Origin of the sequence: Candidatus Symbiopectobacterium sp. NZEC127, from assembly GCF_025962675.1 — a bacterium.
In the GTDB taxonomy this organism is placed as follows: Bacteria; Pseudomonadota; Gammaproteobacteria; order Enterobacterales; family Enterobacteriaceae; genus Symbiopectobacterium.
The window spans coordinates 1,723,703-1,781,373 of record NZ_JAGFPG010000001.1; the positions used below are offsets into that span (position 1 = coordinate 1,723,703).

General features: G+C 54.2%; 46 protein-coding genes (2 of these 46 running past the window's edge). 11 read left to right on the forward strand and 35 right to left on the reverse strand.

Annotation, left to right across the window (positions count from 1 at the left end; all coding sequences use genetic code 11):
* The 3 genes from J5069_RS08020 to J5069_RS08030 form a co-directional block, all read right to left on the reverse strand.
* Positions 1 to 134, reverse strand: partial view of a TraR/DksA C4-type zinc finger protein gene (locus J5069_RS08020; RefSeq protein WP_264643319.1) — the start only. 295 nt of this gene lie to the left of the window's left edge; the window shows 134 of its 429 coding nt (coding positions 1–134); it begins with the start codon at positions 132 to 134; the stop codon falls past the left edge of the window.
* Positions 135 to 349: 215 nt separating this feature from the next.
* A complete protein-coding gene (locus tag J5069_RS08025) occupies positions 350 to 1,201 on the reverse strand; it encodes an alpha/beta hydrolase (RefSeq protein WP_264643320.1) in 852 nt (283 codons plus the stop codon).
* Between the two features lie 63 nt (positions 1,202 to 1,264).
* A complete protein-coding gene (locus J5069_RS08030; protein ID WP_264643321.1) occupies positions 1,265 to 2,446 on the reverse strand; it encodes an isochorismate synthase MenF in 1,182 nt (393 codons plus the stop codon).
* Between the two features lie 596 nt (positions 2,447 to 3,042).
* On the opposite strand from J5069_RS08030, the gene J5069_RS08035 reads away from it, so the two are divergent.
* The 3 genes from J5069_RS08035 to J5069_RS08045 all read left to right on the forward strand — a co-directional run bounded on the left by J5069_RS08035 (position 3,043) and on the right by J5069_RS08045 (position 5,270).
* Entirely contained in the window at positions 3,043 to 4,383 is a 1,341-nt protein-coding gene (locus tag J5069_RS08035; RefSeq protein WP_264643322.1) for a hypothetical protein, read from the forward strand.
* 181 nt (positions 4,384 to 4,564) lie between these two features.
* The gene (locus J5069_RS08040) at positions 4,565 to 4,939 is read left to right on the forward strand and encodes a YidH family protein (RefSeq protein ID WP_264643769.1); all 375 of its coding nucleotides are present in this window, start codon (positions 4,565 to 4,567) and stop codon (positions 4,937 to 4,939) included.
* Complete coding sequence (locus tag J5069_RS08045; protein ID WP_264643323.1) at positions 4,932 to 5,270, forward strand: DUF202 domain-containing protein; 339 nt, start codon at positions 4,932 to 4,934, stop codon at positions 5,268 to 5,270. Before J5069_RS08040 ends, J5069_RS08045 begins: the two co-directional genes overlap by 8 nt.
* A gap of 32 nt (positions 5,271 to 5,302) precedes the next feature.
* Here the strand turns inward: J5069_RS08045 and fdhE are convergent, their stop codons facing one another.
* From fdhE to hutW, 9 genes are all read right to left on the reverse strand, one after another.
* On the reverse strand, positions 5,303 to 6,241 hold the full coding sequence (gene fdhE, locus J5069_RS08050) for a formate dehydrogenase accessory protein FdhE (RefSeq protein ID WP_264643324.1): 939 nt from the start codon (positions 6,239 to 6,241) through the stop codon (positions 5,303 to 5,305).
* A 21-nt stretch (positions 6,242 to 6,262) separates the two neighbouring features.
* Entirely contained in the window at positions 6,263 to 6,898 is a 636-nt protein-coding gene (gene fdoI / locus J5069_RS08055) for a formate dehydrogenase cytochrome b556 subunit (RefSeq protein ID WP_264643325.1), read from the reverse strand.
* The gene (gene fdxH / locus J5069_RS08060) at positions 6,885 to 7,817 is read right to left on the reverse strand and encodes a formate dehydrogenase subunit beta (RefSeq protein WP_264643326.1); all 933 of its coding nucleotides are present in this window, start codon (positions 7,815 to 7,817) and stop codon (positions 6,885 to 6,887) included. Before fdxH ends, fdoI begins: the two co-directional genes overlap by 14 nt.
* 12 nt (positions 7,818 to 7,829) lie before the next feature.
* Complete coding sequence (gene fdnG / locus J5069_RS08065; RefSeq protein WP_264643327.1) at positions 7,830 to 10,874, reverse strand: formate dehydrogenase-N subunit alpha; 3,045 nt, start codon at positions 10,872 to 10,874, stop codon at positions 7,830 to 7,832.
* Between the two features lie 477 nt (positions 10,875 to 11,351).
* Positions 11,352 to 12,098 (reverse strand): glutamine amidotransferase, encoded by a 747-nt coding sequence (locus tag J5069_RS08070; RefSeq protein ID WP_264643328.1) that lies wholly within the window; start codon positions 12,096 to 12,098, stop codon positions 11,352 to 11,354.
* 96 nt (positions 12,099 to 12,194) lie between these two features.
* Positions 12,195 to 12,677 (reverse strand): YlaC family protein, encoded by a 483-nt coding sequence (locus tag J5069_RS08075; protein WP_264643329.1) that lies wholly within the window; start codon positions 12,675 to 12,677, stop codon positions 12,195 to 12,197.
* A gap of 248 nt (positions 12,678 to 12,925) precedes the next feature.
* A complete protein-coding gene (locus J5069_RS08080; RefSeq protein ID WP_264643330.1) occupies positions 12,926 to 13,558 on the reverse strand; it encodes an NAD(P)H-binding protein in 633 nt (210 codons plus the stop codon).
* On the reverse strand, positions 13,555 to 14,049 hold the full coding sequence (gene hutX / locus J5069_RS08085; protein WP_264643331.1) for a heme utilization cystosolic carrier protein HutX: 495 nt from the start codon (positions 14,047 to 14,049) through the stop codon (positions 13,555 to 13,557). Before hutX ends, J5069_RS08080 begins: the two co-directional genes overlap by 4 nt.
* A gap of 12 nt (positions 14,050 to 14,061) precedes the next feature.
* Positions 14,062 to 15,378 carry a heme anaerobic degradation radical SAM methyltransferase ChuW/HutW gene (hutW, locus tag J5069_RS08090; protein ID WP_264643332.1) on the reverse strand — a complete coding sequence of 439 codons (1,317 nt, stop codon included), beginning with the start codon at positions 15,376 to 15,378 and terminating at the stop codon, positions 14,062 to 14,064.
* A gap of 416 nt (positions 15,379 to 15,794) precedes the next feature.
* On the opposite strand from hutW, the gene J5069_RS08095 reads away from it, so the two are divergent.
* The gene (locus J5069_RS08095) at positions 15,795 to 17,960 is read left to right on the forward strand and encodes a TonB-dependent receptor plug domain-containing protein (protein ID WP_264643333.1); all 2,166 of its coding nucleotides are present in this window, start codon (positions 15,795 to 15,797) and stop codon (positions 17,958 to 17,960) included.
* 10 nt (positions 17,961 to 17,970) lie between these two features.
* Positions 17,971 to 18,813 carry a heme/hemin ABC transporter substrate-binding protein gene (locus J5069_RS08100; RefSeq protein WP_264643334.1) on the forward strand — a complete coding sequence of 281 codons (843 nt, stop codon included), beginning with the start codon at positions 17,971 to 17,973 and terminating at the stop codon, positions 18,811 to 18,813.
* A gap of 130 nt (positions 18,814 to 18,943) precedes the next feature.
* Here the strand turns inward: J5069_RS08100 and J5069_RS24205 are convergent, their stop codons facing one another.
* From J5069_RS24205 to J5069_RS24265, 3 genes are all read right to left on the reverse strand, one after another.
* The gene (locus tag J5069_RS24205; RefSeq protein ID WP_319801663.1) at positions 18,944 to 20,563 is read right to left on the reverse strand and encodes an Ig-like domain-containing protein; all 1,620 of its coding nucleotides are present in this window, start codon (positions 20,561 to 20,563) and stop codon (positions 18,944 to 18,946) included.
* Positions 20,560 to 23,457, reverse strand: coding sequence for a YrIlm family inverse autotransporter adhesin (gene yrIlm / locus J5069_RS08105; RefSeq protein ID WP_413542205.1), 2,898 nt, complete (start codon positions 23,455 to 23,457; stop codon positions 20,560 to 20,562). Before yrIlm (J5069_RS08105) ends, J5069_RS24205 begins: the two co-directional genes overlap by 4 nt.
* 364 nt (positions 23,458 to 23,821) lie before the next feature.
* Positions 23,822 to 24,040 (reverse strand): hypothetical protein, encoded by a 219-nt coding sequence (locus tag J5069_RS24265; protein WP_413542206.1) that lies wholly within the window; start codon positions 24,038 to 24,040, stop codon positions 23,822 to 23,824.
* On the opposite strand from J5069_RS24265, the gene J5069_RS08110 reads away from it, so the two are divergent.
* Complete coding sequence (locus J5069_RS08110; protein ID WP_264643335.1) at positions 23,981 to 24,139, forward strand: hypothetical protein; 159 nt, start codon at positions 23,981 to 23,983, stop codon at positions 24,137 to 24,139. The two genes, J5069_RS24265 and J5069_RS08110, sit on opposite strands and share 60 nt — an antisense overlap.
* 133 nt (positions 24,140 to 24,272) lie before the next feature.
* On the opposite strand, the gene yrIlm (J5069_RS08115) is transcribed toward J5069_RS08110, so the two are convergent.
* The 14 genes from yrIlm (J5069_RS08115) to J5069_RS08180 form a co-directional block, all read right to left on the reverse strand.
* Positions 24,273 to 28,472, reverse strand: coding sequence for a YrIlm family inverse autotransporter adhesin (gene yrIlm, locus J5069_RS08115; protein WP_319801665.1), 4,200 nt, complete (start codon positions 28,470 to 28,472; stop codon positions 24,273 to 24,275).
* Between the two features lie 254 nt (positions 28,473 to 28,726).
* Positions 28,727 to 31,000 (reverse strand): carbamoyltransferase HypF, encoded by a 2,274-nt coding sequence (gene hypF / locus J5069_RS08120; protein WP_264643336.1) that lies wholly within the window; start codon positions 30,998 to 31,000, stop codon positions 28,727 to 28,729.
* Between the two features lie 136 nt (positions 31,001 to 31,136).
* Positions 31,137 to 32,165 (reverse strand): hydrogenase expression/formation protein HypE, encoded by a 1,029-nt coding sequence (gene hypE, locus J5069_RS08125; protein ID WP_319801666.1) that lies wholly within the window; start codon positions 32,163 to 32,165, stop codon positions 31,137 to 31,139.
* A complete protein-coding gene (gene hypD, locus J5069_RS08130; RefSeq protein ID WP_264643337.1) occupies positions 32,166 to 33,299 on the reverse strand; it encodes a hydrogenase formation protein HypD in 1,134 nt (377 codons plus the stop codon).
* Entirely contained in the window at positions 33,286 to 33,573 is a 288-nt protein-coding gene (gene hybG, locus J5069_RS08135; protein WP_252317407.1) for a hydrogenase maturation factor HybG, read from the reverse strand. Before hybG ends, hypD begins: the two co-directional genes overlap by 14 nt.
* Complete coding sequence (gene hypB, locus J5069_RS08140) at positions 33,564 to 34,670, reverse strand: hydrogenase nickel incorporation protein HypB (RefSeq protein WP_264643338.1); 1,107 nt, start codon at positions 34,668 to 34,670, stop codon at positions 33,564 to 33,566. The genes hybG and hypB overlap by 10 nt, the downstream gene beginning before the upstream one ends.
* 31 nt (positions 34,671 to 34,701) lie before the next feature.
* Positions 34,702 to 35,043 carry a hydrogenase maturation nickel metallochaperone HypA gene (gene hypA / locus J5069_RS08145; RefSeq protein ID WP_222157537.1) on the reverse strand — a complete coding sequence of 114 codons (342 nt, stop codon included), beginning with the start codon at positions 35,041 to 35,043 and terminating at the stop codon, positions 34,702 to 34,704.
* Position 35,044: 1 nt separating this feature from the next.
* Positions 35,045 to 35,581 carry a hydrogenase-2 assembly chaperone gene (gene hybE, locus J5069_RS08150; RefSeq protein WP_264643339.1) on the reverse strand — a complete coding sequence of 179 codons (537 nt, stop codon included), beginning with the start codon at positions 35,579 to 35,581 and terminating at the stop codon, positions 35,045 to 35,047.
* Positions 35,578 to 36,111 (reverse strand): HyaD/HybD family hydrogenase maturation endopeptidase, encoded by a 534-nt coding sequence (locus tag J5069_RS08155; RefSeq protein ID WP_264643340.1) that lies wholly within the window; start codon positions 36,109 to 36,111, stop codon positions 35,578 to 35,580. Before J5069_RS08155 ends, hybE begins: the two co-directional genes overlap by 4 nt.
* 70 nt (positions 36,112 to 36,181) lie before the next feature.
* Positions 36,182 to 37,888 (reverse strand): hydrogenase 2 large subunit, encoded by a 1,707-nt coding sequence (gene hybC, locus J5069_RS08160; protein ID WP_264643341.1) that lies wholly within the window; start codon positions 37,886 to 37,888, stop codon positions 36,182 to 36,184.
* The gene (gene hybB / locus J5069_RS08165; RefSeq protein ID WP_264643342.1) at positions 37,866 to 39,065 is read right to left on the reverse strand and encodes a Ni/Fe-hydrogenase cytochrome b subunit; all 1,200 of its coding nucleotides are present in this window, start codon (positions 39,063 to 39,065) and stop codon (positions 37,866 to 37,868) included. Before hybB ends, hybC begins: the two co-directional genes overlap by 23 nt.
* A complete protein-coding gene (gene hybA, locus J5069_RS08170; RefSeq protein ID WP_264643343.1) occupies positions 39,052 to 40,098 on the reverse strand; it encodes a hydrogenase 2 operon protein HybA in 1,047 nt (348 codons plus the stop codon). Before hybA ends, hybB begins: the two co-directional genes overlap by 14 nt.
* 3 nt (positions 40,099 to 40,101) lie before the next feature.
* A complete protein-coding gene (hybO, locus tag J5069_RS08175) occupies positions 40,102 to 41,250 on the reverse strand; it encodes a hydrogenase 2 small subunit (protein ID WP_264643344.1) in 1,149 nt (382 codons plus the stop codon).
* An 832-nt stretch (positions 41,251 to 42,082) separates the two neighbouring features.
* Positions 42,083 to 43,675, reverse strand: a complete 1,593-nt coding sequence (locus J5069_RS08180; protein WP_264643345.1) for an ABC-F family ATPase — start codon at positions 43,673 to 43,675, stop codon at positions 42,083 to 42,085.
* A gap of 275 nt (positions 43,676 to 43,950) precedes the next feature.
* Between J5069_RS08180 and J5069_RS08185 the strand changes: the two genes are divergently transcribed.
* Positions 43,951 to 44,451, forward strand: coding sequence for a hypothetical protein (locus J5069_RS08185; protein WP_264627584.1), 501 nt, complete (start codon positions 43,951 to 43,953; stop codon positions 44,449 to 44,451).
* A gap of 3 nt (positions 44,452 to 44,454) precedes the next feature.
* On the opposite strand, the gene J5069_RS08190 is transcribed toward J5069_RS08185, so the two are convergent.
* Positions 44,455 to 45,351: a ParB/Srx family N-terminal domain-containing protein gene (locus tag J5069_RS08190; RefSeq protein WP_264627585.1), complete on the reverse strand. Its 897-nt coding sequence runs from the start codon at positions 45,349 to 45,351 to the stop codon at positions 44,455 to 44,457.
* 171 nt (positions 45,352 to 45,522) lie between these two features.
* Between J5069_RS08190 and J5069_RS08195 the strand changes: the two genes are divergently transcribed.
* The 4 genes from J5069_RS08195 (at position 45,523) to treC (ending at position 51,226) form a co-directional block, all read left to right on the forward strand.
* Entirely contained in the window at positions 45,523 to 46,068 is a 546-nt protein-coding gene (locus tag J5069_RS08195) for a GNAT family N-acetyltransferase (protein ID WP_264643346.1), read from the forward strand.
* Positions 46,069 to 46,514: 446 nt separating this feature from the next.
* Positions 46,515 to 47,933 (forward strand): PTS trehalose transporter subunit IIBC, encoded by a 1,419-nt coding sequence (gene treB / locus J5069_RS08200; protein WP_264643347.1) that lies wholly within the window; start codon positions 46,515 to 46,517, stop codon positions 47,931 to 47,933.
* Between the two features lie 156 nt (positions 47,934 to 48,089).
* Positions 48,090 to 49,508, forward strand: coding sequence for a PTS trehalose transporter subunit IIBC (treB, locus tag J5069_RS08205; protein ID WP_264643348.1), 1,419 nt, complete (start codon positions 48,090 to 48,092; stop codon positions 49,506 to 49,508).
* A 47-nt stretch (positions 49,509 to 49,555) separates the two neighbouring features.
* Positions 49,556 to 51,226, forward strand: coding sequence for an alpha,alpha-phosphotrehalase (gene treC / locus J5069_RS08210; protein WP_264643349.1), 1,671 nt, complete (start codon positions 49,556 to 49,558; stop codon positions 51,224 to 51,226).
* 17 nt (positions 51,227 to 51,243) lie between these two features.
* On the opposite strand, the gene tssK is transcribed toward treC, so the two are convergent.
* The 5 genes from tssK to nuoL all read right to left on the reverse strand — a co-directional run.
* Positions 51,244 to 52,569, reverse strand: coding sequence for a type VI secretion system baseplate subunit TssK (tssK, locus tag J5069_RS08215; RefSeq protein ID WP_264643350.1), 1,326 nt, complete (start codon positions 52,567 to 52,569; stop codon positions 51,244 to 51,246).
* Positions 52,570 to 52,984: 415 nt separating this feature from the next.
* On the reverse strand, positions 52,985 to 53,296 hold the full coding sequence (gene elaB, locus J5069_RS08220) for a stress response protein ElaB (RefSeq protein ID WP_264643351.1): 312 nt from the start codon (positions 53,294 to 53,296) through the stop codon (positions 52,985 to 52,987).
* Between the two features lie 190 nt (positions 53,297 to 53,486).
* The gene (gene nuoN, locus J5069_RS08225; RefSeq protein WP_264643352.1) at positions 53,487 to 54,944 is read right to left on the reverse strand and encodes an NADH-quinone oxidoreductase subunit NuoN; all 1,458 of its coding nucleotides are present in this window, start codon (positions 54,942 to 54,944) and stop codon (positions 53,487 to 53,489) included.
* A gap of 6 nt (positions 54,945 to 54,950) precedes the next feature.
* Positions 54,951 to 56,486, reverse strand: coding sequence for an NADH-quinone oxidoreductase subunit M (gene nuoM / locus J5069_RS08230; protein WP_264643353.1), 1,536 nt, complete (start codon positions 56,484 to 56,486; stop codon positions 54,951 to 54,953).
* Between the two features lie 144 nt (positions 56,487 to 56,630).
* Positions 56,631 to 57,671, reverse strand: the 3' portion of a protein-coding gene (nuoL, locus tag J5069_RS08235; protein WP_264643354.1) for an NADH-quinone oxidoreductase subunit L. The gene runs 810 nt beyond the window's last position; 1,041 of the gene's 1,851 nt are visible here — the last part of the coding sequence; its start codon lies off the right edge, out of view; its stop codon occupies positions 56,631 to 56,633.

Sequence of the window (57,671 nt, forward strand, 5' to 3'; positions counted from 1 at the left end):
ATGTGCGCCAGAATGGTCTGCCGCTCCGTTTCCAACCGCCGACGGAAAAAATCCCGCTGAGCGCTATTCATATAGTCTGCTTCTGACATAGCAAGCAGCGCTTGTTCATCAATAGGCTGCGTTGAATCGTTCATTCAGGCTCCTCATGTTGTTCTATCTCCAGGCTGTGTAATCCACTCAACATTCACAGCAAGGTGCGCAAACCACGCGCTAAAATATGTTATAACATAACATTTATTTTTTTGACTCCTTATGTAATAACAAATTCACCCTGCGCAAACTGTGTTCATTCACATAAAATAAGAAAATAGCCTTATGGTTAGCCCGTTCCGTCAATGATTCTGTGTTATCAACGCTGGAAATGGTGCATAAATGCCTGCTGTAAGGACAGCAGCGGGACGGATTGGTGAGACTGCCCGGCATGAATAAAAAGCGAAACGTCGAGCTTATCGCCACCCACAGCCTGTAATCGCCACGACAGCTCGCGGACGCCATCAACCATCCGGCGCTGGCGTCGATGCTGGCGCAACGCGTCGCGCTGTGCCTCGGGTAACGCCAATTCCCACCGCTCCAGCGATTGCTCCCACTCTCCCACGGATAAAAACAGCACGGGCGTAGCGGGGAGCGCCTCTGTCACATCGGCCTGCAAAAACGCTGTCGCCACATCATTGATATACCCCTGGTTCCACCATACCGAAGGGCTGGAGGCATAGTAGTGTTGAAAGGCATGGCGGCAGGTAAACAGGGTATTGAGCGTAAACAGGCCACCGTAGGAGTGCCCGAACAAGGCTTCTCTCCTGGGATCGACAGCGAATTGTTGCCGGATATAGGGCTTGAGCTCATGTTGAATAAACGCCAGAAAGGCCTCTGATTCTCCTGCCAGCCCGATCGGGTAATAGCCACCGTACGGATTTGGCTCAGGCACCCGCTGCGCCACCGCCGGGCGATAATCCCGCTCACGCAGCGTCCCTTCCCGATAACCGATCGCCACCACGACACCCGGCGTCATACAGCAACGAGGACGCGCCAGTGTGCGCATCAGGGTTTCCGCCACCGGGAAGTGTACGTCACCATCAAGCAGATACATCACCGGCCATCCCTGTTCAGGCGCTGGCTCATCGGGCCAGGCAATAAACAGCTGATAGTCCCCGCAGGTGGAAGCAGTGAAAATCTCCTTCCGCGTTGGATAATGCTGATACAAAAATGACACCCCTCTTGTTCTGTTCCCTGTCCTGGCCCGCCAGTAGGCTGAAGCAAAAACGCATCAGCCCGGCAATTGTAATCCCAGTGCACGCAGCATGGTACCCAGTTTCCCGGCGATCTCTTCCCACTCTTTCTGAGCGTCAGAGCCTTCTACGATCCCGGCACCGGCGAAAAAGCGCACCTGCTGCTGCCGAATGATGGCACTGCGGATGATAATAGCCCATTCACCATCGCCGCGTTGATCGCTCCATCCCACAATACCGCTGAACAACCCGCGATCGTAGGGCTCCAATTCCGCAATCAACTGTCGCGCGGCTGCCGTCGGTGTACCGCACATCGCTGGCGTGGGATGCAGCAGGCAAGCCAGTTGCATGACACTATTCTCCGTTTGGCACAGCTCTCCCTCAATAAGTGTGGAAAGGTGCCACATGGTGTTGGTTGCCAACAGTGAAGGGGTCGACGGTGTGATAAGTTGACGGCACAGTGGGCGTAAATGCCGGGCAATATCTTCCACCACCATGCGGTGTTCCTGCTGATCTTTATGCGAATCCAGCAATTGCTGACACTGAAGTTTATCGTGCAGCGGATCTTGATGACGACAAATTGATCCTGCCAAGGGGTTGCTCCAGATGCGTCGCGCACTCTTGCGGATCAACAATTCCGGGCTGGCCCCGACTAAAACGCCCCCCTCCGGCAGTGGCAGGGAAAAGTGATAAGCATGGGGATTTTGCACCCTCAAATTGTGCAACACCGCCGAGCAATCTACAGGCTGTGCTACGTCCACCTCAAGCAGACGCGATAACACCACTTTGCGGATTTCCCCCTGACGCACACAGCGCAGCGCAGCCCCTACGGCAGATTGAAAATGCCGAGCGTCGGGTAGGCTGTTCACATGGGTAATCGTGGCCGCCGGGCTCGCGCTGTTGATCGATGCCAGCGAGGCTTCAGCCTGTCTGAGGGAGAAATGGTAGTGCTGCGGAATGAACAAGCAGGATGGACGACGGGTATCAAAAGGGATGGCACCGACGACAAGCGGAGCGCAAACGCCTTGTTCCCGCGCTCGCGCCATGCTCGCTTGTACCTTGTGCCATAGCGATCGGCCATTATCACCGTCGGTTTGTGCCGGTTGTGAAATCCGTTCAAAAATGCCCGAGGCAATCACACACCGGTGCGCGGAGTAATAGGAGAAATCTGCCGGTCTTTCCGGCGGGTTACTGGCTTGGGTTACAATAGCATCCAACATCGTGTCACCTTAAATGATGAAATTAAACACGCCTGATAGATCTCATGCGGATATTCACATCTTGTGAAACAGATCGCTATTTTGCGAACTTCCCCTAAGCGATTTATCAATCGCAATCATCAAGAAAACCCGTTGTTGATTGAAAATCCGTTCCTACGCACGCGGTGACGCTGACCTCAGCCCCTGGCAGAACGTTGCAAGGTTCCCGCGTCAACACGTTATTACAATTGAGAATCATTATCAACAAGGAATGTTGCGCTATAATGCCGTTGTCAGGAAAAAAGAAATAAAAACAAGAGAGGGGGAGATAAACATGCACGTCAATATTCGACGCGCACTAATAACCGTTGACACTGCATACAAAAACATACTTGTGATCTGAGATGATAATATCAAATTATCATTATCGTCCTTATTTATCGTGGTGAATTATCATCATTATACCTTCCAGGTGATTCGCAGTTGGTGTGCTTTTTTTACTTATTAAAAAGGCCGAATATCCAGTGATAGATAAACGTAGCGTTATTTGTAATTAGCCGATAAATTCGCGTGCTACGCTTCATGCAGTACCTTATTTATCATCGCCGGATAATAAAATGCTACGTATACTCAACGCCAATAGCACAACCTACTACGCAAATACCATCAAGAAAAGTGATGGCAATCTGGAAAAAAGAGACAAATTAATTCCTACGTTTCAGAATCTTCTTTCGGTAAAAAATACAGCGACGGAAATCAACATTGCAAAACGTGCCAAAAAAATCCCTTTCAACGTTGATTTGCTGGTAGATATTGCTGAAACCAAAAGTGATTTGTTAGCATCAATAAAGCTGCTCAAAGGCCGCCTCGATCAGGAGGAATCTCTTTTATTAAAAAACCGACTGTATTACAACAATACGCTGCATCGCTTAAAAAATAAATTAATTGTCACACTGTCGCAGTGCAACAGAAACATCCTTCGTATCAACAATAAAATCCCACGCTCCGAAAATAAAATAGCATTGAGTGACTCAACGCCTATCCCGCAAGAATATGACGGTTATGTCACGGACACGCTCTCCGGTGGCAGGATGACCATGAACAACTGCCTGGCGCATACTCGAGAGATGGCGAATCACGCCCGGACACAATTTGAAGCGCAAACCACGCAATTGCATCATACCTTCACCACCACAATCAAAGAGACGCAGCAAAATATCGGTGAAATAAACAGCCAGATCACCGCATTAAATACCGCGCTGGAGCAGCAGCAATCGACCGCTGATGAAGCCCTGCGCAGCGTTGACTCAAACCACTCACACAACAAAGCCATCAAAAACCTGAAATTGGTGTTAAAACAGATTAAGAAGCAGGAGAAATATAATCACAACGCGGCAACCGCACTGCACGCGTCGCCCACCCCATCGGCCGGCAGCAAGAATGCAACCGCCGCACCGGTTATGGATATCACAGCCATCACCGCTATTATCAAAGAAAATCAATCCCTCAACTCGGCATCCCGCCAAAACAGGCAACCGATTACCTATACCTTAGTCAAAAAAGACGATGAGGCCATGTTGATTTCGCTGACTCAAAATCTGGGTAAAGACGTCATCAGCAATGAATTTAAGCATGACATCATACACATCCTGACAACGCTAAAAGCAACGTCGAGCGATGCACTCCCTGATAGTGAAATTCGCAATAAACTTAATGACGTTTTGAGCGCACTTGATAGTGCCAGCACGCTAACGCCCGCGTTAATCAGCGAAGGACAATATGTGGCATTGGCACAAAAGCTGCTCCTTGCCTACAACGCCCAAGAACCGATGCGGCTGGCGCTGTTTAATCAGGCTCAGGAAATCTTACAGCCAACCCCGCCAACCTCGGCGCTGAGCAGTGAAAAAATCAATACGCTAATCCGCTATCTCACGGAGGGTGGCCTCCACGACAGCTGACCCTCATTCTGACGACTGCGGTAGCCGTTTGGTCTTCTCTCTCCGCCGTCCGCAATAAAGCCACCCTCACACCTGACAGATGCGACAAGGACAGGTAAAATGGCCGCACAGCCATAAACCGGTGCTGCCTTATACCGTTGAGCCTGACTGCGTTAGCACCTATCAATCGTGAAGAACAATGATGACCACACCGCCCTCTCCATCAGATAAAAAGCCCTGGTGGCAGCAAGGAAAAACCCCAGATTATCGTTTCTCTCTGGCCAACGAGCGTACCTTTCTTGCCTGGATTCGCACCGCTCTGGCCTTTCTGGCGGGTGCCATTGCCATCGATCAATTCACCGTCAATCTGGCAACGCCGGTGGTCCGGCAGAGTCTGGCGCTGTTACTGGTGCTGGGAGCCGCACTGCTCGGTGGACTGGCCTACTTTCGCTGGGCGCGCAGCGAAAATGCCATGCGTCAGGAACAAAACATGCCCTACAGCCCGCTACTGCTGCTGGTGACGCTGTTTGTTACCGCCATTGCCTTGGTGCTGGCCGTGGTGGTTATCGTTGGTTAACCGCCTGCCCGCTGCGCCAGATCCGGGACTACAACCCCAACGAACCGGCATGGCCTGGTCACGGTCGGTGCTATTGGCACTGATCGTCAGTCTGCTCTGTTTTCGCTTTAGTTTCGATCGCGGCTCAGGGTTAGCCCTGTTGTGCAGCGTGCTGCTGCTGATACTCGCCGTGGTGATGGTGGCGATGAGCGTGTGGCGTTTACGCTTTATGCATCAGCGCCCAGCATCGGGAGCCGCATGGGTTCGCTATGCCATCGCGTTTTGTTCCACCTCGGTGGTGGTGACGGCATTGGTGTTGGCAGGGAGCTTGTTGCACGCCTTGTCACATTGACGCACCGTTATCAATAACGGTGCGCTATGACATCAATCTGCGGTGGTGTACTCAGGAAACAGGAAGGGGTTGATGCTGCTGCGAGAGAATCCCTCTTCTTCCATTTTGATATCCAGTACCAGTGAGGCAAGATCGTCTGCGACCGCTTCGACACGGTGATCTTTCTCCTGATACAGCAGCTTGATATAGGTGCCGCAATCACCGCAGCCTTCTGCCTTGATGGCCGACTCTTCGCTGTCCAGCGACCAATAGTTGAGGTTGCCGGTTGCCTCGCAGTTACTGCATTTCACGCGCACCATGTGCCATTCACTTTCACACAGGTTGCAGTGCAGATAGCGCAGACCGCTGGTGGTTCCGAGTTGCACCACGCCAGAAACCGGAATGCCGCCACACACCGGGCAGAACTGACGATGCTCACCCACTTCGGCTTTCGCTTTACCAGGCAGTTGTGTCGCCATCTGCGCCCAATACAGAGAGAGGGCCGCCCAAATGAACGGGGCTTTATCGTTATCTTCTCCGCTGAACTGATGTGCCAGCAGGCTGTCGGCCAGTGTTTCCCACTCCTGCTCCGGCATTTTCTTCAGATGTTCCAGCGTGGTCAGCACCTGACCGTTAGCGGCTGGCATTAACTCTTCGATCAACGCATGCAGCAGCGTATGCCAGTGCGCATCACGCGGGAACACGCTGGCATCCAGCGGTGGACGATTGTTCTGCTGCGCTTGCGCCAGCACATCGGTCAAATCGACACGCAACGGATGATCGTGCAGCACCTTCTGCTGTGCCTCAACGATGGCAGCAGCAAAATTCAGGTAATCGCTGAGCGCATGGTCAGCCGCCAATTGGCGCAGACGCTCTGCACGGCTACTGTACAGGCTCTTTAAATTAGCGAACAACAACGGCGGGATCACGCCCACCGTTGATGATTTTTCATTATTTTCCAACTGATCCTGAGGGACAATGCGAATACTCATCCGGGTGATTTTTCCTGTTGTTTACGGTTGTTTTTCTTGTTGTTTTCGTTGAATCTCTCGATACCAGCGCGGATGATGCTTCTTCGCCCACGCCGCAGGTACCCAGCCTTCTACCATAGCAGTAATTGTTCCTTTCACCCATAGTGCCGCATACACATGCACCATGATGACCAGGATCAGACCAACGGCCGCCAGCGAGTGTACCAGCAGGGCCAAGCGAATCACCGGGATAGGAAACGCCGGCGCAAAGTAGGGACGCCACATCACGACTCCACTCGCCAGCAGCAGCACCAGGCAAATGATGGCCAGCCAGAACACGCACTTTTGCCCGAAATTATACCGACCTGTGTCACCGACTTCCTGATTTCTGGCAATTTTATGGATGTTTTTGGCCCATTCAATGTCATCACGCTGGATCAGGTTGTGTTTCCAGTAACGCAGGAACATCAGCAAGAAGGCGACAAACATCACCACGCCAACAAACGGATGCAGAATGCGCGCCAGCTGCGGCGTGCCGAGAATATGCAGCAACCAGTTCAGCGATGGAAACAAAAACCCTAACCCGCTCACCGCAGCAAACACGAAGCAGAATGCCACAATCCAGTGATTAATGCGCTCAGGCGCGCTATAGCGCTGAATGCGATTACTCTTTTTCATGCTGTTTACCCTCATGCTGTGCGGTGGTCGCCTCATTCTTAACCTCGTCCTCGTCGCCCTCTTCTTCGACGCGATTGGGTCCGACGCCGACATAGTGGAAGACGCTGGCGGCAAAGGTCACTGCAAAACCGATCGCGGCGAGCGGTTTCCAAATCCCCTTCCAGAAGGTCACGGTGGGGCTGATCGCCGGGTTATCCGGTAACCCATAATAGAGCTGCGGCCGGTCGGCGTGGTGCAGCACGTACATCACATGGGTGCCGCCCACGCCTGCCGGATCGTACAGCCCGGCATTGTCGTAGCCGCGCTCTTTGAGATCGACCACGCGTTCTGCGGCCAGGGTTTTCATATCCTCTTTGGTACCAAAATGGATAGCGCCGGTCGGGCAGGTTTTCACACAGGCAGGCTCTTGCCCGACCGCCACGCGATCGACGCACAGCGTGCACTTGTAAACGCGGTTATCGTCTTTATTCAACCGAGGCACATCGAACGGACAACCGGCGATACAATAGCCGCAGCCGATACACTGCTCGGACTGAAAATCGACGATGCCGTTGGCATACTGAATTATCGCCCCCTCGGCCGGGCAGGCCTTCAGACAGCCCGGATCCGCACAGTGCATACAGCCGTCTTTACGGATCAGCCACTCCAGCTTGCCGTTTTCCTCAACTTCCGAGAAACGCATCACCGTCCAGGATTTGGCCGTCAGATCGATAGGGTTGTCATAAACGCCAATGTTGTGACCGACCTCATCGCGGATATCGTTCCACTCGGAGCAGGCGACCTGACAGGCCTTGCAGCCAATGCAGGTCGTCACGTCGATAAGCTTGGCAACTTCCGCCTGATGGTCGCGGGCCTGCGGCGGCGGGGTGAAAGCGCTGGTTGCCGAGCGACGAATAACATCTTGTGATTGCATAGCCATGTGCTGTCTCCCTTACGCCTTTTCCACGTTGACCAGGAAAGCCTTGTATTCCGGGGTTTGGCTATTGGCGTCCCCCACATGTGGCGTCAGAATATTCGCCATGTAACCTTTGCGCGTGGTGCCCTCAAACCCCCAGTGGCAGGGAATACCGATGGTTTCCACCGTTTGCCCGGCAACCGTCAAGGTGCGAATGCGTTTGGTCACCACCGCTTTGGCCTTGATAAAGCCGCGCTTGCTGCTGACCTTCACCATATCTCCCGCGCGAATGCCCTTCTGCTGTGCCAGCCCTTCACCAATTTCGATAAACTGTTCGGGCTGCGCAATCGCGTTCAGGCGCGCGTGTTTGGTCCAGTGACGGAACAACTCGGTCAGCGAATAGGTGGTTGCCACATAGGGAAACTCGTCCGGCGTTCCCATACGCTGGCGGTCCACGTCAAACAGGCGCATCGCCGGGTTGTGCATCACGTTGGCATGCAACGGATTCTGTTTAAGCGGTGATTCGACAGGCTCGTAATGTTCCGGGAAGGGACCATCGACCATCTTGGTCATGGCAAACAGCCGCCCTAACCCCTCCTGATTCATGATAAAGGGACCGACACCGCTGTTCGGTGCCGCCGTGCTGTAGTCCGCCACATCACTGCCGGTCCAGCGTTTTCCATCCCAGCGCAGCACTTCACGTTTCGGATCCCACGGTTGCCCGCTTTCATCCGCCGACGCGCGGTTATAGAGAATGCGACGGTTTTGCGGCCATGCCCAAGACCAACCGGGCGTGTTGCCCAGACCGGAATCCGCATTGTCACGGTTAGCCATCTGGTTGCCTTTTTCCGTCCAGCTTCCCGCATAAACCCAGCAGAAGCTGGCAGTGGTGCCGTCATCACGCATTTGCGCGAAGCTATCGAGCAGTTGGCCCTTTTTCAGAATCTGCTTGCCCTGATCGTCAAAAACATCCTCCAGCGCATAGCCGTTGGCCTCTTTCGCCACTTCCTCCGGCGTAGGATCTTCCGGGTCCGCATAATTCCAGGTCATGTTCAGCAACGGTTCCGGATTGGCCCCCCCTTCTTTGGCGTATATCTCGCGCAGTCGCAGCAGGATACCGGCGAGAATCACCCCATCATGCAGCGCCTCACCCGGTGGTTGCGCACCGGCAAAGTGCCATTGCAGCCAGCGTCCGGAGTTGACGATAGAGCCGTTTTCCTCAGCAAAACAGCTCGACGGCAAACGAAACACTTCCGTCTGGATCTGGGCCGGATCCACATCGTTCAGTTCGCCGTGGTTTTGCCAAAAGTTGCTGGTTTCGGTCGCCAGCGGATCGATGATCACCAAAAATTTGAGTTTCTTCAGCGCTTCACGGGCCTGATTGGAATCGGCAAAGGCCGCCATCGGGTTAAAGCCCTGCGCAATATAGCCGTTCACCTTACCCGCCAGCATCAAACGAGAATAGCTAAGCGCGTCATAGCTCTTGTCCCATTTCGGTAGCCAGTCAAAGCCCCAGTCGTTTTCCTTCTGCGCCTTATCGCCATACAGACTTTTCATCAGGCTAATAAAAAATTTGGGCGTGTTCTTCCAATAATTGACCTGATCCGCCAGCAGCGCTTTGGGGGTGATTTCGTTTAAATACTGTTGCAGCGTGGTCTGCTTTTCTGAGGGCAAGTCCATGTAGCCGGGTAAGCGCAGCGACAGCAGCCCAAGATCGGTATATCCCTGAATGTTGGAGTGCCCGCGCAGCGCATTCACCCCGCCGCCTGCCATGCCGATATTGCCTAACAACAGCTGGATCATGGCGGCAGTGCGGATCATCTGTGCGCCAGTGGTGTGTTGCGTCCAGCCCAGTGCGTAGAGGATCGTGGCCGTTTTGTCGGGTACCGCCGTGGTAGCCAGCAGTTCACAGATCTTGATGAAATCGTCGAGCGGCGTACCGCACACCTCGGTAACCAACTGCGGCGTATAGCGACTGACGTGCTGTTTCAGTTGCTGCCACACGCTACGCGGATGAGTTAACGTCATATCACGCTTGGCAAAGCCGTTTTCATCCAGCTCATAGTTCCAGGTGGTATTGTCGTATTTGCTGTCTTTCTCGCTGTAGCCGCTAAACAGGCCGTCGGTAAAGGCAAAATCCTCCCGCACCAGCAGGCTGGCGTTGGTGTAGGACAACACGTACTGATGTTGAATTTTATCTTGCGTGATCAGGTAGTTGACCACGCCGAGCAGGAAAGTGATATCCGAACCGGCCCGGATCGGCGAATACATGTCAGCGACGGCGGCGGTACGGTTAAAGCGCGGATCGACCACCACCATGCGGGCGCCGTTTTTCACCTTGGCCTCAACCGCCCATTTGAACCCGACCGGATGCGCTTCTGCCGGATTGCCGCCCATCACCAGAATCACATTGGCGTTTTTGATATCAACCCAGCTATTGGTCATCGCGCCGCGACCAAAGGTCGCCCCCAGCGCGGCCACCGTCGGCCCGTGGCACAAACGCGCCTGCGTATCCATTCCCAGCATGCCGAGTGAACGTGCGAAGCGGTAATCCAATGCGCCGGTTTCGTTACTGGCCGCAGAAGAGCACAGCATCCCGGTGGTAAGCCACCGGTTAACGGTCACGCCTGCGCTGTTTTTTTCCACAAAGTTTGCATCACGATCCGCCTTCATCAAGCGCGCAATGCGGTCGAAGGCGTCGTTCCAACTGATGGGCACCCACTTATCAGAACCCGGCGCGCGGTACTCGGGCAGTTTCAGGCGCTGGTCACTGTGGATAAAGTCAATCAGCCCAGCCCCTTTCGGGCATAAAGAGCCGCGGCTTACTGGATGATCCGGGTCGCCTTCGATATGGAAGATCGAGGCCACCGCATTTTTGGCACCGTCGCCACGGCTGTACATCAAAATGCCACACCCAACGGAGCAATAGGTACAGTTGTTTCTTGTCTCTCTGGCACGCAACAGTTTGTACTGTCGGGTTTCTGCGAATGCCGTGGCGGGAGAGAAACCTAATGCGGTTACCGTGGTTCCCGCCATGCCGCCCGCACATATTCTAAAGAATTGTCTTCTGCTGACTTGCATAAAAAACTCCTAAGCCCACATTGCTCAAAAGGGGTGACACAAATAGCATTTCGTTTTTATTAATAAATAAGATAGAACCGGATTGGGGATAAAACCATATACTTATTAAGTATTATGCATTGAAATATAAAAATCGCAAACCGTTATCAAAACAACAACAGAAAAGTCACATTTACGTTCAAAAAAGCACCATTAAGGGTGTCACGTCACAATTAATGATAATAATTATCAATACCATCGGAAATGGCATACCCATCGTTATATATTTATTTACATATCGATTTTTGTGAAAAAATAACCAAGATCAAAATGAAAAAAATCAAAAAGTAATAACGAATTACCGGGTTTCGTTAATGCATTAATGATTTTTAAGAGAAGGAAATGCAATTACACCGCACAGGGAGGGTTATTTATTAAATAAACGGGCTGGATTATCGCAACCCGTTATTATCACTTAATCGGGCAAGTCACTGGCTGTCAGGCTGCGGGATTACAGCGCACGACGTCATCATCTATCTGTGCCACAAAGTCGAGCAATAGTTGACGCGCCCAGTGCGGTTCCTGCTCAAGTTGTAGCAGCCGATCAACATCGTGCCCGGCGGCCCGTAATGCATTGGCACTGTTACGCACGCACTGCGTCATGATCGCGGCGGTAAATTCCGGATGGAACTGCACCGAAAGTGCATGGGGGCCATAGCGTAAAATCTGGCAGCCATCCTGGTCGGAATAGGCCAGTACCTGTGCGTCCGGAGGCGGAATCAGTACCGATTGCTGATGTGTCAAATAAGCATCGAAGTGCGCAGGATGATCGCGCAGCAACGGGTCGTTCACGCCCTGCGCTGTCAGCGTCACCGTTTGCAGCCCAATTTCTTTGCCCTTGGGATTATCGGCAACCAGCCCACCAAGCACATCCGCCAACAGTTGGTGTCCATAACACACGCCCAGCAAGGGCAGCTGCGCATGGTACGCCTGACGCAGCCAGGCCGCCGTTGATTCGCTCCAGTCTATCCTGTCAGTAACCATCGACCAGGAGCCAGTGATCACCGCCCCGGCTACCGCATCAGGATGGGGTAAGCGCTCCCCCCGCTCTGGGCGAACCAACAACAGCTCACGCGGCTGCGCGGCCAGTGCTGCACTGAACCAGTCACTTTGTTCACCCACCACCTGGGCAATCGGCTGCGGCGGCACGCCCATTTGAATAATCAATAACGGCTTTTTATCCATGTTGTGCTTACCTGCTTCTCAATACGCGGAGTGTTACCGCTGTTCCTTTTGAACCCTACCATGCCGCCGAAACACTGTCACGAGACTGACGTCTGGTCACACCGCCGAACCCGGCGACTTCAGATACACCAGCGCATACACGTCAAAAAAGGTCACTTTGCCCTTGGCCTGCTGAATCTGCTCAACGCCCTGCTTGACCTCGGGGGCAACTTCCGTGCTTGACTGAATTTGTGCATACGCCTGTTGCGAAATGCTGCGCTTATTAAACCATTCACCGTTATAGCAAACGCGCAAATCCATCTGGTCAATATCGTCAAAGTGGTAGCGTGGACTCACATGGCACGACAGCCCCAGTGACACGCCCAGCACAAACAGCGTGAACCCCACCACATACCCGATACCGAAATAGTCGGCAAACCCCAAAATCAACATTACCGGGAGATAGCACAGCAACATGCCGCCAAACAGATAGGGGTGTTTACGGATAAAGCCGGGATTAAAGCGGATTTTGTTATCGCGCTTCTCTTTACGATTAAGCCGTTCGATGTCATCACTCAGAATACGTTTCATCTCATCCATCGGGATACTTCCTCTCCTCGCCGCCGGATTCGCCTTATCGACGCGCACCATGCTACGCCGTTGTCTGTCAGTATAGTCGCATCGGCGTTAACGAAAAAATAACATTCCGCCCAGACGGTAAATCAACAGCGTGATGCCCCAGCACACGATGACCAGGAGAAAGGGAGCAGGCGGGTTTGTCAAAGAGAAAGTATTGCGTGCACCGTCACAGCGGCACACGCAATAAAAACAGCAGTGGAACTGCGAGACTAGCGTACCGCAGGCATTTCAAGGTCGGGATCGATCAGGTTGTAGATTTGATTGCCAAATACCGGTTGCAGCAACAGTTTCTCCAACGCAAATGCCACATCCTGGCGTGAGATAAGCCCTAATGTTGCGGGCCCTTGCGTCAGTTGACCGTTATGCGTTGCCACCACATCCAGCAGCCCGCCAGGACGAACGATGGCATAATCGAGCGAGCTGCTTTGTAACCAGCATTCCGCCAGCGATTTCTCTCTCACCGCCAGACCAAAGGCGGCTTTGGCGCGCGCAGAGAGCAGCGGCCAACCGTCACCGCATCCCAGCGAAGTCACCAGCAGCATGCGCTTCAGGCCAGCCTGTTCTGCGCCATCGATGAGCGCCCGATGCCCCAGATAGTTCACCGAGCCACCGCCCAGCGTGGAAACGATAACCGCCTCCGGCCCTGCTGCCTGACAGGCTGCGGCAACCACCGCAGGCTCGCAGGCATCGCCCTCTACCACGGTTACGCCCTGCTCACGCCACTGTCTGGCCTGTTCACTGTCGCGCAACACCAGAACAACAGGCTGGTTGCACGCCAGTGCGCGTTGCAGCAGGCACGCGCCAACGCCGCTGCCCGCACCGAACAGCAACCAGGGCGTCACGCCGCCACCGCCCGCAGTTCATCCGCCAGCAAACGGAATGCGATAACCTGATGCGCCAGCAGTTGGCGGTGATCGTCGCGGCCAAGGAAAATTTTGAACATGGCATCACCCGCCGCATTGAAAAACACCACGGAAGCGGTATCCATGCCCATAAACTTACGCTCGATAAGCGCAATGTGCTGGCAGTGAGTGGCGCGGATATGGCCACTCAACCCATTTTTGCCACGCAGGTTAAAATAGCCGTGGCGATGCGTTCCGGTCGGCAACACGCTTTTGAATTCCAGAATGGCATCCGCCGTGTGACTGATAAGCGTCACTTCTCCCCATTGAGTAATGGTATCCCACACGCGATCGAACTGTTCCCCCGCCACCAGCGTGCGCTGCGCTTCCGGCAATGCTTCGGTAACCGCAAACAGGCTGGTCTGGTATTGCTCCGCGATCGCCTCTAAGGTGCCATCCGGATTTGTCGCCAATAATTCTTGTAAAGTCATTATCTTCTTCCCTTAATGAGGCAATGATTCCCCAGCATTGAGCTGAGGGATAAGCTGTTGTAACGCCTGCATCAGATTATTTGCCCAGAAACGTCCATCGTTGGTCAACCGCAGGCAGGTTGACGCATCGCGGGTTAACCCGGCTTCATGCCATTGATGCAGTAACGGTGTCAGCACATCCGCCTGCGGTGTTAGCAGCGGCAGGGCGACACGTCCAATTTCAATACCGGCTTGCAAGCGGTGCTGCCAGGCACCGGCTTTACTGGCGGGCGTCATCATCGCGATCGGTTTTTCACCGTTATCCAGCTTGGCGTAGTAGCGTTCCAAATCGCGCTCCATCATATACGCTTGGCCGTTGACGTTGCCGCCCGCGCCGCTCCCCATTGCCAGGCAGTCAGCACCTTGTTTGATAAGCAGATTGTAGAGATTGCGTTCCCGGGTGGTTTTTGCCCAGTGGCTGTTGCTCAACTGGTGCCAGCCCGCATTAGCCAGAAAGTCGGCTCCGGTGTGATAAAAATCGCGCCGTTCCATCACCGCCGGCAGCGTCACACGCTGGTTCTCTGCCGCTTTTGCCAGCGGGGTGGTGGGTAACAGGTTCAACGCATAAAGATCGACGCCGTCTAGCGGCAGATCGCTGACAATCGCTAAATCTTCGCGCCAGCTTTCTGCGGTTTGTCCCGGTAAACCGAACATCAAATCACACACCACGGCAGCCTTATCCCGGCTGCACAAGTTTTCCAAAAAGTGGATGAGCTGCTGCCGGTCAAACAAACGTGCCATGCGCTGGCGTATCCGGCTATCAAAGGTTTGAACACCGATAGAGAAACGGTTTGCTCCCGCCTCCAGACACGCATCGATGCGCTCGTCATCAAAACCGGCGCTGCGGCCTTCAACGGTGATTTCGCAGTCAGGTGCCAGCGGCAAAGAGATGCGGATGGCACGAATAATCTGTGACAGCTCGTCAGCGGACAGCGCCGTCGGCGTGCCGCCGCCAAAATAGACCGCATGAATGGGGGCGGACTGATGCAGCGGGCTTTCCGCTTCCAGCGCCAGCTCCTGTAGCAGGTAACGGGTGTAGGCGGCGGTGCTGTCATCGCGCAACTTGTTCTGGTAGAAGCCGCAGAAGGTGCAGTGCGTGGCACAGAACGGAATGTGGAGATAGAGCAGACGCTTACGCGCCGGCACCGTTTGCTGACGCAGCGTTTGCCAGCTTGCAGCAATCTGCTCTGGAGAAAGCGGTACATGATTACGCCAGGGCATCGCCATCTTCCGTGCGGCGAACGGTTGCTCGCCGGGCTGGGCGTAATACGGCGTTAAATCAATGTTCATTTCTTCTTTCATCCTTTCCACTTCTACCACGGTGAAAAGATTAGATGATAACTATTTGTATTTAGCAACACGCCCAGACGTGAATTGCCGACCAAACGGAAACGCGGCTCAAGACTCACAGCGGCGTTAACGCATTTTTCGCTTTTTTGTAAAAACCGTCAGATCCAACAAAATGAAAATACAAAATAAAATCATAACGTTAAAAATAAAAGTTAATAATATTGTTACATCAATGATAAATATCATCACTTCATTAAGATTGCTTAATTTAATTAAATACACAAAAATCAAGTGTTTATTAAAAATAATTCATGACAACCATCACAAAAACATAAATATATTTTGATCAAATGTTTCATTTGAAATACAACAATTCGCAATGCAAATGAGAATTGTTTGCCTTTCAGGGATAACAGATGAAAAAAATAATGACGCACACAGCGGTATGTTTACTACCGCTTATTTATGGCAATACCTCGCTGGCGGCCGGACAGGAAGACGAAATCACGGTCATCAGCGCCGGGCGCACCGAACAGAATCTGTGGGAAAGTCCGGTCAGTATGCAGGTTATCGACAGTGAAAAACTGAGCCGATTTACCGGCGATCAGATGGCAGAAGCGCTGCGGGATATTCCCGGGGTGGATATTGTTGACAGCTCGTTGGCCGGGCGTAAGCAGATTCGAATTCGTGGCGAAGAAGCCTCGCGCGTGCTGGTGCTTATCGACGGGCAGGAAGTGACCTATCAGCGCGCCGGCCCCAATTACAGTCTGGGCCTGCTGATCGATCCTTCCTATGTCGAGCGCGTGGAAGTGGTGAAAGGACCACACTCGGTGCTGTACGGCTCACAGGCCATTGGCGGGATTATCAATTTTATCACCCGCAAAGGTGGAGACTCGCCCATCGACGGTAAAATCAAGGTGATGTATGACAGCGCGACCGCAGGCTGGCAACAATCGGCGATCGCTTATGGTTCACTGGGGGATTTTGAATATCGCCTCAGCGGCAGCTACAGCGATCAGGGCAATCGCAGCACGCCGGATGGTCGCCTGCCCGGTACCGATTTTCGTAACAACAGCCAATCCGCCTGGCTGGGCTATCGCCTCGGCCAACACAAGTTCGGACTGTCACTGGACCGATATAAAGTCAGTACCCAGACCTACAACAGCTCCACCGACTATGACAGCTTCAGCGTGCGCATTCCCAATTTGGAACGCGATAAAATCGGTTTGTTCTACGACTGGAACGTCGGCAATAGCCTGCTGAAAAAAGTGCATGTGGACGCCTACCGGCAAAACATCAAGCGGGAATTCCGCAACGATTTGGTGCAGAGCGGCGTTGACTTCACCTATGAAGGCTGGGCAATGACCGATTCTGTGATGGCATTGAAAACCGGCACCCATGACAAACAGGTTAGCGATGGCATCACAGTGCAAACCGATCTCACCCCCTGGGATAATCACCTGTTGATTGTCGGCGGGCAGTGGTCACGCGACGATGTTAAACAAACCGCATCAACCAACGTCAATATTGGCAAAACGATCAGCTTCTTGGGAAGCCCGTACAACATCAATATCAATCCGAATATCAACTCTGGCGCACACTGGCAGCAAACTCATTGGTCGTTATTTGCTCAGGATGAATGGAAAATCACGCCAGAGTGGACCTGGACCTTGGGCGCGCGCCAATACTGGGTAGAATCACTCTCTTATGGCAGCACCAGTAATGGCATTATTACCCGCTATGGCTTCCCTGCCATGATTGGCGTAAACGGCGTTGCTAACACCAACAGTTCCAAAGCCAGCCAGCGCGAGCACGACAGCACCACCGTAACCGCCACCACGCTGCGCTATTCTGGCTTTACCAATACACAATTACGCGCCTCATACGCACAGGGTTATGTTTACCCAACCTTGACGCATAAGTTCTACGACACCAGCGCAGGCGGCGGCACCACCTACGGTAACCCGAACCTGCAAGCGGAGCGTTCGGACAACTATGAACTGGGCGCTCGCTATAAAAATGCAGACTGGTTGCTGGACGGTGCGGTGTATCACTCACGCGCCAAAGATTACATCACCACGCTCAACTGCGCGGGCAGCGCTGCCTGCGCTGGCAGCACTGATACCCGCAGCCGCTACTATGCTAACGCCAATAGTGCGAAAACCTACGGACTGGAACTGCATGCAGAATATCTGGGCTGGACGGTATCCCCTTATGTCACCGGAAATGTGATTCGCCGTGAGCTGGAATTGGAAAACCGCAGCACCTTTGACACCGGCGAACCTACATTCACCGGGCGCTTTGGCGTGAAGCATGTCACCCTGTTTAACCTGTTCTCACTGGAGTCTGATGCCTTCCTGCGCGCAGCAACGCGAGCCAAAGACCGCACCGCCGATCAGGAAACCCAGCATGCTGGCTGGGCAACGGCCAATCTGGCGTTTACCGCCACCTTCGGTAAGGATGACCAGTATCAGGTGAACTGGGCGCTGAACAACCTGCTGGACAAACGCTACACCACCGCGCATGAAGGCATTCCAGCCTCCGGATTCAGCACGGTGATTGGCGCTTCCATGGCATTCTGAGGGAAATGACATGTTAAGGGTGATATCTGCGCTGTTTATCGGTTGTCTGGCATGTAGTCTGCCCGCACAGGGAGCATCAACGCCAGCGCGTATCGTGGTCGCTGGCGGTGCTTTGACGGAAATCGTCTATGCAGTAGGGAGCGGCAGCGCAGTGGTAGGGGTGGATCAAACCACTACCTACCCGCCCGAAACACAAACGCTCGCCAAGGTCAGCCACTGGCAGCAGCTAAACGTGGACGGCATGTTGTCTTTGCAGCCCTCGCTGGTGATGACCTGGCAGGACGCCCAACCGCAAGCCGCGCTGGATCAGTTACGCCAGGCGGGCGTTCAGGTCGCGCTGTTTCAACGCACGCCCAGCACGCCGCAGCAGTTGATCGGCACGATACGCCAGGCGGCTAACCTGTTACAAAAAGTCGAACAGGGAGAGGCGCTTATCGCGCAGATCAATGCGGATCTTCAGCGGGTACATCAACTCACCGCGGCACAAAAAACGCCGGTAAAGGTGCTATTTTTGCTTAGCGTCGCAGGCAGCGGGGCCATGGTGGCGGGCAAAAACACCGTCGCCGATGGCATGATCGCACTGGCAGGGGGAGAAAATATGGCAACCCACCCTCAATATCGGCCCTATGGCGGTGAGTCGATGATCGCCGCCGATCCAGAGGTGATCGTGGTGACATCGCAGAGTATCGCGGGTGGGTTGGACACATTGGCTGCGGTGCCCGGCATCACCCACACTCGCGCCTGGCGTCAGCAACGTATTGTTGCCATCGATCAGGCGCTGGTGCTAGGCATGGGACCCAGAGTGGCACACGCCGTGCAGGCGCTAAGTGCCGGTTTTTATCCGGGGCCTTGAGTCGAGGGTAAATCAAATCACCCAGGCCCGATTTATACCAATAAAAAAGAGCAGCCGTAACAGCTGCCCTTTACTTCTTATTCTCAAGACCACACGATAAAGCTATATAAGTAATTGAGATAATACAATATTAAAGTGCCTTACTGCATATTACTCCCAGTGGGGTAGTTTCTAGCATCGTGTTAACGCCAGCATTTCTGATGTCCGCATACCACTGATAGCCCCGACTTGCGCCTACAACATCGACCCAATAGAGCGTTTCAGAAAACCCCGCGCCAGTATGTTTATTCATATCTCCCCATTCAGACACCAGGGACCCAATGCGACGGGAACTAGCATTCCCATTAATAGCAATCGAATGTGGTTGCTTAAATCCCGGCTGTTGGTCGCAGTATGTGTTGGCACTTGTCCAGTCTAACTTTGTTGAGCCGTTATTAGTAAACCACCTGTTCACTGTAAACGAGTAATTCAACGTCTCTCCCAGCCCATTTGTCGGGGTGGCGGTGATAGTCACAGGTCCAGAAGGTGGATTGTTCAGTGTTACCTGACCATTATTTACCGTTATCGCGCCAGGTTGATTTGAGTTCCATGTATAAGCACTCGCGTTCCCACTGACGTTTAACGTAAATGTTGCTGCACGAAATCCGGTAGTAGGAAATCCATCGCCAATTTTAAAGGTGTAGTCATTCGTTGTGACCCCCGTAAATTCCTCCGGAGTAAACGTGGATGTCTGTGCAGCTGTAGTGTGCGTGCCCACCGTCGCCGTTACCTGATTATCTCCGGCAACCCTGCTCGTTAGCGTGGCTTGCGCCACGCCTTGCGCATTTGTCTGGGCTGTGGGTGTCGTTAACAATGCGCTACCGCTCGTTACCGCAAAGGTCACCGTGATATCAGGAACCACATCTCCCAGCCCGTCTTTCACCACAACATGCAATGCATTAGTGTCAGAGCCGTTGGCAAGCGCACCGCTGGCTACCGTGAAATCCGCATCAGCTATCGTTGCCGTGCTGTTGTCCGCGATAAAAACAGGTCTCAAATAAACGTAAGGGCCATAAGTACCATTGATATACGTTCTCAAATCTATTGATTTAGAACCCGCAACATTACTTTTGAAACGATGGGTAGAGATGCCATCAGTATCAGTCCGCGTTGAACCTAAATGTTGGACATTGTCGCCCCAACTTGCTGATATCGTGACACCCTCAACCGCATTGCCATTTGCATCGACAACGTGAGAACGCAGCTCAACATAGTCGACATCATCAGCAATAGCATTGTCTTTTTCCACCCAGGCGCGTTCAATCACGGCCGTGTTAATGTCACCGTTAAACCTTGAGTTCTTCTCTTGCGTACTGCTGCCATTCACCGAGGCTTTCACCAGGTTGTCGCCTGACACCAGGCTGGTCAGTGCGGTCTGCGCCACGCCACTCTCATCCGTCTGGACCTCAGGGATCGTTAACGTCGCGCTACCGCTCGTTACCGCAAAGGTCACCGTGATACCCGAAACCAGATTGCCACGCCCGTCCTTCACCACAGCTTTCAGCACATTGCTCTGCTCGGTGTTTGCTGCCGCACCGCTCCCTACCGTAAAATCCGCATCAGCTATCTTCGCCGTGTTGTGATCGGCGATGAAAAGCGTGTTTACCGTCTGGTCCTTGCCGTTTACCGTGGCGGTCACCACACTGGTGCCTGCCTTGGTGTTAGTCAGCGTCGCCTTAGCGATACCGTCCGCACCGGTGGTACCGATCACCGTGGTGACTGCGTCGCCTTAGCGATACCGTCCGCACCGGTGGTACCGATCACCGTGGTGACTTGCGCGCCGTTGCTGGCCGTAAAGTCCACCGTCTGACCCGCCACCACGTTACCGCGCGCATCCGTTACCAGTGCCTGCACCGCGTTGCTCCCTGTGCCGTCAGCCACCGCATCGTTGGTGGTCGCCGTCAGGTTGGCTTCGGTGATCTCTGCCGTGCCCTCATCCGCCACAAAGGTGACATTTACCGTCTGGTCCTTGCCGTTTACCGTCGCCGTCACCACGCTGGTGCCTGCCCTGGTGTTGGTCAGCGTCGCCTTAGCGATACCGTCCGCACCGGTGGTGCCGATCACCGTGGTGACTTGCGCGCCATTGCTGGCCGTAAAGTCCACCGTCTGACTCGCCACCGCGTTACCGCGCGCATCCGTAACCAGTGCCTGCACCGCGTTGCTCTCTGTGCCGTCAGCCACCGCATCGTTGGTGGTCGCCGTCAGGTTGGCCTCGGTGATCTCTGCCGTGCCCTCATCCGCTAAAAAGCGGGTTTCCACCGTCTGGTCCTTGCCGTTTACCGTCGCCGTCACCACGCTGGTGCCTGCCTTGGTGTTGGTCAGCGTCGCCTTAGCAATACCGTCCGCACCGGTGGTACCGATCACCGTAGTGACTTGTGCGCCGTTGCTGGCCGTAAAGTCTACCGACTGCCCCGCCACCGCGTTACCGCGCGCATCCGTCACCAGTGCCTGCACCGCATTGCTCTCTGTGCCGTTCGCCACCGCACCGTTGGTGGTTGCCATCAGGTTGGCTTCGGTGATCTCTGCCGTGCCCTCATCTGCCACAAAGCAGGTTTCCACCGTCTGGTCCTTGCCGTTTACCGTCGCCGTCACCACGCTGGTGCCCGCAGTGGTATTGGTCAGCGTCGCCTTCGCGATACCGTCCGCACCGGTGGTACCGATCACCGTGGTGACTTGCGCGCCATTGCTGGCCGTAAAGTTCACCGACTGCCCCGCCACCGCGTTACCGCGCGCATCCGTTACCAGTGCCTGCACCGCGTTGCTCTCCGTGCCGTTCGCCAGCGCATTGTTGGTGGTCGCCGTCAGGTTGGCCTCGGTGATTTCTGCCGTGCCCTCATCCGCCACAAAGGTGACATTTACCGTCTGACGCTTGCCGTTTACCGTCGCCGTCACCACGCTGGTGCCTGCCTTGGTGTTGGTCAGCGTCGCCTTAGCGATACCGTCCGCACCGGTGGTACCGATCACCGTGGTGACTTGCGCGCCGTTGCTGGCCGTAAAGTCTACCGACTGCCCCGCCACCGCGTTACCGCTGGCATCAGTAACTACCGCCTGCACCGCATTGCTCTCTGTGCCGTTCGCCAGCGCGTTATTTGTCGTTGTTGTTAAATTGGCTTCAGTAATGTCTGCTGTACTTGGCTCTACAGAAATTTGCAGCGTTGAGCGAGGAGAAGCATTTCCTCGACTGTCGTAGGCTACCGCTGTTACCGTATAGACATTGCTGTTGCTATTGCGTGCTGATTGATAAGGAGGCAATGTCATTACCACAGACTGCGGCGAAACCTGCGAAAACTCACCGCCAGCCGCAACGAGTGCGCTACTGTCCCACTCAATACGATCAAGGCTATGCTGGCTGTCAACCTGCGCATTCACTGTGACCGCAGTCCCTGCTTCACCGTTAATCTGAGCAGGAAGGGTCAGGCGAATAACATCCTGTTTTTGGTATTCCAGCACGATATTGTTATTGCGTTCGACCAGATCGTAACGGCTACCCGCCAAGGTACGGCTCGACGCTACCGCAGAAGGATCGATATGCGACTGCCAGGATGATCCGAGGCGATAATTGAACTGGAGATTAAGGCTACTGTCAGATTGTCCGCCTTTGCCCGCGCGGTGTTCAGCCCCCACGGTAAATAACGGAATAGGGGTATAATTAAGTCCTGTCGTCAGGGCATACGGATCTTTCTGTCGGTTATTCTTACCGAATAACGCAACATCATTGCCACGATAGTGTTCATACATGAGTTTACCCCCCAACTGCGGGTAGGCCGGTAAATAGGCTTCTGCACGCACGTCATAACCGTTGGCGGGGCGCTCATAATAATCAATAAAGTCACGTGACTGATGCCAATCAGTCAGACCATAATAGCTGTTCACGGACAATTTTAGGTAGTCAGCCCAAGCCTCTGCACCCACACCCACCCGGCGATTTTTTCCGGTAATATCATTATCAAAAAAGGTATTAACACCGTACATCCAATTATCTTGAAAAGTACGGTAACCGATACCCGCATTTAAGGTATTACGGCTATCTTTATTCCGCGCCCCTAGCTGAGTAAACAACATATTTTTATTGTTATCTTTTAACGGCACCAGAACGTCTACCGCGCTGCCATCAAGTTTGAAATCATCATTGACGTTTAGCTGTACGCGGGCAGTGCCGTACTGGCTCAGCCACTGCTGTGCAGAATTGTTGATTTCGCTATTGGCTGCGGAGCGCGCCATCTGCTCTGCTGATTTGGCGGAATTTTTGCTGGACAACATCGTCGCCCCTGCTGCCGCCTGGCTTGCGAGCCGATTTTCTGTCTCAGCAGGCGGTTGATTGTCTACAGAGAAAGGCGATCGCTTACGCGGCACTTCAACTTCATCGCCCGTTATCAGGGATGAAAAGGGTTTAGAAAACGTTCTGTACTGGTTGATTTTTTGTAGTTCTTCAACCGAAACTCCATATCTTTTTGCAATAGCATCAACCGTTTCCCCGGGACCTAACACATACGGTTCAGTATCTGAAAAAGTATGCGCTGGAGTAGCGATAGCCGCAGCCATCGCTGGAGAAAAAGAAATACTCAGTGGAAATAGCAATTGGAAAAAGATATTTACCCACACCATTACGGTGACTTTGCGAGAAACTCTTTGCTCAAACTTTCTTTTCTTGTAAACAAAATAGTTGTATGACATATGTTAAACTCAGAATTAATAAAAAAACCAAATAATTAAGAAGCGAGAAAGGTAGCCTTTGAGTTTTAACAAAACAAGAAATAAGTTCAATGAAATATTATTTTTAGGAATTTGACTTCATTGCAGCTGCGATATATTTACAATTAATTTCAATTCATTAAGAACCTTACTTTTGAGCGTTATTTAAAAGCAATTTAAATACATATAAACTGATTTATTTAAAATCAAATCCATCAGCACGTTTTTTAAAACAACCTATATATCAGGCAACAAAATATTGACATTAATTTCACTATTATCCACGCGCTGCTGCAATTAATGTCTGTCCCAACGAAAGACCGCCAACCCCTGCCGGCAAATTCCTCGGTTGCAATACGGTAAAATCAGCCAGCTCCTGACGCAGTAATATGCTGAGCAGTCGGTTATACCGAACCCCGCCAGAAAGCACGATGGTATGGGTATTCTCCTCACGCGCCGCATGTCGAGCCAACGCGGTCAGGCCTTGCGCCAGCAACGTATTGTTGCCATCGATCAGGCGCTAGTGCCAGGCATGGGACCCAGAGTGGCACACACGGTACAAACGCTGTGTGCCGGGTTTTATCCGGGGTATTAATCGCATCCCCGGCATCCACGCATACTCACTGATGATTTTACCATGATTAATTTATGAGGCTCAGGCTTGCCATCTGGAAGGCACAAGCCTGAACGTTCATCAATGCTACATACTGAGAGAGAAAGAATAATCATTAAAGCGCTTTATTACACACCATCCAATTATTGGTGCCGCTACCACGCACATCACCCGAAGGCATATGAAGGAGTAACGTATTTAGAGAACTCCAATAATAACTGTTGAAGTTACTGTGGAACCCAGAACCTTGGTACACACTTGCATTTCCCCACTCCCCCCATAAGCTTCCATATGCACGAATACCGCTCCCTTGAGAGAGCAGAGTTGCTGTTGGCAGTGACAATCCCTGATCTGTGCACCACTGATTTGCCCCTGTCCATGTAGATGTATTACCTCCATTATTTGTGAACCACTGCTTAACAGTAAATGTATAGACCAGCGGATCTAAACCATCCTTCGATGCCGCAGTGATTGTCACAGGGCCAGAAGGCGCGTTGCTGAGTGTCACTTGACCTACATTATCAACCGTTATCGCAGCAGGCTGATTTGAGCTCCACGTGTAATCCGTGGGATTTGTGTTTGTATTTAATGTAAACGTTGCGGCGGTAAATCCTGTTGAAGGGAACTTAGCGTCGAGTCCAAACTGATGACCATTGACGGTGATATCGGTTAAACGAAGAACCTCAAAACTAGAAACCTTGGCTTTCGTTGTGTGCATGCCCACTGTCGCCGTTACCTGATTATCTCCGGCAACCCGACTTGTCAGCGTGGTTTGCGCTACACCATTCGCATCCGTCTGGACAGTAGGCGTCGTTAATGTCGCGCTACCACTCGTTACCGCAAAGGTCACTGTGATATCAGGGACCACATTGCCCAGCCCGTTTTTCACCACAACACTCAACGCATTACTGTCAGTGCCGTTCGCGAGCGCACCGCTACTTACCGTAAAATCCGCATCGGCTATTGTTGGCGTGGTGTTATCCGACACAAAAGTGACATTTACCGTCTGTCCCTTGCCGTTTACCGTCGCCGTCACCACGCTGACGCCCGCTGTGGTGTTGGTCAGCGTTGCCGTGGCGATACCGTCCGTCCCAGTGGTGCCGATCACCGTCGTGACTTTCGCTCCGTTATCTGCGGTAAAGTCCACAGACTGCCCCGCCACCGCGTTACCGCTGGCATCAGTAACTACCGCCTGTGCCGCGTTGCTCGCCGTGCCATTCGCCACCGCATCGTTGGTGGTCGCCGTCAGGTTGGCTTTCGTAATCTCTGCCGTGGTGTCATCCGCCATAAAGCGGGTTTCCACCGTCTGGCTCTTGCCGTTTACCGTCGCCGTCACCACGCTCACGCCCGCCGTGGTGTTGGTCAGCGTCGCCGTGGCGATGCCGTCCGTCCCAGTGGTGCCGATCACCGTGGTGACTTTCGCTCCGTTATCTGCGGTAAAGTCCACAGACTGCCCCGCCACCGCGTTACCGCTGGCATCCGTCACCCGTGCCTGTACCGCGTTGCTCGCCGTGCCATTCGCCACCGCATCATTGGTGGTCGCCGTCAGGTTGGCTTTGGTAATCTCTGCCGTGCCCTCATCTGCCACAAAGCGGGTTTCCACCGTCTGGCTCTTGCCGTTTACCGTCGCCGTCACCACGCTCACGCCCGCCGTGGTGTTGGTCAGCGTCGCCGTGGCGATGCCGTCCGTCCCAGTGGTGCCGATCACCGTGGTGACTTTCGCTCCGTTATCTGCGGTAAAGTCCACAGACTGCCCCGCCACCGCGTTACCGCTGGCATCCGTCACCCGTGCCTGTACCGCGTTGCTCGCCGTGCCATTCGCCACCGCATCATTGGTGGTCGCCGTCAGGTTGGCTTTGGTAATCTCTGCCGTGCCCTCATCTGCCACAAAGTGGGTTTCCACCGTCTGGCTCTTGCCGTTTACCGTCGCCGTCACCACGCTCACGCCCGCCGTGGTGTTGGTCAACGTCGCCGTGGCGATGCCGTCCGTCCCAGTGGTGCCGATCACCGTGGTGACTTTCGCTCCGTTATCTGCGGTAAAGTCCACAGACTGCCCCGCCACCGCGTTACCGCTGGCATCCGTCACCAGCGCCTGTACCGCGTTGCTCGCCGTGCCGTTCGCCACCGCATCGTTGGTGGTCACCGTCAGGTTGGCTTTCGTAATCTCTGCCGTGGTGTCATCCGCCATAAAGCGGGTCTCCACTGTCTGGCTCTTGCCGTTTACCGTGGCGGTCACCACGCTCACGCCCGCCGTGGTGTTGGTCTGCGTCGCCGTGGCGATACCGTCCGTCCCAGTAGTGCCGATCACCGTGGTGATTTTCGCGCCATTGTTGGCAGTAAAGTCCACAGACTGCCCCGCCACCGCGTTACCGCTGGCATCAGTCACCAGCGCCTGCACCGCGTTGCTCGCCGCGCCGTTCGCCAGCGCATCGTTGGTGGTCGCCGTCAGGTTGGCTTTGGTAATCTCTGCCGTGGTGTCATCCGCCACAAAGCGGGTCTCCACCGTCTGGCTCTTACCGTTTACCGTCGCGGTGACCACACTGCTGCCCGCCGTGGTGCTGGTCAGCGTCGCCGTGGCAATACCGTCTGTGCCTGTGGTGCCAATCACTGTGGTGATGGCCGCACCATTGCTGGCAGAGAAGTTGACCGTTTGCCCCGCAACCGGGTTGCCGCTGGCGTTCGTCACTATCGCCTGCACGGCGTTGGTCGCCGTGCCGTTAGCGATAGCATTATCGGCTGTCACCGTCAGGTTGGCGGCCGTGATTTCTACCATAGTGGATGCAACGACAAGCCGCGTAGTCTCACGAGCAGATGCATTGCCTTGGCTGTCGTAAGCCACTGCACTTATCGTATGCACATTACTGTTGCCACTGCGTGCCTCTTGATAAGGTGGGAGGGTGATCGACACGACCTGTGGGGATATCTGGGTAAAGCTACCACCAGCCGCCAACAACGCGCCGTTATCCCACTCAACCCGATCAAGTGCATGCCGACTGTTAATCTGCGCATTCACGGTAACCGTAGTCCCTGCGTCTCCGCTGATCTGTTCTGGCAACGTCAGACGGATCAGGTTTTGCTGTTGATATTCCAGCACGATATTATTGTTACGCTCGACCAGATCGTAACGACTGCCCGCCAAGGTACGGCTTGATGCCACCGCAGAAGGATCGATATGCGACTGCCAGGATGATCCGAGGCGATAATTGAACTGGAGATTCAGGCTACTGTCTGATTGCCCGCCTTTGCCTGCGCGATGTTCTGCACCTACGGTAAATAACGGGATCGGGGTATAATTAAGTCCCGCTGTTATGGCATACGGATCTTTCTGGCGATTATTCTTACCGAACAACGCAACATCATCGCCACGATAGTGTTCATACATCAGTTTACCCCCTAACTGCGGGTAAGCAGGTAAATAGGCTTCGGCACGCACGTCATAACCGTTGGCGGGGCGCTCATAATAATCAACAGCGTCACGCGATTGATGCCAACCGGTCAGGCCAAAATAACTGTTCACCGACATTTTCAGATAGTCAGCCCAGGCCTCTGCGCCCACGCCGACCCGGAGATTCTTACCGGTAATATCATTATCAAAAAAGGTATTAACGCCGTACATCCAATTATCTTGAAAAGTACGGTAACCGATACCGGTATTTACGGTATTACGGCTGTCTTTATTTCGTGCCCCTAGCTGAGTAAATAACATATTTTTATTGTTATCTTTCAACGGCACCAGTACGTCTACTGCACTGCCATCGAGCTTGAAATCATCATTGACGTTAAGCTGTACGCGAGCAGTACCGTACTGGCTCAACCACTGCTGTGCAGAGCTGTTGACTTCGCTATTGGCCGCAGAACGCGCCATCTGCTCTGCCGATTTAGCGGCATTTTTGCTGGATAGCATCGTCGCCCCTGCCATTGCCTGGTTTTCGAATCGGTTTTCTGTCTGAACTGGCGGTTGATTGTCTATGGAGAAAGGGGATTGCTTACGCGGCACTTCAACTTCATCGCCCGTCGTCAGGGCTGAAAAGGGTTTGGAAAATGTTCTGTACTGGTTGATTTTTTTAAGTTGTTCAACAGAAACTCCGTGCATTTTCGCAACAGTGTCAATGTTTTCTCCGGGGCCTAAAAGATAAGGCTCCGTTGAGGAAAAAGCAGGTGAGGAATCGGCTATAGCCGCCGCTATTGCCGGAGAGAACGATAGACTTAAGGGAAAAAACAATTGAAATAAGATATTAACCCATGCAACCGCAGTAACTTTTTTTGAAAAGAAACGTACTGTTGCCTTTTCCTGAGAAAAAACATTTCTTGCCATCTACAAAACCTACAATAAATTAATAGACGAAAATAATAATCGTCATAAAAATATCGATTAACCATTGCAGTGACAATCATAGATTATTGATCATGATTATTTTTAGGAATTTGATTTCATAACAAGAGAGATATATTTACAGTTATTTTAAATTCATTAAACTCATTACAATCAGCGTTAATTAAAAGTAATTTAAATACAGTTAAAACCTTAAAGTCACTATTTAAAAACAACAAAACTAAATAATATTCTTATTATCCACGCGCCGCAGCAATCAACGCCTGCCCCAATGAAAGACCGCCATCGCCCGCAGGCAAACGTCTCGGCTGTAATACAGTAAAATCAGTGAGTTCCTGACGCAGTAATGTGCTGAGCAGTCGGTTATGCAGAACCCCGCCGGAAAGCACGATAGTATGAGTATTCTCCTCACGCGCAACCTGCCGGGCTAACGCAGCCAGGCCTTGCGCCAACGCCACGTGAAAGGCATGAGCGCGCCGCGCGGGCGCAGCCTGATAGGCCAGCCATTCATGCCAGAATGTCTCCAGATCTAACAGATTGCCGACAAGCGGCATCGATACCGGGTGAGACTGGACATCGCTTTGCCATGCCAGCGTTTCCAACTGGCAAGCGGCTTCACCTTCCCAGCTTTGTTCACGCACGCCAAATCCCGTTGCCGCCGCAACCGCATCGAACAGGCGTCCGGCCGACGAACTGTGCGGCGATTGCACGCCGCGCTCAATCGCCTTGATCAACAAAGGCAGCACATGCTGAGGAAAATTCGCCGCCTGCGGTTGCTCTCGCCAGTCAGGCACAAAGCGCAACCACTGCGCCAGCAGGTTACGCCACGGCTGGCGAGCGGCTAAATCCGCACCCGGCAACGCGACCGCAGGCAGCCCGCCCCGATGAAAGCAGGAACGGTAATCGGCCAGCAGACATTCCCCCCCCCACCATTGGCCTTTTTCGCCATAGCCGATACCATCCAACGTCAAGCCAACAACCGGTCCGGCATTGCGCGGCCAGCCATGCTCCGCCAGACAGGCGGCAATGTGGGCATGATGATGCAACACTTCATGGCAGGCAATACCGGCATCGTCGGCACGCTGATGTCCGAGGCGGTGGCTGATATAGCCAGGATGGGCATCCACGGCAATCGCCGTGGGTGTGAGGCGATAGATATCCTCAAACAGTGCTATCGCGTTTTGATACTGCTGCTCGACATCGCTGTCGGTGAGATCGCCCAGATGCTGACTGACAATGGCATACCCATCGCGCAGCAGGCAGAAGGTGTTTTTCAAATCCGCCCCCATCGCCAGCAGTGCGGGCTGGTGTTCAAAACCGGGCGGCAGCGTAAACGCATCGGGAACATAGCCGCGAGCACGACGCAGCATTTCCGCAGCGCCATCATGACAGCGCACCAGCGAGTCGTCGGCGCGTTGCACGATATCGCGATTATGCAATAGCCAAAGATCGGCCAAGCCATTGAGATCGTCCAGCGCCTGCGCGTTGGTCAACGCGGGCGGTTTGCCGCTGGCATTACCGGAGGTCATCACCAGCGGGCGACCCGCCAAAGCCAGCAGTAGATGCTGGAGCGGGTTGGCGGGCAGCATCAGCCCGACTTCACTCAATCCGGGCGCAATGGCATCACACAGCGCGCCGCCACGTTGCAACGGCAGCAACACGATGGGTGCAGCAGCACTTTTCATCAGGTTGATGGCGGGCGTTTCATCCGTCAGTTGCGCACAGCGCGATAGCCAGTGCTCATCCGGCAACATCACCGCCAGCGGTTTGCCGGGACGATGCTTGCGCAGGCGCAATTGCTCTACCGCATGTTGTTGCGTGGCATCGCACGCCAGATGAAAACCACCCAGCCCTTTGACTGCAACGATCTGCCCCGCTTGCAGCGCCCTCGCCGCCAGTTCCAGTGCCGTGTCGCCCTGCGCCAGCGCATTGCCATTGGCATCGCACACCCACGCGTGTGGCCCACAATCCGGGCACGCCGTCGGTTGGGCATGAAAGCGTCTGTCGGCAGGGTTTTGATATTCTGCGGCACAAGGCAAGCACAGCGGAAACGTCGCCATCGCCGTATTAGGCCTGTCGTAAGGCATATGGCGAATAATGGTAAAACGCGGCCCGCAGTGGGTGCAGTTAATAAAGGGATAGTGATAGCGCCGATTGCCGGGCGTCATCAGCTCTTGCAGACAGGCGGGACAGGTTGCCGCATCAGGCACCACTTGCGTATCCATCGCACCCGCGCCGCTGTGCGCAATGCTAAAGTCGGCGGGTTGCTGCTCCCATTCATAAGGGTGTGATTCAATGCTGTCGATATGAGCGAGGGGTGGGCATTCGCGAGTAAGGTCGTCAAGGAACGAGGCAACCTGCGGTGACATCACCAGATGAATCAACACCCCTGCGCTGTCATTGCTGACATTGCCACACAGTTGGTGTCGATGCGCCAGTTGCCACACGTAAGGGCGAAACCCCACCCCCTGCACTTTGCCTTTAACGCGGATGCGAATACCGTTGCTCATAGTTGGAGCTAAACTCCAGAGGAATATTATGTTTTTCTTCATCAGCGTAAAAAATCACGCCCAGGTGGGTGAAACCGCCGGGTAGGCGGCTCCGCGCACTTCAGCGGGATGCTTTACGCGAAGCAAACCTAAAACGTTAGCAGATGCGCGGCATGGGTTCATTATGCGGCAGATCCAGCAGCCGTGAAGCGCCGAATATTCCGCGCAGTCGTACCTGCTTTTGCGCCGTCGCTTCGCCGATGGTGACAGCCTCTTTGCCCAGTGGATGTGCATGCAGCGCGTCAAGCACCGCTTGTTCCGCCTGCGGAGCCACCGCTAATACCAGCTTACCTTCGTTGGCAAAATTCAGCGCTTCCAAGCCCAGAATTTCACAGATACCGCGCACCGCTGATTTCAGCGGCAGCGCCGCCTCGTCAATCACCATACCGCAACCGCTGGCTTGCGCATATTCATGCAGGATGGCCGTCACACCGCCGCGCGTAGCATCACGCAGCGCACGCACCCCGTCGATCGCACGCAAAGGTGCAATCATCGGTGTCAGGGCAGCACAGTCGCTGCTCAGTTCCGCTTCCAAGCCCAATTTTTCGCGCAGATTAAGGATGGTCGCACCGTGATCGCCCAAGGTCCCAGTGACGATGAGTTTATCACCGGCACGGATCTGCGATGCGCCCCAGTTGATCTCAGTAGGGATGACGCCGATACCCGCCGTATTGATAAACAGTTTATCAGCAGCGCCGCGCGGCACCACCTTGGTATCCCCGGTTACAATCTGCACGCCGGCCTGCTGCGCGGTATGCGCCATGGACGTCACAATGCGTACCAGATCGTCGCCGGAAAACCCTTCTTCAATGATAAAGCCGCAAGAAAGATAAAGCGGCTGCGCACCGCTGACCGCCAGATCGTTGACCGTGCCACACACGGCCAGCTTGCCAATATCGCCTCCGGGGAAAAAAATCGGATCGATGACATAGCTGTCGGTAGTAAACGCCAGACGATCGCCCTGCTGCGTCAGCGGGGCCAGCGGCATACGCGCTTGATCTTCCCGTTGCCCAAGCAGCGGGTTATCAAACGCGGTTAAAAACAACGAGGCAATCAGTTGTTGCATGGCCTGACCGCCACTGCCGTGCGCCAGCGTTATCTCTTTGGGCGGTTTGCAAATATTCACTTAAGTGTCACTCCCGACGGGACTCTCTTCCCGGCGATATTGATAATAGGCGGCACAGGCCCCTTCTGACGAGACCATCAGCGCACCAATGGCGTTTTCTGGCGAGCAACGCGAGGCAAACAGCGGGCAATCCGCCGGTTTGCAGCGACCGGTCAGCACATCACCGCAGCGTGACAGTGGTTCATCGGCCACCCGCTGCTGACGGGGTTGAAAGCGACGTTCAGCATCATAGTCATGATAGGCGGCGCGCAATTGCATGCCGGAATCGGCAATCTCACCCAGCCCGCGCCATTCACTGCTGGCCTTGATCTCAAACACCTCATCCATCGCTTTTTGCGCCAGTCCGTTACCGCTGTCCGGCACAATGCGACGATACTGATTTTCTACCTGGCAGCGCGCTTCACGCAATTGCGTCACCAGCATCAGCAACGCTTGCAATATATCCAGTGGTTCAAAACCAGTGATGACAAACGGCTTATGAAACTCATCGCACAACGGTTGATAAGGCGAAGCGCCAATCACCATGCTGACGTGGCCCGGAGCCAGAAAGCCGTCGATACGGATATCCGGTTGTTCCAGCAAGCTGCGCAAGGTGGGGATAATGGTAATGTGCTGACAGAAAAGCGAAAAATTATGAATGCCGCGCCGTTTGGCCTGCTGTAATGTCAGCGCAGTGCTGGGCATGGTGGTTTCGAATCCCAGCCCGAAAAACACCACCTGACGCTCCGGGTATTTCTCCGCCAGCGCCAGTGCATCCAGCGGCGAGTAGACAATGCGCACATCCGCACCGTGACGGCGCGCATCCAGCAAGGAGCCGTTGCGTCCCGGCACGCGCATCGCATCACCGAAGGTGCAGAAGATCACTTCCGGGTGCGAGGCGATTTCGATGCAGGCATCAATACGTCCCATCGGCAGCACGCACACTGGGCAACCGGGGCCATGCACAAACTCAATCTCCGGCGGCAATAGCCGATCCAGCCCAAACTTGAAAATGGCGTGGGTGTGCCCGCCGCACACTTCCATCAGTTGCAGCGGATGTTCACGCCAGTGCGGCATCGCTGCCACCTGCTTTTCAATTTCCCGCAGCAGCGTTTTGGCTAATTCAGGATCGCGAAATTCATCAACGTACTGCATAACCGTCCCCGTGCTGGCGCATTTCGTCCAGCTCCAGCCCAACCGCCTGCATGGATTGCAATGCGTCCAGCGTGTCCTGCGCCTCCTGCTCATCCAGCAGGCTCATGGCAAACCCGACGTGCACCAAAACCCACTGGCCGATCAGTTCCGCCGGTTCACCTTCGCACACCAGCGCGATATTCACCGCGCGCTGCACACCGCACACATCCACCAGCGCCGGTTGGTGAATATCTTCACCGACCGACACCACTTTACCCGGAATGCCTAAGCACATTGTTGTGCCTCCAGCCAGGCGAACCATTCATCCATCCCCTCGCCGCTGCGGGCCGAGAGTGCAATCACTTGAATATCTGGGTTCACCCGACGCGCATACGCGATGCAGGCGTCAAGATCGAAATCCAGATAGGGCAGCAGATCGATCTTGTTAATGATCATTAACGCGGCGGCAGAAAACATATGCGGATATTTTAGCGGTTTATCTTCGCCTTCCGTCACCGAGAGCACCGCCACTTTATGGCGCTCACCGAGATCGAACCCGGCTGGGCACACCAGGTTACCGACGTTTTCGATAAACAGAATGCTGTTATCCGTCAGTTGCAGACGATGCGCGGCATCATGCACCATTTGCGCATCCAGATGACAGCCTTTCCCGGTGTTAACCTGAATGGCACTCACCCCAGTTGCGCGAATACGTTCAGCATCGTTGGTGGTCTGTTGATCACCTTCGATAACGGCGCAAGGCACATGACTGCTGATACGATCAAGCGTCTGTGTCAACAGGGTGGTTTTACCGGAGCCGGGGCTGGAAACCAGATTGAGCGCCAGAATGTTTTGTGCAGAAAAATGCTCGCGATTATGCTCAGCCAGCGCATTGTTTTTGCTCAGCACATCCATTTCAATCTGCAACAGACGCTGTTGTGGCATGCCCGGTGCGTGCGTTCCCGCCTCGCCCCGCCCGTAGTGCAGATCCGAACCGTTCACTTGCGGCAGGAAAACAACCGGTTGATGCGCGTCATGGTGATGATCGTGATGGTGGTCGTCATGAGCATGAGCGTGTCCCTGTTCTACGCTGCGCTTTGACACCACCTTACTTTCGCCGTGATAGTGGTGGTGAACATCACCGTTATGGTGGTAATGGTGGTGATGAATCACCACATAGCGCGGCGAGCCCGCCTCTTCCGACATGGCGTCATCAGCGTGATGATGCGGGTGATGATGAGCATGGGCGTGTTGGTGCGTATGCGCATGATCGTGTCCGTGGTGATGCCCATGATGATGCGCGTGGGAATGGTCATGGTCATGATGTTCATGAGCATGCTCATCACCTTCAATTCTGCGTTCCCCTTCGCCGCAGCCACATGTGGTACACATAGGAACTGACTCCTTACGGTGTTAAACCGCGTTACTCTACTGCTAGCTGTTTCAATTGCAGGCTATCGCCTTCATCAATTCGCAGGTTATAGCTGCCACACTGCGGGCAACCCGCACCGTGGCGCGAAATGTCAACTACCGCACTGCACTCCCAGCACCAGGCCCGGGCCGCGCGCACGGCAACGTGTAACTCGCATCCCTCCGCCAGCGTTTGTCGGCAAACGGATTCAAAGCAAAAGCGTAATGCGCTCTCCTCAATGCAGGACAGCGCACCAATTTCCAGCCATACGCCCGTGACTTTATGCGCGCCGTGTTGACGCGCCTGTTGCTCAATCAACTCTAGCGTGCTGTAGCAGAGGGATATTTCATGCATGCTACGCGTTCCCACGCAGGAACAACGCACGACGGCTGAGATTACGCGGCGCATTGGCATCCACCACCGGGAGCGACAGCGCCATGCGCGCGCTCTGTTCTGCCAGCGTTAACGCCTGCTGTGCCGACATATGGGGATCGATGGGCGACATCAGTGAACAGGAAAGATACTGATGGTTTTGACCGCTCGCGTCGGCAATTTCGCTCGCGATAAACGTGACATTGCCGCACGGCAATTGCAGCGCCAGACGCTCACCGGCCGTGCGCCGTGACCACACCTGATCCGGTCCCGGCAACACCAGCAAACTCAGCGTCCAGGGCGTTAACAAGCAACCGACCCACTGCTGTTCAAACAGGGTGAAACCGCACGTTTTTACCGGAATGGCGGCACGATAGAACGGCAAGGTTTGCATATCGGTGTGAGCGACGCGGGTAAATGCCGCTTCCAGCCAGACAGCGGGAGAGTCCGCGAAGCCCAACGTATCCTCAGTCACTGCGCGATCGGCCACAGCGGAAGGATCGTCAATGCGCTCACTCATACACAGTGCTCCACCGACAGACAGGTGGTGGGATACGCCGCCTGTTCCTGTGGCGTTTTTCTGCGCACCGTGATGCCGCTGGCATTCAACGCCGCCAGGATCTGCGCCAGAGCGGGTTCGATAGCACGCTGCACGCAGTCGCTGAGCCCAATCGTCGACTCCAATGACTGCGGCTCTACGCCAACCAGCATTAACCGACGAGGAAACTCGTCCGTCAGCTGTAGCGCCATCAGCACATCCGCCAACCCTAACTGGTGCGGGGAAATTTTACGGGTAAACAGCGCAGGCACTTCATTGTCGCGCAGCACGGTGACGGTGCCCGGCGCGCTGCCAGTCAGCACCGCATCAGCAACGATCATATGTTCGCGCTGGGCCATGGTTTCAAGCAACTCCATGCCCGATGTGCCGCCATCGACGATATCAATCTCCGGCGAGAACGCGTATTGCCGTTCCAGCGATTCGATAATGCGCACGCCAACTGCTTCATCGCTCAGCAGCAGGTTGCCAATCCCTAACACCAATGTTTTCATGATGAACCCTTTTACGACATCCTTCTCGTCATTCCCGCCACTGCGGGAATGACGAACAACAGCGTGACCGTTACAGCACTTTCACGCGGGTGACTTCATTACCGTTCACTGCATCAACCACGTGCACGGCACAAGACATGCAGGGGTCAAAGGAGTGGATGGTACGCACCACTTCCAGCGGTTTATGCGGATCGGCCACCGGCGTACCTACCAGCGATTGCTCGTAAGGCCCAGCAACCCCTTCAAAGTTACGCGGTCCAGAGGTCCAGGTTGAGGGCACCACCGCCTGATAGTTGGTGATCTTGCCGTTCTTGAACACAATCCAGTGCGACAGCATACCGCGCGGCATTTCGCCAAACCCGACGCCACGGTACTCTTTGTCCGGGGTAAACTCCGGCTTGATAAAGGTCTGGTGGTCACCCTTGCCGATATTGGTCACCAGCGCCTGCCACTGCTGCGCCAAGGTATCTTTCAATACGCAGCAATGCACGGTACGGCCAATCACACGCCCTAACGTGGAGTGCAAGTGTTTCTCTTCCAGCGTTTTACCGGTCAGCGCTTTATACAGACCAGCAACCTGCGCGAAATGGGCTTGCGTGTCTTGGTGTTTGGCGGCCAAACCGCACAGCAACCAGGCCAGCGGCCCGACTTCGACCGTTTTGCCGTAGAAGGTCGGCGCTTTCACCCAGGAATATTTGCCATCATCCTGCCAGCCGGTGTAGTTGGGGCGCGTCAGCCCTTCCCACGGTGCCAACGGTTCATCATCTTTATACCAAGCATGCTTGCCGCTTTCTTTGATGCCGTCGATCAAAAACGCATCGTTGTGGGTGGTGATCGGACGATATTTGCTGAAATCCCCGTTTTCCAGATAACCGCCGGTCAGCAGGAAGCTGCCGCCTTGGTTGTCGGTCGGCAGTTCAGGCACGCTCAGGTAGTGATCGGCCCCTTTGCCCAGCGTCAGCCACTCAGGGTAGTGCGCCGCGATAACCGCGCAATCCACTTTGTAAACCTGCTCGATAAAATCGCCCAGACGATCGATGAACGATTTCACGTACATCAGGCGTTCCATGGTCAGCACCGCAGGAGCATCCAGGTTGATCGCGTTTGCCACACCGCCGACCGCCAGGTTCTGGATGTGCGGCGTTTTGCCGCCCAGAATGGCAACGATACGGTTCGCATCACGCTGGCATTCCAGCGCTTGCAGGTAGTGAGCGACGGCAATCAGGTTCACTTCAGGCGGCAGCGCCATGGCAGGGTGTCCCCAATAGCCGTTGGCGAAGATCCCCAGTTGGCCGCTGGCCACCAGGTCTTTGATCTTCTGCTGCACTTTGGTGAACTCTGCTGCGCTGTTCAACGACCAGGTGGATGCGCCTTTCAGCAGGGCTTCCGCTTTGTTCGGATCCGCGTTCAACGCCGCCGTCACATCGACCCAATCGAGCGCCGACAGTTGGTAAAAGTGAACAATATGGTCATGAATGCTGTGTGCAGCCAGAATCAGGTTGCGGATATACTGTGCATTGACCGGTACGTTCAACCCGAGTGCGTTTTCCACCGCGCGCACTGACGCGATGGCGTGCACCGTGGTACACACCCCACAGATACGCTGCACAATCATCCACGCATCGCGCGGATCCTGACCTTTAACGATTTCTTCCATTCCCCGCCACATGGTCCCGGAAGACCAGGCTTTAGTGACTTTCCCATGCTCAATTTCGCAATCAATGCGCAGGTGCCCTTCGATACGGGTAATAGGATCAATGGTGATGCGTTGGCTCATGCTTTACCTCGGCCTGATAATTCTTATGAACGCTTCCCAGTGCGGGAAGAACCGGCAACAACCGGATTAACAAGATGTATGCGCACACTTCAATGGCGACAAATCCCATGGAGATCAGCACTTCTTGTGCCGCAGGGAAGTAGTGGTAGCCACCGCCAGGATTGAACGCCAGCAGTGAATAGCTCAAACGCCACAGTGCCGCCCCAAACAGCATGCTGAGGCCACCGACGAACAGCCAGCGCGAATCTTCACGCGCCCCCGGCAACCGGAACAGCACCAGCGGGAACGCCATCAGCGCCGCTTCACACCAGAACATGATGGAGAAGCGATCGCCACTGAACAGATAGCCGGTTTTGTTGTGCCACAACAGTTCGCCAAAGCGCAGCACCAAGAACAGCACCAGCAATACCTGGGTGATGGCGCTCAGCTTGGTAAACAGCGGGCGTTCATTGGGTCCGCGACCTTTCAGCCCGGCCTGCACCAGCGATCCTTCAAACGTGACGATGGAGAAGCCCATAATGAAGGCGGTTAACAACGACAACAGCGGCAGCAACTCATAGCTTTGCCACAGCGGATGCACCTTGTACCCGGCCGAAATCATCAGCGAGCCCATGGAGGATTGGTGCATGGTGGGCAGCAATGCCCCGAGCGAAATGATAAAGAACATCGCCTTGTTGAGGTGCTTCAGCGCTTTCTTCCACCCGAACCGTTCGAACACCACGGGCGCAAACTCCAACGCCATCACCCCGATGTAGATGGTCATACAAACGGCGGTTTCAAACAGCACCGAGTTGGTGTTGAAGAAACCAGGAATGTAGAAGTACGGCAGGTTCCAGTAACGCCCCACGTCGATGGTGATGGACAGCCCACCCAGCGAGTAGCCGAACAAGCTGGCCAACAGCGCCGGACGCACCAAGGGGTGATATTCGCCACGGTTAAACACATAAACCGCCCAGGCCAACGCCCAGCCGCCGCAGGCAAACCCGGTGCCGACCAGCAGGTCAAACGCGATCCACAGCCCCCACGGATAGCCTCCGTTCAGGGCCGCTACCGCACCGATACCAAAGATAAGCCGCCGCAGAATCAATACGCCGCAGATCACCGCAAGCGGTGCCAACAGCATCACCGGCCAACTGACCAGACGCCCGCCCAGCGGGCTGGCTTTATGCGCCGTCATGATCGTTCTCCTGATCTTTCTTCGGATGATGCGGATCGGCGTGGTGTTCGTCGTCCGCCTTGCGTTCATCCCGGGTGTTACGGTGCACCAGCACAGAAAGCCCAGCTAACACCGCCAGCGGCAACACCATGCCTTTATACAAGGTGTGCTGAACGTGCTCAGAGCGCGCGCCGGTAGACAGCTCATCCAGTTGCGGCAGATCGAGGTTTTGGTAGGGAACCCCTGCCATTACCAATACCTGTGTACCGCCCGCCTCTTTCTCGCCGTAAATATGGCGATCGTAGGTCGGAATGGTGTGCAGGTAAGTATCTTTGGCCCCCAGCGTCTGACGCGGGTAGTGGTACTCATCGCCCGGTTTCATCGCCATACGGCGTTTGGCTTCATCAAGCAGCTCTTCGCGCGTGCCAAAGATCACCGCGCCGGTTGGGCATACTTCCACGCATCCCGGCATGCCGCCTTTATCCAACCGCTCCAGCCCTTTCTGGTTACACAGCTCGCACTTGTGCAGTTTGCCGAACGGGTTTTCGTAGTCGTATTTGGGGATGTTGAACGGGCACGCCACCATGCAATAGCGACAGCCGGTACAAACGCTGGCGTCATAATGCACGACGCCGGTTTTGGCATCTTTTTTCAGCGCGCTGACCGGGCAGACCGAGACACAGTTCGGATCGACACAGTGCATACACTGCTTCTTGATGTAGGCATAGCCGTTATCGGCCTGGTCTTTGTTCTGACCGGTACCGCTGCTCCACACCTGAATGATGTTGTTGGTGTAAGGGCTCAACTTGTCATTGTTGGACCAGGTTGGTGAACCGCCGGCATAAATCTGGCTATCCGGTCGATAGGCCGATTCGTTAACCTGCTGACACTCGGTCACGCATGCCTGACACCCTACGCACAGCGTTGAGTCGTAAAGCATGCCCAGTGCACCGGGGATCGGCGGTCGATTGGTCGCCGCTGCCTTGGCGGCAAACGGCGTTCCCGCCATAACCGCACTGGCAGAGGCTAGCTTGAAAAAATTGCGTCTGTTCACGGCTTAGCCCTCCCGGGAATCGTTACCGGCGTCTTGCTGCCCCTGTTTTTGCTGAGCATTTTTCTGTTGACGCCCCAATTCCCTCACTGCCATCAAGCTGACGCCGCCGACCACGCCCAGCACCGCGCCGAGCAGACCTACCGCCGTGGCGGAAACTTCACCCCCTTCGGGACGATCTACCGTCGGTTTCTGCGCACGCGGCGTAGGATTCTCCACATTCGCCAACTGGAAGATCCCTTTCTTAAAGCCGACGCCCTCTTCGTTACAGCCATAGCACGGGTGACCGATCCCTACCGGCCAGATACCGCCGCCGACGTCACAGAATTCAATGATCGAGCAGTTACCGTAGGTTTCCGGTCCTTTGCATCCCAGGTGATAGAGGCACCAGCCTTGACGATGCCCGTCATCACCAAACTCTTTGGCAAAGCGGCCTGCATCAAAGTGAGGACGACGTTCACAATGCTCATGGATCAGGCGACCATAGGCAAAGGTGGGACGGCCTTTGGCATCCAATGCTGGCGCACGTTGATAGGTGATGATATGCGCCACGGTCGCCAGAAAGTTGTGCGGGTTCGGTGGACAACCGGGGATATTGATAACGGTTTTGCCCGGCAGTACCGCTTCCAGACTGACCGCACCTGTCGGGTTGCTACCTGCTGCGGCAACACCACCCCAGGCAGAACAGGAGCCGATGGCAATAATCGCCGCCGCGTGTTCCGCCGCTTCACGGATATGATCGACGATGGGCTTGCCAGCCACCATACAGTAGATGCCGCCATCCTTGATCGGAATAGAACCGTCCACCACCAGCACATACTTACCTTTGTACTGTTCGATGGCGCGGTGTTTATTCTCCTCTGCCTGCTCACCAAAAGCGGCCGAAAGTACCTCGTGGTACTCCAGCGAAATGGTGTTTAGCAGCAAGTTTTCAATCGTCGGGTGAGTAGCACGCAGCAGGGATTCGGTACAACCTGTACACTCCTGAGCGCCAATCCATAGCACCGGCGGACGCTGCGCGGAGCCAAGGGATTGCGCAATCTCTGCGGCAGCGGAATCCGCTAACCCCATCGATGCGGCAAGTGCTGCACATAACTTCATAAAATCACGGCGATTAACGCCATGATGGGAAAGCATTACATTTTCCCCAGTCATTTTTTATTATTCTCCTGTAACCAGAACGGAGCTTACCCAATGGATTTCGAAAAACAGGTACACGACTGCCTCGCGTACTCCCGAAAACTGATGTGGATAAGTCTGGCGGAGTAAGCAAGATAGCCGACGCACCTGCAACTTCAACGGTGTGGGGTATAACACACAACATGTGTACGGGTATGGTAATGAGGAAATTCATTTAACAGACTTGATCTTCATCAAGCAGCAGAACATTAGCCTGCTTATTTCTGTTATAAGTGTGATTGTTTACGCATCATCCTTTTATTTTGTCCATTTACACAGAATTCAAATGAGAAATAATCTCAATAACTATATTCTCCTATTTTTTGCAGTATCGATTTCGCTGCTTAATCGATTAACCCACAAACCAAAAATATATAAATAGTTGATTTTTAGCATAATTAAATATCATATCTATTATTTTTTAATATATCTGATTTTCTCGTTTTGCACAGGTCAACATAGGATCTTTCAAAAAAAGCGTTAAATAATTTAGTTAAATAAAAACCGTTAACGCAAATTTTTTGAATCACATCACAACGCCGAATATATTGCTCAGGTAGGAGAAAGAAAAAATGGCACAAATAGGCGGTCAATTGCAGACGAAAAATAATAAATAAAAGTGACTATAACCCTAAGGGAGTAGCAGAGCGACGGGTTCTCTTAAGTGCACCGTGGTGGATGCAGCGATTGCAAGATCCTATGTATCAAAGAGAAAGCGGGTGGCTATCAAAGGGAAGCGAGCGAGGATGTTAGGTGGAACGCCCGCTGCGCGCGAATAATCGCGCAGCGGGGTAACTGAAGCGATGAGTTACTCAATGCCTTGGCTGCGCAGGTACTCTTCGTAACTGCCGGTGAAATCCACCACCTTGTTAGGCGTGATTTCCAGTACGCGCGTCGCCAGCGAGCTAACGAACTCGCGGTCATGGGAGACAAACAGCAAGGTGCCCTGATAGAGCTCCAGCGCCATGTTAAGCGCTTCAATCGATTCCATATCCAGGTGGTTGGTGGGTTCGTCCATCACCAGAATATTGGGGCGCTGCATCATCAGCTTGCCGAACAGCATACGGCCTTTTTCGCCCCCAGAGAGCACTTTCACTTTCTTCTTGATATCGTCCTGACCAAACAGCAGGCGGCCCAGTACGCTGCGCACGGCCTGCTCGTCATCCTTCTCCTGCTTCCACTGGCTCATCCAGTCAAACACGGTCAGATCGCCATCAAACTCGTATTCATGATCCTGCGCGTAGTAGGCAATGTTGACGTTTTCAGACCACTTAACGGTACCTTTATCCCCTGCCAGCTCGCCCACCAGGGTTTTCAGCAGCGTGGTTTTACCGATACCGTTGGTCCCCAAGATGGCAACCTTTTCACCCACTTCAATCAGCAAGTTAAGACCAGAGAACAGCGGGCCGTTATCAAAGCCTTTCGCCAGCGCTTCCACTTCCAGCGCGTTACGGAACAATTTCTTATCCTGATCGAAGCGGATAAACGGGTTCTGGCGGCTGGAGGCTTTCACTTCATCAAGCTGAATTTTTTCGATTTGACGTGCACGAGACGTTGCCTGACGCGATTTCGATGCGTTAGCGCTAAAGCGGCTGACGAAGGATTGCAGTTCGGCAATCTGCGCTTTTTTCTTGGCGTTGTCTGACAACAGACGTTCGCGCGCCTGCGTGGCGGCCGTCATGTATTCGTCGTAGTTTCCGGGATAAACGCGCAGCTCACCGTAGTCCAGATCCGCCATGTGAGTGCACACCATATTCAGGAAGTGGCGATCGTGGGAAATGATGATCATGGTGCTGTTGCGTTCGTTCAGCACATTTTCCAGCCAGCGAATCGTGTCGATATCCAGGTTGTTGGTCGGTTCATCGAGCAGCAAAATATCAGGATTGGAAAACAGCGCCTGCGCCAACAGTACGCGCAGCTTCCAGCCGGGAGCGACTTCACTCATCAGACCGTAATGCTGTTCCAGTGGGATACCGACGCCTAACAGCAGTTCCCCTGCGCGAGATTCGGCACTATAGCCGTCCATTTCGCCGTATTTAACTTCCAGATCGGCCACTTTATAGCCGTCTTCCTCGCTCATTTCTGGCAGCGCGTAAATGCGGTCACGCTCTTCTTTTACCGTCCAGAGTTCAGCGTGTCCCATGATCACGGTATCCAGCACGCTGAAATGCTCAAACGCAAACTGGTCCTGACGCAGCTTACCCAGGCGCTCATTCGGATCGAGGGCAACGTTACCGCCGCTCGGCACCAGATCGCCACCGAGGATCTTCATAAAGGTGGATTTACCGCAACCGTTAGCACCAATCAACCCGTAGCGGTTGCCGTTGCCAAACTTGACGGAGATATTTTCAAAAAGCGGCTTACTGCCAAACTGCATCGTAATGTTGTTGGTACTTAACACGGCGTTGACTCAAATAAAAAGTGTGATTTAACGCTCATTATGCCACAGATCACCCTTTCGGTCGCCTATCGTTTTATGCGACTGCGCCCAGTGAAAAACGACGATGTGCTATCAGAATTGAGTGTCAGCCTACCAGCAGTGTGATTATTATTTGTAAACATGGTTGATGGGACAGACTTAGAATGGCCAGCCGTGAGGGCGCTACAGGCGTGCTGTAGGCTCTCTTTAATATAGGTAGTGAGCCATTTCGAATATTCATACTGCGAGATAAAACCATGAACAGTGTTTCTACCGCTTCACCTGTTTCCCCTTTGGCATATATGCCATTAAAACAGGGGCATGGCCACGAAAATACCGGCAAGCGCTATTACCTGCCAGAGCGTATTAGGTTACTGACCAACACATCAGAAGATCGTGAAACATCAGCAGTATCAAATAAAAGCCATCAAGTAACCCTAAACATGCAAACAGGTTCAGCAACAGAAAGGCTGGCTTCGAATGTCACGCACCAGCAATCTGCGCCATCAGCACAATGTAGCCCGGTGGATGGCGCAGTTGAAACCAGGCCACCCAAGGGGCGATCAAACCGATGGATACTGCTAGGTGGACTCACCTTGATCACCACCGCGGTTGGCGCTTTTATCTATAACAGAGAACAGTTCGCATCCGCAGAGGAACCCTCTGTTATCACTATCACCCCGTCATCGCTTATTGGGTATCGTCCCGCCGCGCGGAATGGACTTAACCCCTATCGCTATAATTTTGGCTTAGGGTAATCATCATTTACATTCAGAGCAAAACAACAGCGCCAACTTACCGTCGGGTTTATTTAACTTGTTTAATTTCTTGTGGTTTAGCTCGGTAAGTTGTCCAAGTTGTTGCAGCGTCGGCGAAGCAGTATCGGGTAAGGTATGGGTTTGCGGTGACGCTTGTGCCATACGCTGCGCCGCCTTTTGCAACAGAGCAAAGTACGCCTGTGGTGTTGCCGTATCCGCAGGCGTAATCGCCATCTGACTTTTCAGCCACGCCCCCAGATAAAACTCCAAAAACGGAGGAGAGGGTTCTGGCCGTTCATAGGCAATACCACGCAAGAAATAGAGCACCGAGCGATAAGGATCGTCCTGCATGGCGTCAATGCCCACCTGGGTGGGCAGTTGCTGCGGTGCAACCTTGCCGGTAGGCCCCTCCAGCCACACCAGATGATGCTGTTGCATGTAGTCCCAGAATGCCGCCATTGAGGGTAAATGGCGCAAGTCATCGGTAATACGCAACGACAGCGTGATATCGCTATCCGGCGTGCTGGCGCGTAATGCGCTCACCGAGTGATGGCCGTCCGTCAGGTAGACCAGACCATCCGGGGCAATCACCGCGGATTTTACCGCATCGGGATGGGTCCCGGCCGGTTTGGTGCAGCGAAAACTCGTAGGTGTGGCCAGCGTCGAGGCGTCTGAGAAATCAGCCACCTTTCCCGCCCCTTCTCCCTTACAAAAATCATCAAACAGCGCGCGCGGTTTTTGTCGGTAGTGGGCGAGATCGTAGGCAACTTCTGCCCTGCCGATCGCCGGTTGGGTGGGATGAATCGTTGAGGCTTTCACGGCAATCAGCGTCCCGTTGGCGAATACCGCCCCGCTCCAGGCTGCCATCAACGCTATGATTCCGGTGAATACGAGAGCCATCGGCCCCTGTGATGGACGCGCGCGTTGTAAATGCCTGTGCTTCATAAAACCTCGAGATGGAAGACGTTGACCCGACAGATCAGCACAGTAGAATCATTTACTAGCAGATGGCAAGAGTTTCACCACAACCCCTCCAATGCACACCACATAAAACAACAGCAGGGAGCTTCAATGTTACAGACACTACACAGGCTACATCGCCCGCCACATCTCACATTGGCATTGCAAGAAGAGCAGGATGCACCGGCGTTATTTTCTCTGATACAACTGGAAAAGGCGCGTCTGCGCCACACTCTGGCCTGGCCAGACAGCGTGCGACACATCGAGGATACCCTGACAACCATCAAAGAGAACCGTGAGGATTTTTTTGCCGGACGCGCAGCGGTCTATCTCATCCGCTGGCAGGGGGAGATCGCCGGTGTGGCCTCATTTAACAGCCTGAAGGATTCACAGGGAGAAATAGGTTATTGGATGGCTGAACGCTTTCAGGGGCAAGGCATCGCCTCGCAGGCGATCGCGTTGTTAATCGATTCATTCGCCAATGCCGCCATACTGGACACCTTTATCATCAAGGCCGCCACGGTGAATCAGCGCAGCAATGCGCTGGCCCAACGTTTGGGTTTTGAGTTTGTCGAGTGCTTACCCGCAGCAGAAAAAATTGGGGATAACGTTTACGATCAAAACCGTTATCGCTTGCAGCGCGCGGCGGCGCGATAAGTCGCTGCTCGGTGGCGAATGTCATTTTGGCAAAAAATAGTGATATTCGTCACAAAAATATTGAACCGACGTTCTCTTTGGGCTATTCTTTAAAACGTGATGAACATCACACTTATTAACGAACCCAAGGAGACTGATTATGAAAATGTTCCGTGATATCAGTAAATTCTTCAAAAAAATGGGGAATGTCTATGTCAGCTACTGCGAACGTATCGGCTCAATCATCAGCCCGTTCTGATAACAGCCACTTTCCTCTCTAAGGCCGCCTTTTCTTAACAGGCGGCCTTTGTTTTTCTCTGCCCACACCTTACCTTCTGCCAAGAACCGATTATAACTGCCGCGATTATTTGATTGTGATCGCACTGCGGTGACGTTGTTTCCCCAGCCGTTCGTTCGTTACCTATCCTTAAACCTGATTACATTGGGTATTCACACAAGGACGCGCAATGAGCAAGGTACAACAACAAGATATTGAGCGATTAATCACGCTGCTGGGCGGAAGCGAGAACATTGTTACTCTCACTCACTGTATTACCCGCTTGCGCTTTGTGTTGCAAGATCCTGCCCGGGCCGACGCGAAAGGCATTGAAATGCTGCCGATGGTCAAAGGCTGTTTCATCACCGCCGGGCAGTTTCAGGTGGTGATCGGCACAGAGGTGGGCGATTATTTTCAGGCACTCAGCGCGCGCACGGGCAAGGTCAAAGCCAACAAAGAGCGTTTGCGCCAGTCTGCACGTCATAACATGACGTTTCTCGAGCGCGGTATTTCTCACTTTGCTGAAATTTTCTTCCCGCTGCTGCCAGCGCTGATCAGCGGTGGGCTGATTTTGGGGTTGCGCAACGTGATTGGCGACATTCCGTTCTCTGACGGGCAAACCCTGATCCAACGCAATCCTGCCTGGCAATCGCTGTATGATTTCCTCTGGCTGTTGGGTGAAGCCATCTTCTTCTACCTTCCGGTCGCCATTTGCTGGTCGGCGGTGCGGAAAATGGGCGGCACGCCAGTATTGGGCATCATCCTTGGCATTACCCTGGTGTCGCCACAACTGATGAATGCTTACCAGATAGGCCAGCAAATCCCAGACGTCTGGGATTTTGGCTGGTTCGCCATCGAAAAGGTCGGTTATCAAGCGCAAGTTATTCCGTCACTGCTGGCTGGCATTACCCTGGCCATGATTGAGACGCGGTTGAAGCAATGGGTGCCAGACTCACTCTATCTGGTGGTGGTGCCTGTCACCGCCCTGCTGGCCTCCGTGGCACTGGCGCATGCGGTGATTGGCCCGTTTGGCCGCTTGATCGGTGACGGCGTCGCCTGGGTGGTGAAAGGGCTAATGACCGGCAGTTTCGCACCGATAGGTGCCGCACTGTTTGGGTTTCTCTACGCACCGTTGGTCATTACTGGCGTGCACCAAACGACGCTCGCCATTGATATGCAAATGATTCATAGCATGGGAGGAACCCCAGTATGGCCACTGATTGCATTATCGAATATTGCTCAGGGTTCCGCGGTAATTGGCATCATTATCATCAGCCGCCGACACAACGAGCGAGACGTTTCCGTGCCAGCGGCCCTGTCCGCCATGCTGGGTGTCACTGAACCTGCCATGTACGGCATCAATCTGAAATACGGCTTCCCGATGCTGTGCGCCATGACGGGATCAGCCTTGGCCGGGTTGCTGTGTGGATTGGTCGGCGTCACAGCGAACGGCATTGGCGTTGGCGGTTTACCGGGTATTTTATCCATCAAGCCCGCCTTTTGGGCCATCTATTTGGCGGCAATGGCGATTGCCCTGGTGATACCAGCGCTGTTAACCATGGTGGTCTATCGCCGTAAACTGCGCAACGCGACCTTACCTTTCCAGTAAGTTATGCGTTCAATACGCCGCAGGCATCAGGCTTATCACTTGGTGCCTGACAAATCTAATAATTCGCTCGTAATACCCGTTCATCGGCGATTACCGACGCATCGTTGCCTATCCTTGATCCACCACTTCGCCCCATACAAAGAAAAGGGTAGAGAAATGAGCAAGGTACCGCCACAAACGATTGAAGACCTGATTAAGCAGCTCGGAGGGAGACAGAACATTGTCACGCTCACGCACTGTATCACTCGATTACGCCTGGTATTACAACACCCCGAACAGGCCAACATCGACGGCATCAAAACGCTTTCCATGGTCAAAGGGTGTTTTACCCATGGCGACCAATGCCAAATCGTCATCGGTACTGACGTTGAGGCCTATTACCAGGCATTACAGGCCGCCATCGGTAAAGCCCCTGAAAGTGAGGAAACCACCCCGCACGCCATGCACCACCGGATGTCACTGTGGGAACGGGCCATTTCACATTTCGCAGAGATCTTCTACCCGCTGTTGCCCGCCTTGATCAGTGGCGGTTTGATCCTCGGCGTGCGCAACGTTATCGGGGACATTCCACTGATTGACGGTCAGTCGCTGATCGAGCGTAGTCCAATTTGCCACACGATCTATGATTTCCTCTGGCTACTGGGCGAGGCCATCTTCTACTATCTGCCCGTGGCAATTTGCTGGTCGGCGGTGAAAAAAATGGGTGGCACACCGGTGCTGGGCATTATTCTCGGCATCACACTCGTTTCACCTCAGTTGATGAATGCCTATTCTATCGGTCAGCAAATACCGGCGGTGTGGGACTTCGGCGGGTTCACGATACAGCGTATCGGCTATCAGGCGCAGGTTATTCCTTCCCTGCTGGCCGGTATTGCGCTGGCAATGATTGAGCTACGTCTTAAAAAATGGATACCGGCTTCGCTGCATCTGGTGAGCGTCCCGGTGTTGTCGCTGCTGCTGGCAGTCTTTCTGGCGCACACGGTGATAGGCCCGGTTGGGCGCAGCATTGGCGATGGTATCGCCTGGGCGATCGCAAGCGTGATGACCGGCAGCTTTGCTCCAGTCGGTGCCGCGCTGTTTGGCTTTCTCTATGCGCTACTGGTGATTACCGGCGTACATCAGACGACGTTGGCTATCGATTTGCAAATGATCCAAAGTATGGGACACACCCCGGTTTGGCCGCTGATCGCCCTGTCAAACATTGCCCAGGGTTCTGCGGTGATTGGCATTATGCTGATCAGTCGCAAGGTGAATGAACGGGAAACCTCCGTGCCAGCGGCGATTTCCGCTATGTTGGGCGTGGCAGAACCCGCCATGTACGGTATCAATCTCAAATACGGTTTTCCCATGCTGTGTGCCATGATTGGCTCGGCGCTGGCGGCACTGTTGTGCGGCGTTAGCGGCGTGATGGCCAACGGCATTGGCGTCGGTGGCTTACCCGGTATTCTGTCTATCAAGCCCTCATTTTGGAGCGTGTATCTGGTCGCCATGGCGATTGCGGTCGTGATACCCGTGATACTGACCACCACGATGTACCGACGGAAACAACGGCTGGGCGCATTGCCCAATGGGTAATTGCGTCCTATAACTAGCGTATAAATAAAGCATAAACAGGCAATGGCATGACAGCACCGCTTCCCTGGTGGCGCACGGGCGTCATCTATCAAATCTATCCCAAAAGTTTTCAGGACAGCACCGGTTCTGGCACTGGCGATCTGCAAGGCATCATTTCGCGCCTGGCGTATCTGCAACAGTTAGGCGTCGATGCGCTGTGGCTTACGCCAGTATATCCCTCGCCGCAGGTGGATAATGGCTACGACGTTGCCGACTACTGCGACATCGACCCCGCCTATGGCACGATGGACGATATGGAAGCGCTGATCGCGCAAGCGCACGGGCGCGGCATACGCATCATTATGGATATGGTGTTTAACCATACCTCTACCCAGCATCCCTGGTTTGTGCAGGCCCAAACGCCCGACAGCGACTATCGCGCTTTTTACTGCTGGCGCGCGGGAACGGAAACCACGCCGCCCAACAACTGGCGTTCAAAATTCGGCGGCAGCGCCTGGCAGTGGCACGCCCCCAGCCAGCAACATTACCTGCACCTGTTCGCACCAGAACAGGCAGATTTGAACTGGGAGCACGCGCCGGTGCGTGAGGCGTTGCAGGCGGTCTGCCACTTTTGGGCTGACAAAGGGGTGGATGGCCTGCGTCTGGATGTGATCAATCTGGTGTCAAAACAGCAGGACTTCCCTTCAGACAGCGAAGGGGACGGCCGACGTTATTACACTGATGGGCCACGCATGGTGGAGTTTCTCCATGAATTCAACCGCGCCGTATTTTCACCGCGCGGGCTAATGACTGTCGGTGAAATGTCCTCGACCACCCTTGAACAGTGCCTGCACTATGCGCCGCTGTCGGGCAATGCGCTGTCGATGACGTTCAACTTCCATCATTTAAAGGTGGATTACCCCGGTGGGGAAAAATGGACGTTGGCAGCCCCCGATTTTGTTCAGTTAAAGGCACTGTTCAATCGCTGGCAGCGCGGTATGCATAATAAAGCGTGGAGTGCGCTGTTCTGGTGTAATCACGATCAGCCACGCATCGTTTCTCGTTTTGGCGATGAGGGCGACTATCGCACTCCGTCGGCCAAAATGCTGGCGATGGTGCTGCACGGTATGCAGGGCACCCCCTATATTTATCAGGGGGAAGAGATCGGCATGACCAACCCCGGTTATAACACCCTTGAGCACTATCGCGATATCGAAAGCCTGAATGTCTACGCGGAACGTCTCGCCAACGGTGAAACGCCAGCGCAGGTGTTGCGCATTCTTGCCCACAAATCACGCGATAATGGGCGCAGCCCGATGCAGTGGTCAGCGGCGCCGTCTGCTGGCTTTACCTCAGGTACCCCCTGGATCTCCCCCGGCACAGGTTACGCGGAGATCAATGTTGCGCAGGCACTTGCCGATCCGCACTCGGTGTTTTACACCTATCAACGGTTGATCGCCTTGCGTAAAGCGCTTCCACTGCTGACCTATGGCGACTATCAAGACCTGGACCCTGAGCATCCACGCATCTGGTTCTATCGCCGCCGCTGGCAGGGACAACAGTTGCTGGTGCTCGCCAACCTCAGCCGGGACATGCAGTATTACACGCTGCCGACTCTGCCTCCCCTACAGGGCTGGCGTCTGCTGCTGAGCAACTATGATGACCCGCCCGTACACCCGGCGTCACTGACGCTGCGCCCTTACGAAGCCATTTATTGGCTGTCTGACACCGAACTCTGAGGGGGGAAGGCCGCGGCTCACTCCTTCATCACGGCGAACAGCTTCAGCGTTAAATCACCGCCGTGATCGGGCACCGAGATAGCACAATGCCCGGAAGCCAGCGCATCCTGCACGCCGGAATGTTCAAGGTCGACCACAAAACAGAGGTTTTCCCAATTCAGCGGGATCGCCGCAGGAATGTGGCTAACGGGTTGTAGCGCTTTGCCCTGATCCACCGCCGCTTTACGCGCATGGACGGCATGCCGCGTCCCAACCTCACACTGTGTCATGATATGTGCGCGCAGCCGGTGTGAAGGCCAGGAAGAGCGCGCCAGCAGATAAATTCCGGAGACAGAGTCCAGATTATGCGGCGGCAACTGCCCGACCCACAGGTGATCCTTTTCACGCATCAGCGCTATCCCCACGGCCCGTGCAGGCAAACAGGTTTCAAGTAACGCACTGAGCAGTGAAAAGAGAGACGGGAACACGTCGCCAAGCCGGGAATGATCATAGCGTGGAATATCAGCCGAGCTCCACGCCTGCGTATAGGGCAACAACGGCCCGGCGAGTTTAACCAGCTCGCGATAGACCAATTCCGGATGCAACGCTGTCGCCAGACTGACCTCACTCAGCACAGACTCGTAGCGATTTAGCACATTCAGCAGCCAAAACCGCGGGATATCGGGCTGTCCATTTTGCTCCGGTGGTTCATGGCGCAGCGCCAGCAGGCGACGTTTCATGCGTGAACGTAACAACAGTTTCTTCGACAGCGCTACCAGCATCGGTGAGGCGGAAAACGTCAGCAGCGGTGGAATGAACGAGGAATCGATTTCCCAGCGCCCTTGCGCGTTACGATTAAGTCGCGCAAAGGGATAGGTTTGATAACCATGGTTCTCATCAACGCTAAAGCGCACACGGATCGCGCGGCTTGCGGGCACACCGCTTTCGCTGGATTCTCTACCCGATGTTCTGACTGGATAGGCTAATGCAGTCGGTTCCTGCGCACGACAACGATGAGGTAACAGATTACGCGGGTGCTCGTTGGCAGGGACCGCCAGCAGCACATCCACCTGTTGCTGCCGTTGTGCCAGATGTTGTTCCAGCGGTATTGCGCAGCAAAGCGCTGACACACCGGCGGTGTCAATCCGAGAGCCATCGGGCAGACAAAGGCGCAGTTGCTTTAACGTTAATGACTGATGTTGCATTGCCTCTTCATCAAGTTGCAGCGCTTCAACACCCCACGCATTTGACAGTGATTGAGGTAATAAGTATTTGCGGCTAAGTTTGTTGCGCGCCGAGGTAAACAGAGGTGGCCGGGAAGAAAACAAGGTGCCTCTGTTCCATCGAGGCCTTGGCGTCTTCATGCTTGACGGTGCTCCTCAATATCTTCATGCATTCTGGCAATGCCGGTTTGTACCGCAGAGTATCTCAACTGAAGTGTGTGATGATAATACCCGCATCAGCCCCGCACCAAAGCAGTAATGCACTTATCCGTTAGTGATATTATTTACAGGTAAGAGTAACGTTAATGACGGCAACACAGTAGCAGATATGCTAGCCAGGAAGAAACAAATTTACCCACTGAGAAAATAAATGAGAATCTTCGCTTATTGCAAAGATATTTAGCGCCGATAAACAAGTAACGGATTTATTCGATGAGTCGGCGTGATATAATAACAGCGAGATAATATTTCCTTGAAAATAGTCAGCGTATTAACAAAGGCGAAAAAACAGCACGGTAATAATCACATTATCACCGTACCTCGTTGAAAAATAACGTTAGCGGCGCGCCAGCAGCAGGCCAAGCACGATCCCTATCGATGCGCCCACACCGACACTGTGCCATGGCTTTTTATGCACATAACCATCCGCACGATTTGCGACTTGTTTTGCCTTGGCATAATAACTGTCGGATATACCTAATCTCGATTTAACTTCCAATAGGGCATTTTCCGCATTTTTCTTTAACTTTATATAGGCCTCATCAGCACTGTCGCCAGAATAACGCAATATATCATCCAACGTATCTGCTAATAATTTAGCATCGTCTTCAATACGAATATCTTCAGTCGGTTGTTTTTTATCAGCCATAATCTACTCCATGTTATTTCACACAACGGTAGATTAACTATAGTCAAGTTCTTGGCACCTTAGGACCTCGATGGCCACAGACCATTCCGAAAATAGCAATAAAGGCGGCTATCAGACCAACATGACGCGCAGAAAAAAGCCGCCGCAACCGGTAACAGCTGCGACGGCGTTATAGCGCAACGCTAATGCATTACATCAGCGGCCGCGCCATCTGTACCAGTGAAATCAACGGCTGCGGATAGAGACCCAGCAGCAACACCGCGATGGCGGAAATCAGTACCACCACGCCGCCTGCGGTCAGCGCCCAGTTATTGGGCGTATCACGCTGACGTTCTTGCGGTGCGGTGAGATACAGGCTCACCAACACGCGCAGATAGTAGTAGAGGCCGATAGCACTCCCCACCACCACCGCGCCTGTCAGCCACCACAGCTTGGCATCAACGCCCACGGCCAGCACATAGAATTTGCCGAAGAAGCCGAGCGTCATCGGGATACCGGCCAGAGAGAGCATCATCACCGTCATTACCGCAGACAGAATCGGCTTGTGCCAGAACAGTCCGCGATAAGAGAACAGAGAATCCGCATCTGGACCGCGGTACGGGCTGGACATCAGGCTGACGACGCCAAAAGCGCCCAGACTGCTGAACAGATAACCCGCCAGATAGACGCCGACGGTTTCCAACGCCAACTGGTGAGTTTGCACCGCTATCAGCGCTACCAGCAGGTAACCGAGGTGCGCAATGGAAGAGTAACCGAGCAGACGCTTGACGTTGCTTTGCGTGACGGCCATCAGGTTACCAAACAGGATGGAGGCAAACGCAATCACACCCAGCGCGGTTCTGACCGAGTCACTGTCCACCATCGGTGCATACAGGAACAAACGCATCACAGCACCAAAAATGGCGATCTTGCTGGCGGTCGCCAGGAAGGTCGAGACCGGCGCTGGCGCACCTTGATACACGTCCGGCGTCCACAGGTGAAACGGCACCAGCGAGAGTTTGAACCCTAAACCGACGATCATCATGCCGAGACCGGCCAGCAGCAGCGGCTCGTGCAGCGTGCGATCGGCCATACGTGCGCCCAGGCTGGCAAAGCTCAGGCTGCCCGAATCAGCATACACCAGCGCCATCCCAAACAGCAGGAAGGAAGAGGCGGCAGCAGAAAGCAGCATGTACTTGATGCCCGCTTCCAGTGAGCGACGCTGACGAAAGGCATAGCTCACCAGACCAAACAGCGGCAGGGAGATAAGCTCAATACCGATGAACAGCGATGCCAAATGGTTAGCGCTCGCCAACAGAACACCGCCCAGTGCGGCAATCGCCACCAGCAGATAAAACTCGTCGCGGTTATCCGGATAGCCTTCCAGCCACGGGTAAGCGAACGTGCAGGTCGCCAAACTGGCAAGCAGCACCAGCGCGGTGTAGAACATCGAAAAACCGTCTACCCGCAGCAGCGGCGTCACGTCCATCGGCCCGGCGTTACCCACCAGAATCAGTGAGACCAACGCAATGTTAAGACCGATCACCGTGACAGTGGCATTGAAGAAATGGTTGCGTCGCCACGCAATGCACAGCATCACAACCACGGCGGTCAAACCGACGATTAACAGCGGCAGAAGCGCGACCAGGTGTTGAAGAGTTATTGTCATGGCGAATTACGGCCTTGTCGTTGAAAGTGTTGAATCAGTCACTGATGACATAAACCAATGCTGAATATTAGCCATTGCCGCATCAGACGTATTCAGGATGGTCTGCGGGAACAACCCGAGCAGCACCAGCAATACCACCAGCAACATCACCATCGACAATTCACGGGTGGACATCCCCGGCAGTTTCTCCTCGGATTTTGGTGTGCCGTAGTAAGCGCGTTGCATCATCACCAGCGAGTAGACGGAGGCGAACACCAGACCAAAGGTCGAAATCACGGTAATCACCGGCACGACAGGATAGCTACCGAACAGAATCATGAACTCGCCCACGAAGTTGCCGGTACCCGGCATCCCCAGCGTCGCCACCGCGAAGAACAGCGACAGCGCGGGCAAGAAACGAATGCGTGCCCACAAACCGCCCATCTGGCGCAGATCGCGCGTATGCAGACGCTCATACAACTGGCCGCACAGAATAAACAGACCGGCCGCAGAAAGCCCGTGCGCAATCATCTGAATGACCGCCCCCTGATAAGCCAGATGGCTACCGGAGTAGATGGCGATCATCACAAAGCCCATGTGAGACACCGAGGTGTAGGCAATCAGGCGCTTGATGTCGGTCTGCATAAACGCCATCCAGGCGCCGTAGAAGATACCGATAACGCCCAGCCACATCGCGATGGGGGCAAATTCATGGGAGGCATTCGGGAACAGCGGCAGGCTGAAACGCAGCAGACCGTAGGCTGCCGTTTTCAGCAAGATACCCGCCAGGTCGACGGAACCCGCCGTCGGTGCCTGACTGTGCGCATCCGGCAACCAGCCGTGCAGCGGCACCACTGGCATCTTCACCGCAAAGGCGATAAAGAAGCCCAGCATCAGCATGTATTCCACGCCGCGCGACATCGGCGTGTGCAGCAGATCGGTGTAGCTGAAGGTCCATACCCCGGTGGCATCGTGATGCACAAACACCAACGCCAGAATGGCGATCAGCATGATCAGGCCGCTGGCCTGGGTGTAGATAAAGAACTTGGTGGCCGCGGTAATACGCGTTTTCCCATCGGAACCTTTGTGTCCCCACAGTGCGATGAGGAAATACATCGGCACCAGCATCATCTCCCAGAAGAAGAAGAACAGGAACATGTCGATCGCCAGGAACACGCCAATCACGCCACCCAGGATCCACAGCAGGTTGAGGTGGAAGAAGCCCTGATAACGTTGGATTTCATTCCACGAACACAGGATTGCCAACACCCCCAGCAGACCGGTCAGCACCACCATCAGCAGCGACAACCCGTCCAGTGCCAGGTGAATACCGATACCGAAGCGCGGGATCCACGACACGTTGTATTCAGACTGCCACAGCGGCACATCAGCCTGCGCCGTTAAAGAGTACCCGCCCTGCGACCAAAGCAGCAGCGACAGCACCAGCGTTAACCCCATCGATATCAGTGCGATCCAGCGCGGCACGCGGGTGCCGAAGCGCTCGAGCTGCCAGCACAGCAGGCCGCCGATAAAGGGGAGAAGTATTAGCCAAGGTAGTAGCATGGCGTTTTGCGTCCCTAATTTTAAGAAATCTGAAAACTTGCTGTGGCGGAAGCCATTATTATTGGCCTCCCGCCCCTGCGCATCATTACTGCGTGTCTTTCATCGCGTTTATCTCACGGCACTGTTTCATCAAAAAACAGGCCATCAGATAAACTGTAACAATGCCAGCACCACAACCGCCCCTATGCCCATTGACGCAACATACCAGCGCAGTTGACCATTCTGACTGACGGTCAACCCTTTGTTGCCCCAACGCACCACCACGGCAGGCAAACCCATCATCGCGTTCAACGGGTCGTGCTGTAGCAGTTTGGCAATCGCCAGATACGGTTGTACGAAGACTTTGTCATACAGCCAGTCAAATCCCCAGGCATGGAACCACCAGGTGGAGAAGAAGCGACCCGGTGCACTCTGCGCTACGCTGGTCACGAACTGGCGTTTACCCAGCCACAGCACGGCAGCCAGCAAAATACCGGCAATCGCCACCACGCCAGACGCGATTTCCAGCGTCAAGGTACGGTCATGGCCGAGTTCCGTGGTCTGCGGCAGCACGCCGTGCAACGGCGGCACAATCAGCGCCCCGACGAAGGTTGAGAGCACCATCAGCACCAGCAACGGAATGTGGTGAGACAGCCCTTTACCTGCGTGCGCTTTGGTCTTCGCTTCGCCGTGGAACACGATAAAGATCATGCGGAAGGTGTACAGCGACGTCATAAACGCCCCGGCCAGCCCCGCCATCATCAGATCCATATGGCCGTTAGCCCAGGCACCCGCCAGAATTTCATCTTTACTGAAGAAACCTGCGGTGATCAACGGCAGCGCCGCCAGCGCCGAGCCGCCAATCAGGAAGCTGACGTACACCAGTGGAATGGTTTTACGCAGCCCGCCCATCTTGAAGATGTTCTGTTCGTGATGGCAGGCGAGAATCACCGAGCCGGAGGCCAGGAACAGCAACGCTTTAAAGAAGGCGTGCGTCATCAGGTGAAAAATCGCCGCGTCCCACGCCTGCACGCCCAACGCCAGGAACATGTAACCAATCTGGCTCATGGTGGAGTAGGCCAACACGCGTTTGATGTCGCTTTGCACCAGCGCGGCAAACCCTGCCAGCACCAGCGTCACAGCACCGACAACGCCCACCAGATGCAGCACATCCGGTGCCATCAGGAACAAACCGTTGGTACGGGC

Bases quoted from the DNA above. Each gene is read 5' to 3' on its own strand.
- hutW (WP_264643332.1), bottom strand. From the start codon at position 15,378: ATGAACATTGATTTAACGCCGTATTACGCCCAGCCCGGCGAGCAACCG.
- fdhE (WP_264643324.1), bottom strand. From the start codon at position 6,241: ATGAGTATTCGCATTGTCCCTCAGGATCAGTTGGAAAATAATGAAAAA.
- J5069_RS08195 (WP_264643346.1), top strand. From the start codon at position 45,523: ATGTTACAGACACTACACAGGCTACATCGCCCGCCACATCTCACATTG.
- hybO (WP_264643344.1), bottom strand. From the start codon at position 41,250: ATGACTGGGGAAAATGTAATGCTTTCCCATCATGGCGTTAATCGCCGT.
- hypA (WP_222157537.1), bottom strand. From the start codon at position 35,043: ATGCATGAAATATCCCTCTGCTACAGCACGCTAGAGTTGATTGAGCAA.
- elaB (WP_264643351.1), bottom strand. From the start codon at position 53,296: ATGGCTGATAAAAAACAACCGACTGAAGATATTCGTATTGAAGACGAT.
- treB (WP_264643347.1), top strand. From the start codon at position 46,515: ATGAGCAAGGTACAACAACAAGATATTGAGCGATTAATCACGCTGCTG.
- hybC (WP_264643341.1), bottom strand. From the start codon at position 37,888: ATGAGCCAACGCATCACCATTGATCCTATTACCCGTATCGAAGGGCAC.
- hypF (WP_264643336.1), bottom strand. From the start codon at position 31,000: ATGAGCAACGGTATTCGCATCCGCGTTAAAGGCAAAGTGCAGGGGGTG.
- J5069_RS08110 (WP_264643335.1), top strand. From the start codon at position 23,981: ATGGGTATTCTCCTCACGCGCCGCATGTCGAGCCAACGCGGTCAGGCC.
- fdoI (WP_264643325.1), bottom strand. From the start codon at position 6,898: ATGAAAAAGAGTAATCGCATTCAGCGCTATAGCGCGCCTGAGCGCATT.
- J5069_RS08030 (WP_264643321.1), bottom strand. From the start codon at position 2,446: ATGTTGGATGCTATTGTAACCCAAGCCAGTAACCCGCCGGAAAGACCG.
- nuoM (WP_264643353.1), bottom strand. From the start codon at position 56,486: ATGCTACTACCTTGGCTAATACTTCTCCCCTTTATCGGCGGCCTGCTG.
- nuoN (WP_264643352.1), bottom strand. From the start codon at position 54,944: ATGACAATAACTCTTCAACACCTGGTCGCGCTTCTGCCGCTGTTAATC.
- J5069_RS08070 (WP_264643328.1), bottom strand. From the start codon at position 12,098: ATGGATAAAAAGCCGTTATTGATTATTCAAATGGGCGTGCCGCCGCAG.
- treB (WP_264643348.1), top strand. From the start codon at position 48,090: ATGAGCAAGGTACCGCCACAAACGATTGAAGACCTGATTAAGCAGCTC.
- treC (WP_264643349.1), top strand. From the start codon at position 49,556: ATGACAGCACCGCTTCCCTGGTGGCGCACGGGCGTCATCTATCAAATC.
- hybE (WP_264643339.1), bottom strand. From the start codon at position 35,581: ATGAGTGAGCGCATTGACGATCCTTCCGCTGTGGCCGATCGCGCAGTG.
- fdxH (WP_264643326.1), bottom strand. From the start codon at position 7,817: ATGGCTATGCAATCACAAGATGTTATTCGTCGCTCGGCAACCAGCGCT.
- fdnG (WP_264643327.1), bottom strand. From the start codon at position 10,874: ATGCAAGTCAGCAGAAGACAATTCTTTAGAATATGTGCGGGCGGCATG.
- J5069_RS08185 (WP_264627584.1), top strand. From the start codon at position 43,951: ATGAACAGTGTTTCTACCGCTTCACCTGTTTCCCCTTTGGCATATATG.
- J5069_RS08035 (WP_264643322.1), top strand. From the start codon at position 3,043: ATGCTACGTATACTCAACGCCAATAGCACAACCTACTACGCAAATACC.
- hutX (WP_264643331.1), bottom strand. From the start codon at position 14,049: ATGACTTTACAAGAATTATTGGCGACAAATCCGGATGGCACCTTAGAG.
- hybB (WP_264643342.1), bottom strand. From the start codon at position 39,065: ATGACGGCGCATAAAGCCAGCCCGCTGGGCGGGCGTCTGGTCAGTTGG.
- yrIlm (WP_413542205.1), bottom strand. From the start codon at position 23,457: ATGGTGTGGGTAAATATCTTTTTCCAATTGCTATTTCCACTGAGTATT.
- J5069_RS08075 (WP_264643329.1), bottom strand. From the start codon at position 12,677: ATGGATGAGATGAAACGTATTCTGAGTGATGACATCGAACGGCTTAAT.
- tssK (WP_264643350.1), bottom strand. From the start codon at position 52,569: ATGAAGACGCCAAGGCCTCGATGGAACAGAGGCACCTTGTTTTCTTCC.
- J5069_RS08155 (WP_264643340.1), bottom strand. From the start codon at position 36,111: ATGAAAACATTGGTGTTAGGGATTGGCAACCTGCTGCTGAGCGATGAA.
- J5069_RS08190 (WP_264627585.1), bottom strand. From the start codon at position 45,351: ATGGCTCTCGTATTCACCGGAATCATAGCGTTGATGGCAGCCTGGAGC.
- hybG (WP_252317407.1), bottom strand. From the start codon at position 33,573: ATGTGCTTAGGCATTCCGGGTAAAGTGGTGTCGGTCGGTGAAGATATT.
- yrIlm (WP_319801665.1), bottom strand. From the start codon at position 28,472: ATGGCAAGAAATGTTTTTTCTCAGGAAAAGGCAACAGTACGTTTCTTT.
- hypB (WP_264643338.1), bottom strand. From the start codon at position 34,670: ATGTGTACCACATGTGGCTGCGGCGAAGGGGAACGCAGAATTGAAGGT.
- J5069_RS08095 (WP_264643333.1), top strand. From the start codon at position 15,795: ATGAAAAAAATAATGACGCACACAGCGGTATGTTTACTACCGCTTATT.
- hypD (WP_264643337.1), bottom strand. From the start codon at position 33,299: ATGCAGTACGTTGATGAATTTCGCGATCCTGAATTAGCCAAAACGCTG.
- J5069_RS08100 (WP_264643334.1), top strand. From the start codon at position 17,971: ATGTTAAGGGTGATATCTGCGCTGTTTATCGGTTGTCTGGCATGTAGT.
- J5069_RS08040 (WP_264643769.1), top strand. From the start codon at position 4,565: ATGACCACACCGCCCTCTCCATCAGATAAAAAGCCCTGGTGGCAGCAA.